The organism is Corynebacterium sp. CTNIH16 (genome assembly GCF_032821655.1).
Lineage (GTDB): Bacteria > Actinomycetota > Actinomycetes > Mycobacteriales > Mycobacteriaceae > Corynebacterium > Corynebacterium marquesiae.
This window is the reverse complement of record NZ_JAVBIG010000009.1, coordinates 56158-104536: the sequence shown is the minus strand read 5'-3', so window position 1 is coordinate 104536 and position 48379 is coordinate 56158. Positions and strand designations below refer to the sequence as shown.

The window sequence follows — 48379 nt, the reverse complement described above, 5'->3', positions numbered from 1 at the left end:
ACACCGAGGATTTCCCGTCGGGGGCTAGATATATGCTTCCGGAGCATATACTTTCCGGAAACCTACAGGTCAATCCGTGAAAATCCGCGATTCCGGACACACTTTTTGACCCTTAACCCTCTTTTCCGTAACAAAGGCAGGAGCGCCCTCGGCGGCCCACTTATCCACGTCGTAGCACGGGGCGGCTAGGCCCGAGGTTGTCTCGCCGATGGATTTAATGGCTACCCACTGGCCGCCCTCGTAGCGCGCCCAGGCAGTCCAGTCCGTGCTGTCTTTGCCAAAGTGGGCCCACTGGCCATCGCAGTTACTGACTCGGATATTGGTCATGGTGGGAGCTGCGGGCTGTAGCGCTTCTGGGGAGCAATCGCCGCGGCCGGTATCGGCGGGTGCGGCGGCTGGGGCTTCACTCTCTTCGTTGGCGGATTCCGCGGTGTTCTCGGTAAGACCTGCGGCCGCAGAGGTAGGCTCGGCCTCCGCGGTCTCGGTGGTGGTGTCTGGGGCTTCCGAGGTCGCGGGATCGCTCGTGGTTTCTTCGGACGAGGTCTCCGTGGCCGAGGAGCTTGCGGCGGTGGCGTCGGAGAACTCTGGTTCTGCGGCCGTATCGGCGTCGTTGGAGCAGGCAACAAGGCTGAAACACAGTGGCGCGATGGCCGCAGCGGCGAGGTAGCGGGAGGGGGCCAGGGAATAATTGTGGGACATGCCATATATCGTAGAGGAACGGTCATTGCGGGAGTGCTCGGCGCGCCTGCAACAGGGGAGTGACCTGCAAGGATAGGTTCATTATCATGACCTCACGCCTTGCTTCCCCAGACGCTGCGTCCCCCTCCCGGTGGCGCAGCGTCCTCTTGATCCTCCTGCTCGCCCTGCCGCTCATTATTGGCGCTGCGGTGGCGGGCCTTGCACAGTGGGAACCCGCCCATGCCTGGTCTAGCGCCGCGCAGCCGTTTGGTGCACCGCGGGAAAATTCTGCCTCCCCAGAAGTGAAGGAAGCCGCCGAGGCGGCCAGCCGCGCGCAAGCCCAGGCGAGCATGTTGAAGTCGGGTGCCACGCAGCTTGATGACGGCACGGGGGAGCTGAATAAGGGGGCGGATGAGCTCGGAGGGGGCGTCGACAAGCTGGCGACGGGCTCCCAAGAACTGGTAGCCGGCCTCAATCAGCTGCAGTCTGGAACCAATACGCTCGGTGGCGGTGCAACGGAGCTGGCCAATGGTGTCGGCGGTGCCGTGGACCAAGTGGTGGGCCTTGGTGCTGTCCAGGGGCAGATTCTGCAGGCCATCGATGGCACGATGCGCGACCTGGAGGGAAATAAATCTAAGGAAGCGAAGGAAATCCGCTCGCAGCTAAGCGATCTCCGCGCGCAGGTGAATAATTTCCGCTTGGATAATTCGGTGACCGACCAGCTTAAAAAGCTCAAGGACGGCTCGCGCGATCTATCCAATCAGTTGGCGGTCAACGGCTATGCCTATCACGATGGCGTGAACCAGGCCGTATCCGGTGCGCAGGAGCTTAATGAGGGCATCGCGGAGCTCAACAAACGCGTCGGTGAGGCGCAGGAGGGCGTGGACAAGCTTGACGAAGGTGCCAGCAGGCTTTCCACCATGGCAGCCCAAAACCAGACCAATGTGGGTGAAATTCAGCGTGCCCTGCCGCCGGCGCATACCGCGACCGACGGACCTGCACATCTGCTCAGCCCCATCGTGGCGATGTTAGTCTCCGCTTTGGTTCTGCTCGCAGGTGCCGCGGCCGGTGTGGCCTGGCAGGTGGGGCTCCGCCCATGGCTGACGGTCCTCGGCGGCACGCTGGCCGCGGTTGCCATCGGGGAAATCCTCCTTTTTGTGCTTGCCACCGGATTTACCCCTGTGGCGGCGGTTTGGGCCGGCGCGGCGCTCCTTCTGGGGGCGCTGTCTATAGCGGCCATCACCCGCGCTCTACTCGGGCTATGCGGTATTACCGCTGGGAGCATCCTCGCGGCGCTCTTTGTCATCGGCCAGACCGCGCTGGTGGGATGGCTGTGGAAATCTGCGGCAATTGCCGGTGTTTCTAAGGAATGGCAAGTTGTTTCTAATCTTTTGCCATTGAATTGGACTACCGCGGCCGTCACGGTGGCAGGTAACGAAGGCGAACAAGCCGTCTTGTGGGCCGGAATTGCGGTATTGCTGGCTGTCACTCTCGTTGGGTTAAGTGCAAAATGGTGGGCCTTGTCCACAGCAAAAACTAAAACTCTGCTTAATTAGGTCTGAAAAAGCAGACCTAACAATAAAAAACATTGGTGGAAACTGGGAATTTTGGCGTCCGTTACCGTTTGTATTGAGCGAGTGCTACAGTTGGTCTTGCTCACAAAGCCTACTTAGGGGGTAGGCGAACGGTTTCTCCAATCCGTTGTGAGTGATAGGGAATAGGGACGACGCGGCGCTGTAGGGGCACCGCGTCGTTTCCCATATGTGGGGTGCCTATCTGCAATGTTTGCGGAAAATCCGTGTAATTCCTTGAATGCTTTTGCTGGGGTGGAGGCTATTTCAAGCAGCGCGAACTGTTTTGTGGTGACGATTATCTATAGGTAATTCAATTTAAAGCGGTGTGGACTTTGGGGGGAGTAGTAGCGTTGTCGATAGTGGCGGTTTAATCTGAGTCACACTCGCCTGTTTTTATAGCGTAGGACAAGGTGAGTTGTCGACTTTTGAAGGAGCACTATGCAGACCCCGCTCGGGCTCACGGCCATGGGTCTCATCATCATTTTCGTGACGGTGGGAATTTTGATCCGCGGCCGAGTAAATCCCATCATCCCCATGACGCTGGTACCCGTGGTTGGTGCCTTTATATGTGGATTTGGTCTAGGTGAAATATCTGACTTTTTCAGCGAAGGCTTAAATTCTGTCATCAACGTCGTGGTGATGTTTATCTTCGCCATTATCTTCTTCGGCATTTTGCAAGACGTTGGCCTATTTACCCCAGTCATTCGCACGCTCATCAGGGCCACTCGGGGAAGGATTATGGCTGTAACGCTGGGCACTGCGGCGATTGGCGTAGTGGCGCACCTTGATGGATCGGGTTCTACTACCTTCCTTATCACCATCCCGGCCCTGTTGCCGCTTTACCGTGCGCTGAACATGTCGCGCTACGTGCTCATTACCATTGTGGCGATGGCCGCCTCGGTCATGAACATGGTTCCTTGGGGCGGCCCGCTGGGCCGCGCCGGTGCTGTGGTCGATCAGGAGCCCAATGCAATCTGGGTGCAACTCCTGCCTATTCAAGGCGTGGCGATTGTGCTGGTATTCCTTTTGGCTGCGTTTTTGGGGTGGCGGGAACAGCGCCGTGTTGCGGGGCTGCGCGAAAGCGGCGAATTTGCAGGCGGTACTGCAGTGGACGTTAACGCATTGGCCGATGAATTCGCTGCTACGCAGGTGCGTGAACAACATAAATTGGGCTACCACCTCCGCAAAGGGCGCTGGGTAACCGTGGTCAATATCGTCGTTGCCCTTGCAGTTCTGGTGGCCTTGCTCTCAGGCGTAGTCCCGCCCGCCCCAGCCTTTCTCATTGCCACGACCATCACTCTGGCTATTAACTTCAGCGGTCCCATGGAGCAGGGCGAGGCCCTGCGACGGCATGCGCCCAACGCCTTGGCCATGGCAGGCGTTATCCTTGCAGCCGCGATGTTCTTGGGTGTCCTCAATGAAACCAAAATGCTTGAGGAAATCGCACTGACACTAGTAAACGTTTTACCAGAGGGCGTCGCACCGCACCTTCATGTGATTGTGGGCTTCTTCGGTGTGCCGCTTGATTTGTTGACCTCGACGGATGCTTATTACTTCTCAGTACTTCCTATTGTTCAAGGAACTGTTGAAAGCTTTGGGGTCAGCGGCATGGGTGCGGCCTGCGCGCTCATTATCGGCAACGTGGTGGGCACCTTTGTCTCGCCTTTCTCTCCTGCATTGTGGCTGGCGCTAGGCCTTGCGGAAGGGCAGATGGGTAAATACCTCAAGCTGGCTTTTCCCATTGCGTGGATTTTCTCCGCTATCTTGGTTGCAGTGGCACTTTTTGCAGGAATGCTGGCATAACAACGAGAAAGGCCCGCAGCAAAGCTGCGGGCTGTTGGTCGGGATAACAGGATTTGAACCTGCGACCTCTTCGTCCCGAACGAAGCGCGCTACCAACCTGCGCCATATCCCGGCGTTCCGCCTTGAAAAGCGGTACCTGGATACTTTAACGCAAGCTGAGCATAATCAACAAAACGGCAGGTGGCTGGGTTTAGTCCACCTCGGTGATTTTCAGCAGCGTGGCGGAAGGGCGGCAGAAGATACGCACTGGGGCGAATTTGGAGGTGCCCAGGCCATTGGAGACATGCATCTTCATCGGGCCGAAGTCGTGGAGGCCCTGCACGCGCTCGCGGTCGATGCCGCAATTGGTCACCAGCGCACGGGAGCCGGGCAGGCAGATCTGGCCGCCGTGAGTGTGGCCGGATAGGGAAAGTTGGTAGCCATCGGCTGCGAACTTTTCCAGCACGCGGGGCTCGGGGGCGTGGAGGAGTGCCAGGGACAAGTCGGCGTCCTCGTTGGGCGGGCCGGCGATTTCGGAGTAGTCATCTAGATCGTGGTGTGGATCGTCCACGCCGGCGGCGGCAAGGCGGACATTGCCTACCTTGAATTCATGCCGTGCCTGGTTGGCATCGCGCCAACCGTGCTCCATAAATGCGGCGCGCATACCTCGCCACGGCAAATCCACGTAGGAAGGTTCGCGCTTTTTGCCCAGCAGGTACTTGAAGGGATTGACCGGCTGCGGTGCCCAGTAGTCATTGGTGCCGAAGACGAAGAGGCCGGGGCGGGCCAGCAACGGGCCGAGAGCGCGCAGTGTATCGGGAACGGCCTGTTGATCGGAGAGATTATCGCCGGTGTTGACCACGAGGTCCGGCTCCAGGGCATCGAGGGCAGAAACCCAGGCAATCTTGGTCTCCTGGCCGGGGATCATATGCAGATCTGACAGATGCAGCAGCCGAAATTCCGGCTTGCCGCGCAGCGTGCCCTTGGGCAGGAGGGGGAGCGTATATTCCTTGAGCTCGAATTTGGTCAGTTCGCTATAGCCCCATGCCGCGGCGCCCAGGCCGGCAGCGGTGAGGCCGCCAAGAATACGTAAAAGTTTCACGGCTACCACACTACCTGGCGTACATTGATAGGCATGAGCGAGCTAAAGCAAACCATCCGTGCAGATCTGAAAACCGCAATGAAGGCGAAAGAGAAGCAGCGCACCAGCGCCATCCGCGCCTTGCTGGCTGCCATCCAGGCCGAGGAGACCAATGGCTCCCGGCATGAGCTGGAGGACGCCGATATCCTCAAGGTGATTGCGCGCGAGATTAAAAAGCGCCGCGAGTCCGCCGAGGTCTATGAGGACAACGGCCGTCCGGAGCTGGCGGAAGCCGAGCTTGCCGAGGTCCCCTTTTTCGAGGCCTACCAACCCCGCCAGCTGGACGAGTCCGAGCTTAAGGCCCTAGTGAAGGAATCTATCGCGGAGGTTGAGGCCGAAAACGGCGAAGCACCCACCATGAAGCAGATGGGTGCAGTAATGAAGGTGGCCAATGCCAAGGCCGCCGGCCAGGCGGATGGCAAGCGCCTGTCCGCCGAGGTCAAGTCCCAGCTGAGCTAAAGCGGGCCAGACCGCAACGGGCGAGGCTTAGCGGCCGAGCAGACTGCGGACGTCGTTGGCAAAGTTATCGATGTCCTCTTGGCGGATGCCAAAGTCTTCCGGCGAGAACCCGCCGCCGGTACCGGTACCGCCACCGCCGTTGCCCGTTCCGCCGCCTGTGCCGCCAGTCGAGCGGCCAGGGCTCGTAGCACCGTCGGCATTATCGCCGCCGGTGCTATTTTGCGCGCCGGTGGAGTCAGCGTTGGCCACGCCGGAGGAGGGGGATTGGGAGGCCCCGGCGCCGTCGGAAAGCTGCAGCGTAATCTCCGCACCCTTCTTCTTGCCGTCCTTGCCGGTAATCGCGCGAACCACGCGGCCATAAGGAACATTGCCGCCGATGACCCGGGAGGTCTTGACCACGTAGCCCTTGGACTCCAAGGTCTGGCGGGCCTCGGCCTCGGACTTGCCGCGCAGGCTATCAAGGGTCTTATCGGCCGTGGTGCCGTTGTCGTACTTCTTGTTGTAATTCGGCAGTCCGGCCTTGGTGGCTATCGGCAGCTGCGTAGCCATGCTGAAGAAGGTCTGCGCCGGCTCCAAGCCGCCGTAGAGGTTGCCCCAACCCGCGCACTGGCGCACCGGCCCGGTACACAGCGGGACGGTGGAGGTGCCATCGTTATAGATATACGGCGCGGCGGAAATGCCCTTGTTGAATCCTAAGAATGCGGAGGACTGGTTGGACTCGGTGGTACCGGTCTTGGCCGCGATCGGGCTGGAGTAACCTGCCGCCTGGGCGGCATTCTTGGCCGTGCCTTGCTTGGCGTCCTCGGACAAGGCATTGCTCATCGCGCGGGCTACGTCCTTATCAACGGCCTGCTCACACGGGGTTTCCTTGAGGTAGACCTCGTTGCCTTCCTTATCCGTGACCTGGGAGATGGGGTTGGGCTCGCACCACCTGCCATCTGCGGCCAGCGTGGCGCCGACATTGGAAAGCTCTAGCGGGTTGACCTGGTCCGGGCCCAAGGTGAAGGAGCCGGAGTTGGCGTCCTTGGTGTGCTGGGCAATCGAGGTGTCCTTATCAAAGCTGCCCTTGTCGTCGTAGGAGCGCAGTCCCAAACGCACCGCCATATCGACGATGGGTGCCACGCCTACTTGCTCCGTGAGCTTGATAAACGGCGTATTGGGGGAGTGTGCCAGCGCTTCCTGCAGCGTCATCGTGGCCTTATAGGCACCAGCGTTTTCCACGCAGTAGCGGTCCGCCGGGCAGCCGGCGGCGCCACCATGGCCTAGGCCCTCCGCCTCGTAGCGGGTCGGCACATCCACGGTGTTTTTGATGCCATAGCCCGCTTCGAGCGCGGCCGCGGCGGTAAAGACCTTAAAGACGGAACCTGCACCGTTGCCCACCAAGGAGTAGGGCTGTGGCAGGATGGTCTCATTTTTATCTAGGTCCAGGCCGTAATCGCGCGAGGAGACCATGGCCAGCACCTTGCGGTCCGACCTGTCGGGCTTGATGACGTTCATGACTTCAGCCACGCCCTGGGCATCCGGATTGGTGTGGCTTTGTACGGACTCGAGGGCCTTGTCCTGCACCGTTGGGTCCAGCGTGGTTTTGATGGTGTAGCCACCGCGCGCCAGCTGCTCCTCGCTAATGCCCTTCTTATCCAGGTATTTCAGCACATAATCACAGAAGAAACCACGGTCACCGGCGCCGATGCAGCCATTGGCTAGCGTTTTGGGCTTCTTTCCGACGCCCAGCTTCTCCCCCTTATACTTATCCGCTTCCTGCTGCTTGATATGGCCGTTATCCGCCATGGATTGCAGAACCAGGTTGCGCCGGTCGGTTACTTCCTCAGCGTTGGTATAGGGATTGAGGCGCTCAGAGGATTGGACCATACCGGCCAACATCGCTGCCTGCGGCACCGTGAGTTCAGAAGCGTGCGTGCCGAAGTAAGTGCGGGCCGCCGCTTCGACGCCATAGGCATGGTTACCAAAAGACACCAGGTTGAGATAGTTGGTGAGGATGTCATCCTTATCCAATTCCGCATCCATCTTGGTGGCCATGCGCATTTCGCGCAGCTTGCGGGCCACGGATTGCTCGGTGGCCGCGGCGCGTTCTTCATCGGTGGTGGCAGAGACCAGCAATAGGTAGTTCTTGACGTACTGCTGATCGATGGTGGAGGCGCCCTGGGAGACGCCGCCCGAGGTTAAGTTGGTCCACAGCGCGCGGAAATTGCCCTGGAAGTCCACGCCCTCGTGATCATAAAAGCGCTCGTCCTCAATGGAGACGATGGCGTTTTTCATGGCTTTAGAAATCTTCTTGCTCTCCACCGGGTGGCGGCGCTGGCTGAAGATGTAGGCCATGTCCTTGCCCTTGGCGTCTTTGATCGTGGTGACGCCTGGGATATTGCCGGCAGTCAGATCTTGCAGGTCAGATTGCATGGTTTCGTTAGTGCGGGCAATCGCCACGCCGGAAATGCCCGCGAAGGGGGCAAGAGCCAGGGCGATGAGCGCGCCTACCAAGACCGTAGACAGGGCTATCTTGGCCAAAGATTTGATGACAGTCACGCCCCATACACTACGTGGTCGCCCTTGGTGGGTGGAAGATCACTCGCACCCCCTAAAGTGTGACGTGTTAGACAATCTCCTACCTGGGTGAATAGGCTTAGATGCGTTACATAGTATTCCGTCTGGGAAGGAGCACACTCACCCATGACCGTTCGTGTGAAGACTGCTGGAATGTCTAATACAGCCCGAAATCCCGAGCGTGGTGAGTGGGTCACCCAGGCCAAATGCCGCAAGGGCGACCCGGATGCTCTATTCGTTCGCGGTGCTGAACAGCGCAAGGCGGCCGTCATTTGCCGCCACTGCCCGGTGCTGACCGAATGCCGCGCCGACGCCCTGGATAATCGCGTCGAGTTCGGTGTTTGGGGCGGGCTGACCGAGCGCCAGCGTCGTGCCCTGCTGCGCAAGAACCCCCACATCACGGATTGGGCTCACTACTTGGCCCAAGGCGGCGAGCTCGTCGGGATTTAAGAATTTAGACGGCGTGGGGCGTATTTAATAGTTAGAATGGGCCCCATGACTAAATGGGAATATGCAACCGCACCTGTCCTCACCCACGCCACCAAGCAGATCCTCGATTCTTGGGGTGAAGATGGCTGGGAACTGGTCACCGTCACCCCGGGTCCTAACCCGGAAAACGTCGTGGCCTACTTCAAGCGCGAGGTGGCAGAGTAAATGGGCTTTCATGCTCGCTTGCGGGAGCTGGGGTATGAGCTTCCGGGCGTCGCCAAGCCGCTAGCGTCCTATGTGCCGGCCGTGCGCGTGGGTGATCAGGTCTGGACCTCTGGTCAGCTTCCCCTCGTGGAAGGCGCCTTGCCGCTGACTGGCAAGGTTGGCGCCGAAGTCACCACGGAACAAGCCCAGGAACAGGCACGCATCGCGGCGCTGAATGCGCTCGCCGCTATCGATGCCGAAGTTGGCTTGGACAATGTCTCCCGCGTGGTAAAAATCGTGGGGTTTGTGGCCTCCGATCCGGTCTATGCAGACCAGCCGGTAGTTATCAATGGTGCCTCCGATTTCATCGGTGAGGTCTTCGGGGATGCTGGAAAGCATGCTCGCTCCGCCGTGGGCGTAGCTGCGTTGCCTAAAAACGCCCCGGTAGAGATCGAACTAATCGTAGAAATTGCTGCTTGATCGGATAGGCTAGTAACTATGGAGCACCCCGCATATAGTCAATTGCGTCCCGTCAGCCAATCCGTTGGCGTAGTCCTTTGTGATAACCCCAGCTACACCGCCCTGGAGGGTACGAATACGTGGATTATTCGCGCCGTTGAAGACTCTCGGGCGATCGTCGTGGATCCGGGTCCTGAGGATGAAGGCCATCTCAACGTTGTGCACCGCAACGCAGGTGAGGTGGCTTTGATTTTGGTTACCCACCGCCATGATGACCACGCTTCGGGCGCACAACGCTTGCGGCAGATGACCGGCGCCCCCATCCGCGCCTTCGATCCGAGCTATTGCAATGGTGCTGAGGCTCTCCAGGATGGTGAGCACATCTCCCTCGATGGCATTACCCCAAGTCTCGAGGTCGTGCACTCCCCAGGTCATACCGCGGATTCCACCTGCTTCTTTGTGTGGAGCGGGGAGGTGGGAAATTCCCGCCTCGAGGGCATTGTCTCTGGTGACACCATCGCCGGCCGCCACACCGTTCTCCTTTCGGAGACGGACGGTAACTTAGCCGATTACCTGCACACCCTCGACACCTTGGAAGAGCGCGGTAAGGATATTGCGCTGTTTCCAGGACACGGTCCGGACTTGGATGACACCTCTCAGGTGGCCCGCAAGTACATTGACCGCCGCCACTACCGTCTTGACCAGATTAAAGAGATCCGCTCCCGCCTAGGCGATGATGTGGATTTGAATACCCTGGTCAACGAGATGTATGACGATGTGGACCCGGTGCTGCGCCACGCTGCGGAGCAGTCCACGCGCACCGCGCTGAAGTACTTGGACGGCGAGGCTAAATAAGCCTATCTTCATTCGCCCCTCTTCCTCTTTGGTGGGAAGAGGGGCTTAATTGTGCTGTGGGCCTGAGGCAGGAGGCGCGCAGGGTCAACGTACGGCCGCGGTACGGCCCCCAAGCGATGCAGTGTGGAGCCTACCGTGGCCACAAGTGCGGTGCGGAACTGGTTAAAGGGGGCAAAACCAACGAGACCCCGCCGAAGCGGGGTAGCGGGCTGGCGCGGTCTTAGCGAGCGCGGCGGGCGAGGTGCTCGGTGTCGACGATGAGCACGGACTTGCCCTCGAGGCGGATCCAACCGCGGTGCGCGAAGGTGGCCAGCGCCTTGTTGACGGTCTCACGGGAAGCGCCCACCAGCTGGGCAATCTCTTCCTGGGTGAGGTCATGGTTCACGCGCAGGGCGCTGCCTTCCTGAACACCGAAGCGGTTAGCCAGCTGCAGCAAGGTCTTTGCCACGCGGCCCGGAACGTCTGTAAAGATGAGGTCAGCCAGGTTGGCGTTGGTGCGGCGCAGGCGGCGAGCCAGCACGCGCAGCAGCTGCTGGGCGATTTCGGGGTGGTCACCAACCCACTTCTTGAGCAGCTCGGAGTTCATGGTGGCGGCCTGAACCTCGGTCACGCAGACTGCGGAGGAGGTGCGCGGGCCCGGATCGAAGATGGACAGCTCGCCAAACATATCGGATGGGCCCATGACCGTCAGCAGGTTTTCGCGGCCATCCGGGGCGTGGCGGGCGAGCTTAATCTTGCCCGAGGTGATGATGTACAAGCGATCACCAGGCTCGCCTTCGTCGAAGATGGTGGTTCCGCGCGGGTAGCGCACGGTCTCCATCTGCTCGATTAGGTGCTGCACTGCAACGGGATCAACGCCTTGGAAGATTCCGGCGCGGGAGAGGATGTCCTGTACGCCTTCCACGTTTTACTCCTTGGATGTCGACTACGAAAGTCCATAGATGAGCCTGCGCCACATCTGGGTGCGGTCTTTCATGCACTCGACAATGCGGAACAAGCGGGGTCACTGTGTAACGCGTTTCATCTTACAGTGTAATTGGTCACTTTTGGTACTTCAGTGAAATTTTGTCACACTATAGAAACTCTACTCGTGCTAGTGCACGGTTCAGGCCAGCAGTTTTGCGGCCTAGTCAGCAAAAACGACTGCCTCGAGCTTTTCCATCAGGAGGGCGAAAAGGGCGATGGCAAGTGGTACCAGAATGACGAGTGAAATCATGTTTTCCTAGTCTACTAAGCTAAACCCCATGAATTCAGCACTGTCAGCGGCCAGCGCGCCGGAGCTGCGCGCACCGGAGGTAAATCGGCGTTTGGCGCAGGAGTATCCGGATGCACGGTGTGCCTTGGATTATGAATCCCCGCTGCAGCTGCTCATTGCCACCGTTCTTTCCGCGCAATGCACGGATGAGCGGGTGAATTCGGTGACTCCTGAACTCTTTGCCCGCTACCCAGAGGCGGCGGATTATGCGGCCGCGCAGCGCTCGGATTTGGAGAGCATACTGCGGCCGTTGGGCTTTCAGCGCGCTAAGGCGGGGCACCTTTTGGGCATTGGGGAGAAGCTGGTGGCAGATTTTCAAGGCGAGGTCCCGCGCACGGTCAAGGAACTGACCAGCCTGCCCGGTGTTGGTCGCAAGACCGCGCTGGTGGTGCTCGGAAACGCCTTCGGGATCCCCGGACTGACCGTGGATACGCACTTCGGGCGCCTCATGCAGCGGCTTGGGCTGACGGGGGAGTCGACGCCGGTCAAGATTGAGCGGGACATCGCTAAGCTCGTGCCGGAAGAAGAGTGGACGATGTTTTCACACCGTGTCATCTTCCACGGGCGCCAGGTATGTCATGCGCGCACGCCGGAGTGCGATGCATGCGTTCTGTGGGATATGTGTCCAGCTGCTCGTGGGCGCTAGGCTAACGGTATGAAGAACTACGTCCTTGGCACGGTGATTGCCGCGATCCTCATTGCCGTTATCGCGGTCGTGGGGGTCTCGCAGTTGCGGGGTGGGGACGGATCCGAGGAGGCGTCGCCAAGCGAGGCTTCCCAGCAAGAAGTCCCGCAGCGCCCGGACTGCCCGGCCGGCACCGTGGCAGGAGTAAGGCTGGAGTGCCTAGGCGGTGCGGCCGCCGGAAAGCCCGCCGATGAAGGCGTCAGCGTGGTCAATGTGTGGGCGTGGTGGTGCGAGCCGTGCCGCGCGGAACTTCCCTACCTGCAGGATGTGGCAGACGCGCATCCGGACTGGCAGGTCGTGGGTGTGCACGCGGATAAGAACGCAGGAAATGGCGCGGCCTTTTTGAATGACTTGGGCGTGGAACTGCCCAGCTTCCAGGATTCGGATAATAGGTTTGCCGGTGAGCTGGGCCTGCCGGGCGTGGTGCCGGTGACGGTGGTTCTCAAGAACGGTGAGGTGCGCAAGCAATTTGCGCAGCCGTTTAGCTCCGCAGCGGAGATTGAAAAGGCCGTGGAGGAGGCGATTGCGGCATGAGTCAACTCCTTCCCGAGCGCACGCCAGAATGGCTCCAGCCGGCGCTAGGCGTAGACCCCAGCCAGGTGCAAGAGCTCATTGGCAACCGCCAGGCTTCGTCCCTTAACGGCACCAATGCGCAGGTGCCGGTCAAGCGGGAGGCGGCCGTGCTTATGCTGCTGAGCGGTGAGAGTGCGGAGGAGGCCAGCATTTTGCTCACGCATCGCTCGCCGTCCATGCGCTCGCACTCGGGCCAGATAGCCTTTCCCGGCGGCCGCCGGGATCCCGCCGATATCTCCCTGGTGGATACCGCGCTGCGGGAAGCCTGGGAGGAAACGGACCTGCAGCGCAATTCCGTGACCCCGCTGGAGCAGTGGGAGCAGCTGCACATCCGCGCCACCGGCAATCCGGTGAGCCCCATTTTGGCGCATTGGGCCCAGCCGGGGGAGGTCTATCCCGCCAGCCCCGATGAAACCGATGACGTGTTTCTCGTGCCTATCCGGGAGTTGGTCGATCCGCGCAACCGCTTCATGGTGGGCTTTAGAAAGTGGCAAGGACCAGCATTTCACGCCAATGGCTACGTCATTTGGGGCTTTACCGCCGGCGTGCTCTCGGCACTATTGCAGCACGCCGGGTGGAGCGTTCCATGGGATAACAATTCAGTCATGGACCTGCGTGACTCCCTCACAAACTCCCGCAATAATGAGAAGATGTCCTAACCGCTGGTACCGCGGTATGTATACGTCTTAAACCCCAGATAGAAAGAACCCATAGCCATGACTCCTGCGCTCATCGTTGACGGCCTGATTGTGGTCGCCGTCCTCATAGCGCTCCTGAGTGGGTGGCGCAATGGCGCCCTCGCGGCGGTATTGGCCTCCATTGGTGTGGGCGCGGGGGTAGTGCTAGGCATTGCCGTGGCTCCGGCCGCTTTGCGCTTGGTGGATCAGCCATCGTTGCGCTTGCTGCTATTGGTGGGAGTCTTGGTGCTTTTTGTGGGCATCGGCCAGCTCATCGGATCCTCGTTGGGCGGCAGCGTGCGCGATCGCATGAAGGCGCGCAAGACGCAGCGCCTCGATTCCGCCGTGGGCGCGGTTTTTCAAGCCTTTGCCGCCTTGGTGGTTATATGGCTCATTTCTATCCCCGTGGCCACCAACCTAGGCGGTGCAGCTGGTGAGGGCCTGCGCGATTCTCGCATCTTGGGCAACCTGAATTCGGCCGCGCCAGCGCAGGTAGCGGCGCTGCCCAATGGCGTGGCGGCGATGCTCAATGAATCCGGCCTGCCGCCGCTAGTCTCGCCGTGGCAAAACTCGATGAGCACCGAGGAAGTAGAAGAGCCGGATCCGGACGTACAGGATCCAGAGCTGGTGCGGCGCATGCGGCCGTCCATCATTCACGTGCTTGGCGACGCCGAAGAGTGCTCCCGCCGCCTCATGGGCTCCGGCTTCGTGGCGGCCGAGGACTACGTGATCACCAATGCCCACGTAGTAGCCGGCACACAGACCGTGCGCCTTGATACAAAGCTGGGGCTTAAGGACGCGACCGTGGTCTACTACAACCCGGATGTGGATGTGGCGGTGCTGCACTCGCGCGACCTAGGTATCGATCCGCTGCCGTGGGCCCAGACCCCAGCTCAAACGGGCGATGATGCCATGGTCATGGGCTTCCCGCACTCCGGGCCTTTCGACGCCGAGATGGCCCGCGTGCGCGATCGCATCACCATTTCCGGCCCGGATATCTATTCGCATGGGAATGTAGAGCGCGATTCCTACACCGTGCGCGGCAAGATTCAACAAGGAAATTCCGGCGGGCCGCTAGTCAACACGGCCGGCGAGGTTCTCGGCGTGGTCTTCGGTGCCTCGGTGGATGATTCCGAGACGGGCTATGCCTTAACCGCTGATGAGGTCAATGCCCAGATCGGGGACATCACGCAGCTTACCCACCCGGTAGATACCGGCGAGTGCGTGGCGCACTAGCTGTGTTCTTGTAGCCACGCCGCCAGCGTGGCAACGAAATCCGCTGGTACTTCCAGGTGCGGAAGGTTCTTCGCGCCGGGGACGGTCGTGGCGGTAAATCCGCGGCGGGCGCGCAGGGCGGCGCGGCGGACCACGGGGTTCCACAGTCGCTGCTGGGCGTGGATGAAAAGTACGGGACGCTCTACTACCAGTTCTACCCAGTTCAAGGGGACCACGGCGGTGCGCATGCGGTGGTTCCACAAGATTCCGCGGCGGACGCTGCCGATGCGGGAGGCGCGCAGGCGGAGATCGAGGATGCGGTCTAGGGGGGCGTCGGCAAGCGAAGGCCCCGTATCCAGATCCAGCTCCTTGCGGTAGGCGCGCGGGCTAAGCAGTAGGTTGTGGGCGCGGGTGACGCGCGGCAGGCGGCATAGCAGTGAGCGCAGGTTAATCCACCCAAAATCCCACGGCCGGGCGGCAATCGCGCGGCGCAGATCCACCGGGTGGGCGGCGGAAATGGAAGCCAAGCCGCGCACCCGCTCGGGGCGCTCCGCGGCCAAGCACCAGGCCACCGCGCCGCCGGTATCCGCGCCTACTACAAAGGCGTCGTCGTGACCCAAGGCTTGGATAAGACCGCTGATATCGCCCACCAAGGTACGGATATCCTGTCCCGGATCAATGGGTGGCTTATCGGACATACCAAAGCCCCGCATGTCCACGGCCGCGACATGGAATCCGCGCTGCGCAAGCGGCGCAATGACTTCTTGATAGTCGAACCACCCACCAAAGGCGCCGTGGATAAGCACCACGAGTGGCTGCGTGCTATCGCCCGCCGTGGCGATGTGCAGGCGGATGCCGCGGGTGTGGACGAACTCATGCGCATAAGGTCCATCCAGCTCCACCGTTGAGGGAGGCAGGGGTGCGAAGGCCATGGTGCCGCCTTTCTATAGTTGGGGCAGAAACGGTAGAGAAAAGGGGAGGAAGTACACAAAATCCGCCCCAGGCTAGCTAGGGCGGATAGAGGGGTGCACGTACGCGTGGCGCCTGCCGGTTTAGGTGTAGAGGCCGTGGGTGTTCTTACGGTCCAGGGACTTCTGTGCCTTGCCCGGAACCAGGTTCTTGAGCTCCTTGGTGGAGTCAATGGTCTTCTGCGGGGCCTTGACCTGCTTGACATTCTTCAGGCCAACGAAGGCCAGGATGCCAGCGAGGACGATCATGATCAGGAAGACGATCAGGAACGCTGCCCAGCGGTCCAGCCAGACGGCGAGAAGCTCGGCCAGGAAGAAGAAAAAGAAGAAGGAGCTATACAGTGCGATGGTGCCTGCGCCGCCGAAGAGGCCTGCACCGATGCCGCCCTTCTTAGCGGACTCTGCCAGCTCGGTTTTGGCTAGCTCCACCTCGGAGCGCACGAGCTGGGACATCTGCTCGGTAGCGTTGGAGACCAGCTGGCCTACCGAGGTCTCGGACGAGGACGTATCCACGTCACTCAAAGGGATCGAGTTCACCTTCGGTGCAAATTGATCAGTACCGTCGGTAAAAAGTCCGTCGTTGCTCACGATTAATTCTCCTCGCGTTTATCTAAACCTTGTAATGTCCCCAATAATAATGGAATCACTATTATCCCATGGTGCCACGCATACTTAGGGACTTCCACGGCTATCCTAATGGATATGTCAGAAAATGACGCGTTATCCCCGCTGTTTCGCCTGCCGGGGGTGAAAGAAAGTGCAGAAAAGGCCGCCGCTGCCATCGCCCGCGCACACCGCCGACCTGCAGGATTGCGCAAGTTTGAGGTTATCTCTGCGGAGTCCCTCATGCGCGGCGCCCGAGCCAGCGTGGCGCTGGACGGCCACGCCATCCCCCCACATCCGGGACCGGAAGATATGAAAGAAGGGCCGCTGGCCAGCGCTGTCAGCGTCTATTCCGTGGCCGCCCCGGAACTCTTAGATGCAACGGTGCGCTCCTTTGCCCGAGCACCGCTGCAGGTACTGGCGCGCATCGACGTCGCGGCCGGCGGTACCGGCATTCCGGCCGGCGAGAGTGCGCGCTTGCAAAGGCTGGGCCGGCTCATCGCGCAGGGTGGCGGTCCCGCCTTCGATCTCTTGCTGCCGAGTGTGGTCCATGCCGAGATTGCCGCCGGCGAGTTCTTTGGCCCGCGCAGTGGCCTCGTCGCCCGCGTTGCCTCCCGCCTCGCCGCGGTGCATACGGGCTTTGACCCGCGCGGTTTCGCCGTGCCCGAGGTCTACTATACCCGCCGCCGTGCCGACTATGCCGCCGCGGTGGGCAATTATCGCACCGCGCTTGCCGACGCCCTCTTAACCCACCTCGCCGCCTGGACCGCCGGTGGCAAAGAAGCCGACGCGATTGCCCGCGCGGCCTAAGAGGCGCGCCGTGAGCCCCGCTTGGACGGGCCAGGGCGGCCCGGATGCTGTGTTAGCCACAGTCCGGCGCCAATAACTGCTGCTGTACCTGCTAGCACGGAGGCGCCGATTCCAATTTCCTTGGCAGTCGGAGCAGCAAGGAGCGGCACCGGGTCCTTAAAGGAGCGGATATTCCACTCGTGGGCGAGGGCATGGCGCTTTAGTTGCTTGTCTGGGTTGACGGCGACGGGGTGGCCTACCTTTTCCAGCATCGGGATATCCGTAGCGGAATCCGAGTAGGCGTAGCTGGCATTAAGGTCGAGGTTTTCTGCCGCTGCGGTCTGCTCTAGGGCCGCCGCTTTATTGGGGCCCTTGCAATAGAAGAGCACCTCCCCGGTAAAACGGCCGTTTTCCTCTGCCAATTCGGTGGCGATGACGTGCTCGACGCCGAGTTCCTCTGCGATGATGTCCACCAGCACGGCCGCGGAGGCAGAGACGATGACCACGTGGTGGCCAGCAGCGCGGTGGGCGCAGATGAGTTCGCGGGCCTCGGCATAAATGGAGGGCGTGACCACGTGGTGCATGGTCTCGCGGGCGATGGCGCGCACCTCGTCCACGGACCAGCCCGTAACCATTGCGGTGAGCTGGTCGCGGGTGGAATCCATGCCTTCGCTGGTCAGGCCGGAGAACATATAGCTGGCCTTAGCAAGTGATAGCTGCAGTGCTTCGGCCGGCGAGATGAGCCCGTTGTGGAGGAATTCGCGGCCAAACGCATAGGCCGAGGAGGTGGCGATGATGGTCTTATCCAGATCGAAAAACGCCGCGGTGCGTGCGGGGTCGCCGCCGGCGCGGGTGGTGGCGGTGCGGCGGGGATGACGGGGCTCGCGGGAAGTAGTCATGATGTGCTGCCGAGTGTAGCTGCCCTAAGCGCATGATGATGTAGAAGTGGCTGACGTTAACGGTGATTTATATGCCACTGATGTGGGATTAGGAACCCGCGTGGGGGTGGTACTGAGTGAACATGCATTCGGTGCAGGTCAGCGTCATGACCGTGGAAATCTCCTGTTAGCTGTTGTGATTGGGTGGCGAACATGTCATAATAATCCGTGCAAGGCCCCGATATACCGTGCGGCCTGCCCCGGCTCACCCCCCGAGGCCGGGTTACTGACGGCCCGCGCGCACACCCCCCCCGATGCGCGGGCCGTCACCTATATCTACCGCCGTGCGGAGCGGGTTATCCACAGATTTTTGGTTGAAACGGCAACCAAACTAGGTCCACATGGTGACTTCTGGCGAGTTATCAACAGCACTGCCGCCAAAGCCTCGCTGCGGTTGCGCGAATGCTTCAGGCTATGAGGCATGAACGCACTACACCCTGATTCCGCCGTCATCGTCGTCGCCATTGGTGACGAAGCGCTGCGCGCCGAGGCCGTTCACGCCGCGGCTGCGACCAGCCACGATGTGCTGACCGTAACCGATCCCCGCGATATCCCACGCAGCCTGCCCGGCGCCTATGCGGTGCTGGTTGATTCCTTGATGGCCCGCGTGGTGGCAGCAGCGCGGCGCACCCACACCGCGCCTGCGCCGGTGCTTTTCTTGGCCGCGGACCCCGGACCGATTGATTACGAGGCGGCGCTCGCCTGCCACGCAGAGAGCGCCTTTATCATCCCCGCCCAGGTTAAGGAGCTGCTGGCGAGCATTGCCGCGGCGGGCGCGCCGCAGGAAGCGCGGCTGGGCAGTGCGACCATCGCTGTGCTTGGCGCGAGCGGTGGGGTGGGCGCTTCTACCTTTGCGGCCGCGTTGGCCCGCACCCAGAGCGCAGTCGACGGTCGCGCCCTGCTTGTTGACGCCCACCCATGCTCCGGCGGCCTCGACCTCTTGCTCGGCGTAGAAGCGGAACCGGGGGCGCGCTGGCCGGAGCTTACCGTGGGCGATGGCAGCATCGATGCCGCTGATCTCTACCGCGCGCTGCCATCCACGCCTGATGGGGTAGCGGTGCTCTCCGCCGCGCGCAGCACCGTCGCGGATCCCTTTCGCCTAGAAAAGGATCTGCTCGCGCGGGTGGTAGGTGCGGCCCATGCGGGCGAGGGAGTATGCGTGGTGGATTGCACCCCGGAGACCATCCCAGATGCCTGTACCCACGTGGTTATCGTGGTGGCCGCGGAGGTGCGCTCGGCCGCGTCGGCCGCGCAGCTTCTGGTGCGTCTCGATGCCGCGCGGCGCAGGTGCGTGGTGGTGCTGCGGCAACGCCAGTGGGCGTCGTTAAGCGCGGCGGAAGTAGAACGCATCGTCCACAGCACGGTGCTGGCAGAATTGCCAACGCTCCGGGGTCTCACCCGCACGGTAGAAATCGGCGGCTTACCGCAGCGCCTCCCCGCACCCTTGCGTAAGGCCGCCCGCGCGGTCCTCGAGGAGGTCGGTGCATGAGCGAGCATAAAGCAGCACAAGAAACGCTGGAAAAGATGCAGCGCATCATTGCCGCTGAGCCTAACTTGGTACAGGATGCTGCAGCCCTGGCCCGGCGCATTCGCGCAGAAGCCGGCGTGATTAGTGACGTTGCAGTGCTTGATTTGCTGCGCCGCCTGCGCCAAGACGCCACCGGGATGGGGCCTCTCGATGCGGTGCTGGGGCGCGAGGGCGTCACAGACGTCGTAGTCAACGGGCCAGACGCGGTATTCATGGACCGCGGCGAAGGCCTCGAGCGCACCGATATCACCTTCCGCGATGATGCCGAGGTCCGCCAGCTGGCCAGCCGGCTTGCGGCAGCTTCAGGCACGCGCCTCGATGATGCGCAGCCCTTTGCCGATGGCCGCGTCACTCGCCCCGATGGTGTCGTGTTGCGCGTCCACGCACTGCTGAGCCCACCCGCAGTGGCCGGGACTTGCCTGAGCCTGCGCGTATTGCGCCAAGCGCAGACAACCCTGCCCCAGCTTGTAGACAATGGCACGCTGCCAGAAGACATCGCGGCACTGCTGCGCGCCGTGGTAGACAAGCGGCTTTCCTTCCTAGTCATCGGCGGCACTGGTTCCGGCAAAACCACCCTGCTCTCCGCGCTTTTGGGAACCGTCTCCGAGCGTGAACGCATCCTCGTTATCGAGGACACCGCCGAGCTCTCCCCACATCACCCGCACTGCGTCAGTGTGGTCTCGCGCCGGGCCAACGCGGAGGGGAGCGGCGAGGTCACGATGTCACAACTGCTGCGCCAAGCGCTGCGCATGCGGCCGGACCGCATCGTGGTGGGCGAAATCCGCGGCCGCGAGGTGGTGGATCTCCTCGCCGCGCTCAACACCGGCCACGATGGCGGCGCCGGCACGCTGCACGCCAATTCTCTCTTTGAAGTACCAGCCCGCATGGAGGCTCTCGCCGCCCTCGGCGGCTTGGACCGCGCGGCGCTGCACTCGCAGTTGGCGGCGGCTGTGCACATGGTGCTGACCATGGAGCGCACCCCGCAGGGCCGCCGCCTCGCCCATATCGGCCTGCTCGAGGGAAACCCAGTGACCCCGCGCATCATCTGGAGCGCCGAAGATGGCCCGGCAGAAGGCTTCGCGGAATTCTCCGCGCAGCTGCTGGGAGAGCATGCCGGGGAGGTCAGCCATGCTTAGCTACCTCATCCTTGCTGCTGCGCTGCTAATACCCGCGCCCTCGAGTGCCGGTCGCTTGGCCTCCGCCCCGCGCCGGGCACAGACCAGCTCCGTGGTGATCCTAGGCGCAGTCTTTTGCGGCAGCCTGGTCTTCTACTCGGTGGGACGCATTAGCATTGCCATCGCTGCCGCCATTATCGCGTGGTGCGTGTCCTGGTACGTCAAAGACTTAGTGGCTGCGCGGGCAGAGCGGCGCGGCCGCGAGGGGCTGGCCGCTTACCTGGGCGTGGTCACCGCGGACCTGCGTGCGGGGGCGACCCTGGCTGGCGCGCTCGCCCGCGGCGTGGAGTCCCTTCCAGCCACTACCCCGTGCGAGGTATCCGCAGCACTAGAATCCACGGCCACCCTCGCCGCGCGCGGTGCGCCGCCGCACATGGCGCTGATAGATGCGCAAGGCGGCAAGGCCCTGCCAGAGCTTCACCGCTTAGGCCACCTATTAGAGCTTTCCACCTACCACGGCATTGCGGTGGCCAGCTTGCTCGACCAAGCGCAAAGCCGCCTCGACGCTTCCCGACGCCACCAGCAATCCACCTCCGCTAGTCTGCAAGGCCCCCAAGCAACCGCCACGGTGCTCGCGTGTCTGCCCATAGCCGGCATCGCCATGGGAGGGGCCATGGGCGCCAACTCGCTCGGCTTCCTTTTAGGCGGCGGATTAGGCGGCATTCTCCTTGTGGTGGGCGTGGCGCTGGCCTGCGGCGGGTTCGCCTGGTCGCGCGTCATTATCCGGAAGGCGGCCGCATGATCCCGCTCATCTTTATCGCCCTCGCCACCCTCGTTGGCCTGCCGCCGCACACCGCCCGCTTGGCACCTGCCAGCGCAACCAAGACCACCGCCAAGACCCCGCGCGATGGCCCGACCGAGCGCGGGGGACTGATAAGCAAGCTCAAGCCCGCCGCACCGCTGGATCCACTGGTAGTAGCTGGCGACGTCGAACTTTTCGCAGCGTGCCTGGCCGCAGGGCTCTCCGTGCACGGCGCCACCACCGCGGTGGCCCGCACCGCGGATGCCCAGACTAAGGAGCTGTGGGGAGCCGTCGCCGCGCTACTCGGGGTGGGGGTTCCCGCGCAGTCCGCGTGGGGCCACATGAAGGGCCATGCGGGGCTGGAGGACTTAGCGCAGCTTGTCATCATGTCGGGCCAATCCGGCGCCACAATCGCGGCCGGATGCCACCGAATCTGTACTTCTTTGCGCGCGGAAGCATCCGCCCACGCCACAGCACAGGCGGAGCGCGCAGGAGTATTTATCGCCCTCCCGCTGGCGGTGTGCTTCCTGCCAGCATTCATCGTTCTAGGCCTTGCGCCCGTAGTAATCAGCCTGGGCGCGCAACTTCTCTAAACATCATCAGAAAGGACAAGTAACATGCACGCACTTCAGAAGTATTCCCAGCTCATCCGCAATGACGAGGGGATGAGCACCATTGAATACTCAATTGTCAAACTTTTATACCCTAGAAGATGCGAGACTGCTCAGGCTGTGCGAACATACAGGTGCCACAATCCCCCCTGTGGAAGTGGTGTCGGTTGGAGATTGGCGGGGAGCTCCCGGTGCTCACTGCCCCCACCGAGGCCCACATAGCTTACGGTCGGAATCGTTGGGTTAACTATAATTAAGAGGAATCCCTATAGGGGGATTCCCTAGAAGCATATACATGCCTTGTATCCAATAATTCTTATGGAAGGCACCCAAGGGTGAGTGGATTGCTTGAAACCTTAGGGCACCTAACCACTCTGGTAGCTGATTCAACGGTTGATAGCATCGGGCTATGCAAACAGCACTTACCGCAGTAATAGCCTTATTGTCATTATCCCTTGTTTCTTGCTTCCTTGATAAAGAAACCTTCGAGCACAACTTTCAAGGAAAAGGGCTAAGGGGAGTAATGACGGCATACATGGCCTTAGCTGTGCTGCTATTGGTCTTGGCCCTAATCGCGCTTCCTAACACTGCACAGACCGAGAGTTTCAGCGACGCTGGGGCAGGGACTCAGGTCGTTTACGGTTGCTCTGTCATTAATGCAGTTGGTGGCTTCCTTCTTCAGGCCATTTCTCGGTATCAAATAATGAAAAAGCCGGAATAAGAAAACCTGTGCAAAGAGGATTAGATAGACTGGAGAACTGGGTAACTAGACGCTCCACACCAAAATCGTAACCAGGGCTCCCTACGGCTACCTTCCAGGCCCTCTAAAACGCATTCTAAGGGTCTCAAAATGCTTCCCCGGGCAATTAGTCCAGGAAAATATCAAAACACCTTAGAAGGCAATACAGCGAATCGACAAAACTAAACACGCAGGTCATAACGGGTGGAAAATCCGCCTAAATCAGCCCGAGGAGCCCGCATCCCCAACAGGCCTATTAGGCCCGTAGGGCATGGAAACAGCTTATTCTTCTCGAGGAGCTATCCACTGCACCCCAGCCGGGGCAGAACCAAGGTCTGTACGGAACACCGCTCGGAACCAATCTGCTAAGGAGACCTCGGCAATCTCACCAGCTTCGCAAATAAACCCGTGGTCTGTGTTGCCAGCAACGAGGTAGCAATAGGTCTTAGTCTCCTCAGCCCACTCACTGAATGGCACTTCCACCGGGTACGTATGAGCCCGAATCTGAGTAGCAACATCGGCAGGAGACACACCCCGCTGTGAACCCTTGCGGATAGTCATCGGTTCCCCCACCTCGTTTGAGCTGCCTTCTTAGCCTGCCGTCGCCTTTGCTCTGCCCTTGCTGCGGTCTCCTCATCGGATTCTGGAAGACCTAGGGACTTGAGTAGTTTATCCAGAAGGCTCGTTTGAGCTCGAGCCTCTGCAACCAATGGATTGATAACCGCTTGGCCCATCGAACCTTTGGCTGTGAGAGACTGAGTAGCCGCCTCAGCCTCCAACGCTGCTATGGTGTCCGCAGTACGAGCAGCACGCTCAAGAATAGCCAGCTTTCCAGGCTCCTCCGAGAAGTCGAACGTGGCTGTGATACTCTCAACCAGCCTAGCCCCGGCAGGGCCAAAATCAGCATCCAAATTAATCACTTCCTAAAAAATCCATAAATAAAACAGCATGCAAAAGCGTAGGCGCAATACCGTCCGGTCTTCCTTTTGGGGGCGAGGGTATACCCGGTGGGGTTCCCCATGATGGGGTACCGCCAACTAACAGGACATATTGCCTGCTCAGAGGGCATTTTAGGGAGCCTTAACACTCAGGCTCCCCAACGGCCCTTAGGGGCTTAGAGCTTTAAGTTACGGCGTAGGGTTAGCCAAGCCTCGTTACTCATATTCTGGCGCTCTGCCTCTAATTTTTCTGCCTCAGAACGCGCCTGTGCAGGCGTAGCCACGCGTAGCTCTGCACCCTCACGCAGGGCGCGTAGGAGTGGTGGTAGGAGGGCATCATACCCCTTCTCCCCAGTGTGCTCCTCCTCAAGGAACAGACAGGTAAGCCCAGCCACAGACTCAGGGGCACAGACCAGGAACCACTTACCCCAGTTACCCAGGCTCTGCCCAGGAAGGTCTAGCAAGTCGTGCAACCAGCCTGCCGTCCAGCTGATAACCCCAGCTGCTTCTCGGGCGGTATGATATGCCTCCCTCTGCGATTCCGAGAAGGCTAGGACATCCTCAGCGGTGAACTTAGAGGAAGGCAACTGCTCTACAGCCTCTGCATAAGCTTCAGCAGCAGGGTTAAAGATTGCCTCAACCTGCTTCACATAATTATCAAGGTTGTTATTTACTTCAGCCTTTAACTGACGTTCAATAGTGGATTGTGCCAGGTTGATAGCTTGGCGACGATGGTCGCCGTTATACAGGGCGAACCGGGTGTGTTCATCAATCGCTGCTTCAAGAGTCTCGGCACTAAGGAAACCATCATTGCTCGGGGCGGGTGCATGCACCGCTTCCTCGAGCTTAGCTTGGGCTTCTAGCAGGTCTTTGACCTTTTTCGGGTGCTTCAGATTCCAATTCGAGACATTAAGCATAATCATAAACTCCTTCTAATTCTTAATAAACAGCCTTCAAAACAGCGTCCAAAAGCGGGTCTGGGCGCTTTGCTTTACCGGGATAGCCCCGGCCTTGTGACGGGTCTACAGCTTTCTTGACAGGCTCTGATTTCGTGGCTCCGTTGGAACCATCTGGAGCATCATTGTTAACCCCAGCCAAAGCTTCTCGTAACACGGTGGCGGGTGTTTGACGACGCTCGAGCGCGCCATTGGCCTTCTCAATGACTTTCTCCCCGTTCAATGGGATATAACTCATAACTATTCATTCCTTCCGTAAAACATCGATTGCCGATCCTCGGGCGTGGTTGGGTAAAATAAAAGCCCGCCATACTCTGAGGCGGGGCGGGCTAAATCACCAGGACAAAACGGAAGCCTCGAGGGCGGCGGGTCTTCCAACCTAGGGGTGTATGGATTATTCGAAATCCGCTTCTTCACTCTTCTTCTCCTCTTCGTGCAGGGCTAATAACGCTAAAAGACGGAATGGCAACACCCGACGGTTAAATTTTCGCTTATTCTCCAGCTGAGTACAGGGAGCTAAATTCCAAGCCACATGCCCCGGGGTATCAGGTGCGCTTAGCGGAATGATGTGGTCTAGCCCGTAATTGTCTGGACTTAAGGGCTGGCCAGAGTACGCAGAAACCCAAGGGTCCAAGCCCACAGAGCCCCAGTACTCGTAAACATCCTTCGCCCTGAACTCCTCAACGGGCGCTCCTAGCTTCTCAGCCCTACGGCGACCATCGACGATACGTCCAGGGAGCGGATTAAGCTCCCTGTATAGCTTGCATTGTGCTGCAATCTGCTCGGTATGCTCAGCCTTATATTTCCGCATACGAGCTAACTCGCGCTCGTGATTAGCGTAATGGTACGAATGCTGACAGTCCCTGCATTGACTACGATAACCAGCGCCTTTGCGGTTGTAATCAGCTAGCGGCTTAACAGTTTTGCAGTAATAGCAGTACTTTAAGCCCTCTGAATCCAGCTCTTCCCTAAGCGCTTTAGATAACTTCTTGTGCTTTGGATTAGATAAGTACTCTCTAATCCGAGCTTCTAGGCCGTTCACTCTTTTCGAATCCTTCCCTTATCAGCGCGGCAACACGTACCGCGTCCATCTTCACAACAGCTTCTTTCGGCTCCCCTAGAGCCGCTGCTATATCCGCAATCCAGGTTCGAGCTTGCTTCTGCTTGCGTCGATAATTTTGGTTATGACGGGCCTGCTCTTCCCGGGTCTTCCCATTCGCATAACGTTTCATTTAATAAAACCTTTCTTAAACCAGAAGTAACGTTACTTTTAAAGACAAAAAGAAAAAGGCCCCGGAATTACCCGGGGCCCTAGTCCTTCAGAAGGAACGACCTAGAGTTAAAGCACGGCCAAGGACTCAACCTAGAGAAACAGAAGCACCGTCTATGAGTGCCGACGGCAGAGTGCGAGAGTAGAAAAATAGACACCCTGTTCTAAAAACACTCTCACTATATACATAGGTGAGAAAATGACAGTTTATGTCACTATGAGCCCCCTATGTTATCAAATTGTTACAATAACAGGGGTTAGGCTACCTCAGTTAGCCGTTGGTAATTAGAGAACAACAACTCGAGCCGCTGCCTCTCATTCGATAATTTCCGAGAAGCACCAAACGCCTTATCTACCTCCCGGTCCAAAGCATCGTGTGCCTTAACGAGCTCAGGTGCCATGCTCAGAGGTGCGTAGTGTTCAGCCAAAGACCGCTCAGGGTGAAGCTCACGAGCTTCCAGTACCTTCTTACCAGCCTTAATAATGCTCTCTCGCTGCTTATCGGATAGCTCTGGAACCGGGAACGTGTTCCACACAATAGTATTTGAAAAGTTGTAATCGCTTTTCAGACGGCCTCCAACCGTCTTTTGCCAAGTAATAAACATGGAGGAAGAAATAAGCCCAAATAAGAGCCCATCAGGGTCTACGGCTGTATAAACCTTGTCGCCCGCAATTATCTCTGGAGAAAGATGCTGAGCCGTGTAGTATCTACGAGCCTCTGAGACTACCCTCGGTATGCCTACATAAGAAGTACTTGGCTGGTGAAGCTCTCCAAACAGGTACGGGGTAGCTGCTCTCTTTTGCGTAGCTGCTCTCTTGCTCTTGAGCCGGTGAGTTCTCACAGCTTCAACCCTAGAGCGAAGAATCTCGCTCTTCTCAACGTCCCCCGGCTCCAGGTTCTCCATCCATAGGCACCAGCGCTCCAGGCCTCTTACGAGTTCCTTCCCCATCCGGAACGGGCGAAGATACTTAGCCGCTACGGGGTCCGAAGAAACCTCCTCGTACTCCTCAACCTCAACAATCAGGTTCCCACCATCATTGGGCATGCTCCCAAAACGAGCTGGAGCCACATCAGAAAGCGGCTTAGAGTGCTTCTCTATCAAAACGTTTGGACCATCAACGAGGTACGCATTAATAGATCTCGTAACCGGAACCAATTCAGGTTCAGCATTAACTCTTGGGTAATCCCATAACCGAGGCGTTGGAGAATCCTGCCTATCAAATCCAATAATCACACAGTGAACGGCTGCCTTACCAGGGGCCTCCGAATCCCAAGAAAACGTGCGATGAGCAAACCGAATACGCCACCCCGCATCGAAAATAGGGCCAAATAAACGCGGTACTTGGTCACCTTGGGTAATTGAATTGGTGGTGACGAAACCAAACCTCCCCCGGCGCTTCTGGAACATCTTCAGTGCCTGAGCGTGCCAGCCCGTAACGTAATCCAGCTGATTAACACCCTTAGCCCCATTCCAAACGCGATTAAGTTCCTGCTTCTGCTCTTTGTCCATCATTCGAGCACCAATAAACGGCGGGTTACCAAAGACGAAAGTTTCGCCCTTAGGTTCTGGCACAATCAGGGACCAATCAACAGCAAGCGCATTAGCGTGGTGGATATGGGCGGTTATCCGGATAGGCAACCTCTCGGGTGCTGCTCCGATACGCTGTGCAAGCTCTTTGTTGCATTGATGGTCCACAAGGAACATCGCAGTTTCTGCAATACGAGCAGGCCACCAGTTCAACTCGATACCATAGAACTGGCCGATACTTAATTTCTGCTCGAATGACACGTCAAGCGCCATATCATCCAGCGTGCCCTCTTTACGGCGAATAGCAACGATAAGGTCTGTCTCTATCTTCCTGAGCTCCCGATAGGCGACGATAAGGAAGTTACCGGAGCCACAAGCGGGGTCCAGAAACGCATACTCAGCTAACGAATCTCTGAACTCTCGTAGCGCCTTAACCGTGGTGGACCTAGAGGTAATCAGCCGCTCTGCCTTCTCTCGAAGCTCTGTCAGAAAAAGTGGTTGCAGCGTCTTCAGAATGTTGGTTTCCGAAGTGTAGTGCTCGCCGTCTGAGCGGCGGGCTTCTTTGGACTTCACCAACTGGAACAATGAGCCAAAAATAGCCGGGCTAATCTCACTCCAGTTAAACCGACAAGCGTGCAGAAGCGCGGTACGCATAGCTGGGGTGAAATACTGAGTCCGCATCGGCTCAGCAAAAATAGCACCGTTCACATAAGGAAACGCGGCCATAGAATCCGGTACATGGCGGCGACGATTGTCAGGCGTATTCAGCACTTCGAACAGCGCATTAAGCTGGGGCCCGAGGTTGTCAGCGGTGGTGTTCTCCTCTACAAAACGAGTAAACAGGTCTGCTTCCCACAACCCCGCATCGTCTCCGAAGAGCAGGAACAACAACCGGGTTAGGTACATCGAAGTCTCGTGTACCCGAAGCTCCTCATCGTGAAAATTCGTAGGAGCCTCATCACCAACAGCCTCGTCAACGTCGTCACCCGCCATAGCGGTAAACAACTCAGCCATAAGCCGGGAAGCTTGAATACTCGCACGAGCTTCTTCCGCCCGAGTTACAGTGTCATACCCCGCAAGAAACTTGAGAGAATCCAGGTAGTCCACTACTTCGGATAGCCCGAAGCTCACATCAAAGCTCGTATCACCGAGGCGAATTAATCTGAACTCTTCGAAATTCGAGCACAGAATATATCTCGGATATTCAAAATCCCGGATACTACCGCCATTGAGGTAATCCAGAACCTGTTGATAAGCAACCTCGAGGTCTACGCCCGGCTTTTTTGCTTCACCAATGACCACACCGGGATAAAACAAGTCGATACGGCCAGTGTTGCCGGTATCGCTACGGCGTGCATTCCTTTCAAACAGGTTCATGCGTTGGGCGGTGATACCAAAGCAAGAGAATAGGTCAATCCAGAAACGCTGTGCTGCTTTTTGCTCCTGACCAGTCAGGCCCTCAGCCTTCCACTCCTCGAGCTCTCTCAGCCAATGACTCCGGAAAGAATCTAGATTGCGGTGGATTTCATCACGAGAAAGCTGGGAACTAGGCATACGGTTCAGAGTATCGTATACACCTCTGGCAAGAGGCTCACACAGGGCGGATTAGCACCCCTTCAACAGTGCATACCCCTAACGCGTCGTTTAAGGCCTCTAACCCCACAGAGCAGAGCTCGAGGAGTGTTACAAGCGGCCCATAGAGGCCCCTAGCGTCCATTCTGAGAGCCTCCCAGACGTTCCAAGGGTAAATACACCAGAGAAGAGATTAAAACGCTTAGAATGGATTCTGGGGACTTAACCAGAGACTAACTCCCTTTGATACGCCCTGTGGGTTAGAGCGTTACAGCACCGCAGGCACGAGGAGTGCTCCTATCAGCTCGGAGGATTATCTAAACCTCCCCAATGGAGTATAAATAATTATTAATGCAAGGTAGTCTACCTTGCTCTTAGGAGAGTAATTAACACCGGCCACTTTGGCCGGGTAATAGCGGCGATTTTGCCTCCAGGATAAACAGACTCAAACATAATTTTCCCGGCAAAGTGAGGAAACATGACTCATCTAAACCCTGTGTAGGGGTGTAATTATTAGGTGAGTCACAATTCCCCACTTCCGATACCCGGAAACCATAAGACGCAAACAGCGTCACTTAGGGAGCAGCACCCCTTTTAAACCAGCCCTAGATGTTCCAAGAGCTCTTGCTCAGCAGGATTACCCATACTGGAAACAGCAGTGGCCTCAGCAAACCGCTGCCTGTGGTACCGGCTCCGGCGTTGGTAATCTTCAGCAATCTTCTCACGAATACGCTGGTACACCTCAGAGACCTCACCTTGATTGCATAGGTCTTGAGCAACACTAGCCGCATCTTCACAGATACTAAGCCCTTCTGGAGCATCAACCACTAGCCCGAGCTCAATCAACCGAGAAACCGAATTCTTAACAGTGGTGCCACCAGCACCAGACAAAGAAACTAGTTCTCTTCTCGAAGAAACACCAGAGTCGATTAGGTCAAACACCTGAGCACAACGGCCACCGAGTTCCTTGTGCCTCCACACAGGGGACAATGCAGGCAACATACTCTTACTACGGTAGGGGTACTTGTACCTAGCTTTAAACCCTAGATAATCAAGATAATTACTATTAGATAACCCTGTAGGGGTTATCTCCCTTAATACTATTAAACCTAACGATTCCGACCACCCTGCAAGACTAATCTTCGAATAGTCACCTTTGCTAGGGAAACCGATATATCCAAGCTTCACTAGACGCTTATACGCTTCGGAAACCTTGGAAGGATAGAAACCAGTATCACAAGCGACAGAATCCAGAGAGTAATCAATAACAACCTGATTATCTGTTACGGCTTTAAGGGCTAGTGCCAGCATCACACGGCGGTCAGTAGCAGCGGTACGCCCCTTCCAGGGGCCATACCGGACACTGTTTAGAACGTCTACCAGATAATCATTCCGATGACGCGAATACAGCACTTCCCGAGGAGCTTTACTAGTATCACTGCCTGAGTAAGCGGCCACCGTGGACTTAACCTTTGCCTCCAGCTCCTCCTCAGATTCATCTCCCGGCCACGCGAGAATAAGCCGGTGCAAGAATTCATCGGCCCCGAGGATTCCGAGCAGAGGAAACGCCACCTTGAGATAAGCAGCATTTCGTTCACCCGGAGCAGCATTAGAAATAACCTCTAAAAGTCGCTCAGCGTTGCCACTAGTACCAGCGTAAGGTTGGTGCTCCTCGATAATCTGAGCCGGTGCGTTAGGCCTAAGCAGCGTTAGCGCTAGGGAATCTGGGATAACAGCGGGCTCAAGACCATTGTCTGTGTATTCACGGCCCTGAACAACAGACCCCGGCAACGTGTAATACGTTGGCACCTCTACACCCCGCCCGAGCAGAGTTCCCGGCGCTACCGACTTCATAGGAAGCGGATAATCCTCCGGCCACGTATAGACCAAGTGGAAAGCCCCAGTAGTCTTAGAAGAAACCCGCATTGTAGGAGTGTCAGCAACTCCAGGAAACGCTGCACAGAACGCCTCGAAATTAGCGGACTTCTCCGGACTATCCGGGCGAATATCAATATCTATAACAATTCGCTCACCAGTAGCGTTTCTAGCGGCCCTGTTACCTTCACCCGTAGGGGAAGTTCGTGGTTTACCTTTAACAAACTCTTTTGAACCCGGCTTAAGCTCAAAACACTCAGCGTCACCGTAAACGCTTTCGAGTCGGCCCTTATCAGGACTATTCATAAAACAATTCTCTTTCTAAATTCTAAAATCTATCAACACTAAGCAGGCTATTTCCCTGCTCTGTAAGAGCCTGAAGCTCCCTCGCATCGAGATAAAGCTTCATGCTCGTACCGGGCTTAGTCAGAACAAACAGGTCTCCCTGAGGGGTAGTCTTATGCTCTAACCGAGGTAGTCTTTCCATCGAATCCATTAACAAACATCCTTTCTAATCTAAATAAGTAAATAAGGGCCCGTTTAAGGGGTTTAGCGGGCCCATAGAGCGCCCAACAGCGCTCCAGAGGGGTAAACATACCGAAACTATATTCCAACGCCTTAAAACGGCTCACAGCGCTTAATATCAGGGTGTGGGCTTGGCACCAGTTCCCCATCAACCTCGAGCACTAGACCGTCCTGAACCAACTGCTCCAGCATCTCCTCAACACTCCAGCCCAGCTCAGCCGCTGCATCCTTAATACTGACTAGTTCATTCGCTTCTTCATTCCAGGCCTCAACAGCTTCACTAGCCGATTCGTAAAGACGCTTTTGTATCTCGAGCTGTACCTCTGGGGTACGAGGCAATGCAGCAAGTTGTTCATCGGTTAGGCAGTGCAGTTTCTCCATCGTTACTTCTCCTCTGCTCCTGCCTTAACCACAAGCCTTTGGCCCTCAGGCACCTTCTCCAGCACCTGCACAGCCCGAGAAGCGCCTTCTCCAGGCTCCAACTCCGAGACAACACCGGGGATATTCTCGTAAGAAATCTGCACATCCGGAGCCTCACCACGTTTACGATTTTCCCGGTGTTCGAATGTGACCTTTACCCCGCATTCCCTGAGGTAAGCGTTTCTCTCAACAACCGAGGAGGCCTCCCACCACTCACGGATTGTTTGGCCGGTAGGCTCCCACACCCAACCAGCGGGCCTAACGCCCTCAGCCTCCAACTGGTCTAGTCGCTCTTGCATCGTCTCGATATTCGCTGTAATCGCATCAAACGCGGTAGTGCCAGCACGGTAGCGAGGCAACTCGTTTGCAAGCTCACGAATACCAGCCTCGAGCTCTGCAAGCTCCTCAGAGTGGTCTAGGCCTTCATCCCAGACCTTTACGGCCCTCACACTGTCACCGAGCAGCCCCAGGAATGAGCTGGTAACCGTATCTTCGATGAACTCTTCATCTACCTGAAGCGTCTTAGTAGAGCACTTGCCATGCTTACCTAACTGAGCAGTGGAACAACGGTAACTAGGTCTACGTCCATTATTCGGACTCATTTTATAAGCAGGGTTGCCGCAAACACCGCAAAACAGGACATTGAGCAACAGGGAATGCGAGCGGGCCGAAACATCAACTTCTCGAGAAGCAAGCTCCTTGCACACCCGCTCCCAGGTATCTCGGTCTAGGATTGCCTCAGCCCGCTTTACTGGGGCACCATCTTTCACCACAACCTTGGCTTCGGGCTCGTAAATCTTCTGGCCGCTTTTATTGCGCTTTGGCTTACCATTCTTATCCAGAACAGGCTCACGAATCATCGCATACCCCAGCATGGCCTTCGAGGTAATCATGCTTTTGAGGCGGTTACCGCGCCACTGACTCTTACGAGGCTCACGACCTTGACGAACATCGTTTAAGGCCCTAGGCGTTAGCTCACCCGCTGTATTAAACTGCCTCGCAATCTCATTCATGCTCACGCCTTGGAGCACAAGCCCCGCTGCCTTATGTACCTGCTTAACTTGAACAGGGTCCGGTTCAACCTTCCATCCACCGGAACTATCTTGCACTGGCCTATAACCCCAGGAGGGTACAGCGCCACGGTATTTACCGCTGATAATCCTGTGGTGTTGGTCTGCTCCGGTACGCTCCCTAATCGCAGCAAGTTCTACCTCTGCAAAGGAGCCTACGAGCATCGCCATAATCCGGCCCATATCGGTAGTGGTGTCAATATGGCTTTCGGTAGCCGACTTTAGGTAAACGTCTCTCTGTTCACACCAGCCCATCAAGGTCGAAAGCTGAGTCATACTACGAACAAGGCGGTCTAATCTCCAGAAGACAATTACGTCGAACTCGTGGGAGCGGCCAGGGTCATTATCTTTGCCAGAGCCTAACCAGGAGCCAAGCTCCGGGCGCTCGAATGGCGTAGTAGCACCAGCGCTTACGTTAAGGTCACTAGCAACACCTACTACTTCCCAGCCCATCCGCTGGCATAGCTCCCTGCACTCTTGTTCCTGCCTCTCAGGAGAAGAAGAGGCCTCCATTAGGCGGGAAATACGCACTACGACCAGTGCTTTTAGCTTATTATCCATCATGGTATAAATCTTAGACTACAGAGTATGCCATGGGTTCTCTGGCGGCCGCCGCGCTTGCCGGGGTGCTCTACATGGTCATCAACGGCGGCGGGGTGGTCGATGCCATCGAGGGCATCATTACCGACGCCCTCTCGAATACCCCGAGCTAGCGCCGCTTTCTAACCACGGCCGGCGGGCCCAACCCGCCGGCAGAAAGGAGGAATGATGCACAGGGTATTTGATGACGATGGCTCCGTGACCATCGAGGCCGCTTTGGCTTTAAGCTCCCTGGTCTTGGTCGCGGCGGGAATCGTGGGTGCCATTGCCACGCTGGCATCCTATATCGCCGCGGTGGACATGGCGGGCGCGGCCGCGCGTTCGCACGCCATCGGCGTCGAATACCATCCCCCGCGCGAGGATGCCCAGGTCAGCGTGGAAGAAAGCGGTGGGTTGGTGAGGGCGTCGGTAAGCGTTGATGCCCCCATCGGCACCATGCGCTCCGAGGCGGTATTTCCAGCCGAGGTGGGCGGAAATGAGTAAGCCGAAGCGCTGCGGCGAGGAAGGCTATGCCACCATTGCCGCAGCCGGCATCATCGTCGCCATCGTGAGCCTGCTGTTTATCGTGGCGGCAGTGGGCTCGCGCGTGGCCGCGCGACACGAGGCCCAGGTGGCGGCCGACCTCGCGGCGGTTGCCGGTGCCTGGGCCCTCGCTACGGGTGAAGATGCTTGTGCCGCCGCGCGCGATACCGCCGCGCTCAATGACGCCGCCTTAGAAACCTGTACCGAATCCGGCCGCGACGTCATCGTCACCGCCACGGTCCGTGGCCGGTCCACTCAAGCGAAGGCGGGGCCGGTATGAGCTGGCAGGAGGCAATGGTGCGGCTTATTCCTACCGTTGTGGCGGCTGTGGCGGGCTTCATTGCTTGGCGGGAATATCGCCGAAAGGTACGGGAAGAAATCAAATCGGATCGTAGGCGGGAACAAGATAGATGGTGGGGAATTGTGCAGTGGTGTATCGATAAGACTGACTCGGCGGAAAGCGCCGAAAGAATTACTGGATGGTATTTTCTACCTACAATTCTGGGATTATTATCGGATGTAGAAGGAGATTCCACCTTTATCAACACACTGTGGGATTTTGCCCAAGAGTTTAAAGAGGGCGAGCTCGACAAATCTGCCCCGAAAGAAGAAAGAGGCGATGCTTCATGAGGCATCCGCAAGGCTCGCCTTTTTATGAGCCGAATCCGGAAGTGCGGCGTACTCGCGCCCGAGCAGCGGCAGAAATTCAGCGCATAATATTGGAGCGGTTTCCTCATCGGCGTGAGGAGCTGTTGCAGCGCAGCGCGGATTATGAATACGCGCGGGCGCAGCGAGTAAATGAAGAAAAAGGCAGAACCGCTTAAGTCGCGGCTAGCCCTGCGTCATGGTGACCAGCGCACCCAGTAGCTTGATGGCGCCATCTTTGCTCAGCGGGTTATTTCCGTTACCGCACTTGGGCGATTGCACGCACGACGGGCACCCGGATTCGCACGGACAAGAGCGCACCGCCTCGAAGGTGGCCGCGATCCATTCGGGGAAGCGGCGAAAGCCCTCCTCAGCAAAACCGGCGCCGCCGGGGTGGCCGTCGTAGACAAAGACGGTAGGCAATTGCGTATCGGGGTGCAATGCGGTGGACACGCCTCCAATGTCCCAGCGGTCGCAGGTGGCGATAAGCGGTAGCAGGCCGATCGCGGCGTGCTCAGCCGCGTGCAAGGTGCCGGGCGTATCGGCGGCGGTAACCCCCATCGCGGCAAGCGCCATTGGATCGATGGTATAGGCCACCGCCCGGGTGACTAGGCGCTGTTCGGGGAGATCGAGGGGGATATCGTCGCCAATGGTGCCGTCGGCAAGCCGCACCTGGTAGCCGGTGACGCGGTCGGTGACCTCCACCTCCACGTCCGCTACCCACAGTCCTGGGGAGTAATTGACCAAGTTATCGGCCTCGCGCAGGATGCGGATATCCGTGGTGGAGCGCGGAGTCGTGGAATAATCCGGGGCCTCGGGCCGGGCCAGCGCCAGGTAATCGCTGAGGATGAGCTCCTCGATGACAAAACTTTCGCCCTGGTGCAGGTACACCGCGCCGGGGTGGACTTGGCTGGTAGCGCGGGCGGCATCGATGGTGCCGAGCAGGCGGCCGTCGGAGGAATCTACGATCATGACTTCCTCGCCCGCCCCGCCGCGCAGCGAAACCGCGGTATGGGCCGTTTCGGGCGAGAGTTCCTCCGGTGAATGGGCGGGGATGGGCACGGCGAACCAGCCGCGCTCGCGGCGGCGCAGCAGGCCAGATTCGGCCAGCTGGTGAACCACGTCCTGCGCGCCCCAGGCGGCAATCGTGGCATCATTCAGCGGTTTTTCCACCGCGGCGCAATAGACGTGGCCGAAGAGGATATACGGATTGGCCGGGTTGAAAACGCTGGCCTCCACCGGTCGGCCCAGCAGGGCCTCGGGGTGGTGGACCAGGTAGGTATCCATCGGCTCATCGCGGGCGATGAGTACTACGAGCGAGCCTTGCCCGCGGCGGCCGGCGCGCCCGGCCTGCTGCCAAAAGCTCGCGACGGTCCCCGGGAAACCGGCCGTGACCACGGCATCGAGCCCACCGACATCGATACCCAGCTCGAGGGCGGAGGTGGTGGCGACGCCGAGCAAGGAGGCATCGTCAAGCGCGCGCTCCAACTTGCGGCGGTCCTCGGCCAAGTAACCGGCGCGGTAGGCGGCGATGCGCTGGGCAAAATCGGGCCGGCCGAGGCTACCGGAGAGCACCTCGGCCGCGCGCATGGCCACCACCTCGGCCGAGCGGCGCGAACGCACAAAGGTCATGGTGCGCGCGCCCTCGGCGATGAAGGAGGCCATCATCTCGGCCGCCTCGGTGGTGGCGGCGCGGCGCACCGGCGCCCCGTGCTCGCCCTCGGCCCCCTCGATAAAACCCGGTTCCCATAGCGCCACGGTGCGCGCGCCGGTGGGGGCGGTGTCCTCCGTAATCGCGCGGGCGGGCCGGCCGGTAAGGCGCTGCGCATGCCGGCCCGGGTCCTTCATAGTGGCCGAGGCATAAATTACTGTCGGCCGCGAGCCATAGTGCGCGCACAAGCGCAGCAGGCGCCGCAGCACCAGCGCCACGTTCGCGCCAAATACGCCCCGGTAGGAATGGCATTCATCGATGACGATGAACTCCAGGTGCCGCAGCAGCCGCGCCCACCGGGCATGCGCCGCTAGCAGCGACATATGCACCATATCCGGGTTGGAGAAAATGAACCGCGAATGATCGCGCACGCCCGCGCGGGATTCTTGCGGCGTATCGCCGTCATAGGGCGAGGGCACCACGCCCTTGAGCGCCGGAATGCCCCGGCACAGCTCGAGCACTGCCTGCAGCTGGTCCGATCCCAGCGCCTTGGTGGGGGTGAGATACAGCGCGCAGGCGCTCGGCTCCTGCGCCAGTCGGCTCAAAATGGGCAGCTGGTAGCCCAGGGACTTTCCCGAGGACGTACCGGTAGAAATCACCGCATCCTCGCCGGCCCAGGCTGCCTGCGCCAGCTCCGCTTGGTGGCTATACAGCTTGCCGACGCCCCCTTCGACCAGCTTCTCCTTCAACTCCGGCAGCACCCATTCGGGCCACTCGGCATACTGCGCACGCTGCGGCGGCAGAGTGGTGTGAAATGTGAGAGTGGACTCATCGAGGCGGCGCTGGATGAACTCGAGCAGCTCTTCTCCCAGGGGATTATCCGTTTCCGGGTGAGCCAATTTCTACCCCCTCGTGGGTTAGGCCTATCGCTTTGGCGTGGAACGTGTCACACTGATATGAGGCCAATGATGTCTTGGTGCGGTGTTTACACTTTAAGGTACTGCTAAAGGACGCATTTACCGAAACCTCCCTTGGTGCGGAATCGCCGCACCGCTAATCAAGAAAAGGACTGCACACCATGGCACAAGGAACCGTTAAGTGGTTTAACTCTGAAAAGGGCTACGGCTTCATCGAGCGCGAGGACGGCGAAGGCGATATCTTCGTCCACTACTCCGAGATTCAGGGCAGTGGCTTCCGTACTCTGGAAGAAAACCAGCAGGTCACCTTCGAGGTAGGCTCCGGACCGAAGGGCGAGCAGGCCCAGTCCGTGTCCGTAATCTAGGCGGTCGGCTCCCTCGCTACGGCGTTTCTGCGTAGCCGCGGCGGGTATCCCACCATTCGGTGAACTTATTCTGCAGCTTTTGCAGCCCCACGCCGATAATGACCGCGGCGATGATGCTGACCACCACAGCCAGCACGGGCGAATTGGAAAAGGCCATGCCGCCGAGGTAGCCAATGGCCAACGCCTCGCTGGCCCAGAGCGCAACACCAATGGTGTCGAAGAAGACAAAGACGATCCACGGGAAGCGCATCGATCCCAGCAGGATGGTCATAAACAAGCGCGCTGAAGGGATGAAGCGGGCAATAATAATGGCCGCACCGCCGCCGCGGCGCATATTGCGCTTGACCCAGTTCAACCCCTCGTAGGCCTTAGAACCTTTAGGCACGCGCTGGAGTAGGGGCATAAACCGTGTGCCTAGCAGGAAGCAGAGATTATCGCCCATCATGGCGGCAATCAGCGCCACGAAAAACATGGTGGGCAGGTGCGGAAAGCCCTGGGAGCCGGACCAGGCGCCGGCCATATTGAGCGGGATTTCAGAAGGCAGGACGGGGAAGAAGCAGTCACCAAAGATCAGCACGCCGACCAGCGGGTAGATCCACTCTGTGGACATGACGGTTTCGATCCACATAGTGATGGTGTCAACCATGAATCCTCCGCGGGCGTCGTCTTGGGTGTGCTATTGTGCCCCACAATGCTTTCGCAGCTACGGGGCGTTCTAAGTAGGCCAGTATAGACCCGTTCTGTGGGGGTACATAGTGCCCCTGAAAACGGCCTTTTGGCAGTACCGCGTATATGGTGCGAGACAGGAAATGCAGATCAACTGTGTACGCTAGGGGCGATTGCTGAAAGCGTGCATACCTTATTGTTCGCATCATCGAAAGGGATGAAGTCGAAGTGGCAGAAGCAGCCGGGCCGGGAAAGACCTTGGTGATCGTCGAGTCGGCGACGAAGGCGAAGAAGATTCAGCCTTACCTCGGAGATAACTACATCGTGGAGGCCTCTGTGGGCCATATCCGCGATCTTCCCCGCGGCGCTGCGGACGTGCCGGCTAAGTATAAGAAGGAATCCTGGGCGCGCCTCGGCGTGAACCCGGAAGATGACTTCGCCCCGCTGTATGTGGTGAGCCCCGATAAAAAGAAGAAGGTCGCGGACCTCAAGTCCAAGTTGAAGCAGTGCGATCAGCTCTACCTCGCAACAGACCCCGACCGTGAGGGCGAGGCCATCGCCTGGCACCTGCTGGAGGTTTTAAAACCCAAGGTGCCGGTGCGCCGCATGGTCTTTAACGAGATCACCAAGTCCGCGATCCTGGAGGCCGCGGACAATACCCGCGATCTGGATTACAACCTTATCGACGCCCAAGAAACCCGCCGCATCCTCGACCGCCTCTACGGCTATGAGGTCTCCCCGGTGCTGTGGAAGAAGGTTATGCCGCGGCTTTCTGCCGGCCGCGTGCAGTCGGTGGCCACCCGCGTCATCGTCGAGCGTGAGCGCGAGCGCATGGCGTTCATCCCCGCGGACTACTGGGATCTGGCCGCCACGCTAGATACCGGCGCTGCGGACGGGGACAACCCAGCCACTTTCGACGCCCGCCTTACCGCCGTCGATAGCAAACGCGTGGCCTTGGGCCGCGACTTTGATGACCGCGGAAACGTCAAGAGCAAAGACGTCATCGTCATCACCGAGCCACAGGCCAAGGCGCTAGAAACCGCGCTGCGCGGTGCGGATATGCAGGTCGCTGGGGTCGAACACAAGCCCTATACGCGCAAGCCCTATGCGCCGTTTATGACGTCGACGCTGCAGCAGGAGGCCGGTCGCCGCCTGCACTTTACTTCTGAGCGCACCATGCGCATTGCGCAGCGCCTGTACGAAAACGGCCACATTACTTATATGCGTACGGACTCCACCTCGCTCTCTAAGCAGGGCCTGTCGGCTGCGCGCAATTCCGCTACCAGCATCTATGGTGCAGAATACGTCTCTGATTCCCCGCGCGTATATGACCGCAAGGTGAAAAATTCCCAGGAGGCCCACGAGGCCATCCGCCCGGCCGGCGAGTCCTTCGCCACCCCGGGCCAGCTCTCTGGCCAGTTGGATGCGGAGGAGTTTAAGCTCTATGACCTGATTTGGAAGCGCACCGTCGCCTCCCAGATGGCCGATGCCAAGGGAACCTCCATGAAGGTCACCGTAGCCGGCACCGCCGCCACCGATAAGGGCAGCCACGACGTGGAATTTTCCGCCACCGGTCGCACCATTACCTTCCCCGGCTTCTTGAAGGCCTACGGCGCTGACGACGCCAAGGGTGATAAGAAGGGCGAGACCCGCCTGCCGCACTTGGAGGAGGGCCGCGCCCTGACCGCCAAGGAGGTTACCGCCGAGGGCCACTCCACCAACCCGCCGGCGCGCTATACCGAAGCCAGCCTGGTCAAGAAGATGGAGGACCTGGGCATCGGCCGCCCGTCTACTTACGCGTCCATCATCAAGACCATCCAGGACCGCGGTTATGTGGTCTCGCGCGGCAATGCGCTGGTGCCTTCGTGGGTTGCCTTCGCCGTCGTGGGCCTGTTGGAGGAGAACTTCACCGAGTTGGTGGACTATGATTTCACCTCTTCCATGGAAGACGAGCTAGACCAGATTGCCACCGGTATCGAGGATGGCACCGCCTGGCTAAACGGCTTTTACTTCGGCAACGCCGAGGCCAACGAGCAGAAGGCGGCCTCCATTGCCCGTCACGGCGGCTTGAAGTCGCTTATCGACGTCAACCTGGAAGCCATCGACGCGCGCAAGGTTAACTCGCTACTGCTTTATACCGACGCCGAAGGTCGCGATGTCTTCGTCCGCGTGGGCCGCTACGGCCCGTACATCGAGCGCGCCGTTGGCACTAACGACGACGGCAGCATCGAGTATCAGCGCGCTAACCTGTCCGAAACCGTCACCCCGGATGGCCTCAACGAGGAGCTGGCGGAAAAGCTTTTCGCCACCCCGCAAGGCGGCCGCGAGCTGGGCGAGAACCCGGAAAACGGCCGCATGATCGTGGCCAAGGAGGGTCGCTTCGGCCCGTATGTCACCGAAGTCGTCCGCGAGGATGAGCGGGAGAAGGCCGAGGGGGAGGCCGAGGAGGTCGTCGCCAAGGAGCGCGCCGAGGAAGACAAGCAACGCGCCGAAGAAGGCAAGCGCGCCAAGAATTGGGAAACCAAGACGGCCGCGAAACAGAAGGAAAAGCGCGTCAAGGAGTACATCGAGAACAAGCTCAAGCCGGGTACGGCTTCGCTGTTTAGCTCCATGGAACCCTCCACCGTGACTTTGGAGGAGGCCCTCAAGCTGCTTTCCCTGCCGCGCGAGGTGGGCGAGGACGACGGCGTGATGATCACTGCGCAAAATGGCCGCTACGGCCCGTACCTGAAGAAGGGTACGGATTCGCGCTCCTTGGCCAAGGAAGAGCAGATTTTCACCATCACCTTGGATGAGGCCCGCCGCATCTATGCCGAGCCGAAGCGTCGCGGCCGCGCCGCCGCTCAGCCGCCGATCAAGCAGCTGGGCGATAATGACGTCTCCGGCAAGCCGATGACCGTGAAGGACGGCCGCTTCGGTCCGTACGTCACCGACGGCACCACCAATGCCTCCCTGCGCCGCGGCGATGACCCAGAGCAGCTTACCGACGCCCGCGCGAACGAGCTCCTTTCCGAGCGCCGCGCCAAGGAAGCTTCCGGCGAGACCAAGAAGAAGTCCACCAAGAAGTCCTCTAAGAAGACGACGAAGAAGAAGGCAACCAAGAAGGCCACCAAAAAGTCCACGAAGAAGGCTGGCAAGAAGGCAACTAAGAAGCCTTCGCCCGGCACGAAGAACGTGGTAAAGGCCGGCTCGCGCAAGAAGTAACCGCGTAAGGTGGCGGGCATGAATGATTTTCTTGCCCGCACTCAAGAAGGCGCTGCGGCCCTGCGGCGCGCCGTCACCATCAAAACGCGGCCGCAGCTTTTGGCCTCGGTACGCGAAGAGCCCGCCGTTGGCGCCGGAGTTATAGCCGGAGCTATTGGCCAGGTGGAAAAGGCCCGCACCCTGACCCGTCCTTCGGTGCTCGGCGTGGCGGCCGTAACGGCGAGCCATGCCGCCTATGCGTGGAGCCTATATCGCCGCGGCGCGCGCAACGACGCCTTGGGCTGGGGTTTGCGCGCGGCCGTATGGGGTGCGGGCGTTGCCGCGACTCGCAAGGAGCCGACTGCCGCAGCCGTGGCGGTGGGCGGCGCGGCGGTACTCACGACCTCGGCAGTGGCGGGGGATCTAGCGCTGCGCACTGACGCCGGCAAGGGCATCAGCCACGGCGCCAACCTGCTCGTTGCGGCCGAGGGGCTGACGGCCCTGCGCGCGGCGCTCGCGCAGCAATATCGCGGTAAGCGGAAGCAGGGGGCGCGCCTAGTGGGCGCGGCCGAGGCGGGTGCCCTAGCGGTCGGCCATCTGCTGCTTCTCGATGGCCTGCGCCGCACCCGGTAACTGCGGCTGCATCGTCGGGCCGTAGGACAGGCGGCGGTGCACGGCCTCAAAAGGTCCGCGGCGGTCGAAGGCCTCCAGAACGCAGGCGAAGATTAGCGTGACCAGCCACACCGCGAAGGCCAGCTCGGCTTGGCCAAAGGCGCCCAGTTCGTGGCCGAAGTTCAGCGTAAACGGGTGCACGAGGCAGAAAAAGAGAATGGACTGCCCTACGTAGCCGCTCATAGAGCGCTTGCCCAGCGCCGCAAAGGGCCACAGCACTGCGGGCAGTGGCGCGCCGGCCGAGAGCCGCTCCTGTACCGGCTGCAACACCAGCGCGAGCCCGGCCAGGATGCCAGGCCCGGTAAAGACGCCGATGAAGGAGTTGGCATTATTGGCCGCATTGGCCCAGCGCTGCTCGATGACCCCGAGCGTGCTCAAAGACCACAAGCTGCCGATAACCACGGTGATGGCCGCTGCAATGGCGACCCAGCGCAGGAGGGTGGGGCGGTGAGAGGGGACGTCGGCAAGCACGCCCTGGCGCGCCCACACAAAGCCCACCAGCATCACGGGCAGGTACATCAGCAAAATGATCGGCGTGGCCAAGGCCTGGCTGCCTAAAGTAATAAGCTGGCTGAGCAGCAGATCGGGGTAGGACTCGATGGTGCCAATGCCCTCCGTGGCTACCACGCCGAGGGGATCCAAGGCGCCGGAAATAAAGGCTACAACCCCGCCCAGTGCGCACAGCGCAAAAAGAATATAGGCAATGAGCAGGAGGGTAGAATCCCGCTTGCGCAGTAGGAATGCAATTACGATCCCGGCCACACCGTAGAAAAACATAATGTCGCCCCAAAACAGCAGCACCATGTGCACTGCGCCCATGAGCGCCAAGAAGGTATAGCGCTTGGCGATGACCCAGCGCGCCGCCCGCACCGGAAACCCGCGCCGCCACAGGCTGAGGGCAATGAGCCCCACGCCAAAGCCGAGCAGGGTAGAAAACATGGGAAGGCCGCGGTTGTGGACAAAGAAGGCGCTGAAGACGACGGCCGCCTTATCCCACGCGCTGCCATCAATGATGCCGCCGAAATAGCTGCCCGGCCGGTCGGTGGTGATGATCCATGCCGTGGTCATATTGGCCATGGCGATGCCTAGGAGGGCCATGCCGCGCGCCACATCGGGCACGATCATGCGGGGCCGGGAAGCTGAGCTCACTTAAAAACCTCGTTATACCTCGGAACGTTCTGCCAGGGTAGCGCGGATAGGGCGAGCCAGCTGGGTCATGCGGTGACGCCCACGCAGCTCAATGGATTTCATCATAGTCCAGCGGGCCTGCTCGGCCTCATTGGCGGTCTTGAGTGTGGCGGCATTGGTGAGCACCTGGCCCGGGGTGTCCTTAGCGAGCTCGGTCAGGCGCGCAGCCTCGTTCACGGCGTCACCAATGACGGTATATTCGAAGCGATCCGCGCCGCCGATGTGCCCGGCGACGACGTGCCCCGCCGCCACGCCGATGCCCGCTTGCAGCTCCAGCCCGCGCAACTCGCCGCGCAGCTCGCGAGCGGCCTGCAGCGCCACGGAGGTGGAATCATAAACATTGAGCGGTGCGCCAAAGACAGCCAGCGCGGCATCGCCCTGGAACTTATTAATGATGCCTTTATTGCGGTGCACCACCTCGACGACGTGCTCGAAGAACTTATTGAGCTCCTCCACTACCTCCTCGGGGGAGTGATTGACGGCGAAGGTAGTAGAACCGATGACGTCAATAAAAAGCACCGCTACCTTGCGGTCCTCGCCGCCCAACTCGGGGCGCTCCTCTAGGGCGCGCTGCGCCACCTCGGCGCCGACGTAGCGGCTGAAAATATCGCGCACGCGATTGCGCTCGCGCAGGCCGCGCATCATCTCGTTGAAACCGGCCTGCAGTACGCCCAGCTCGGACCCGTCATAGATATCGACCTCGGCATTGTTCTCGCCGCGGCGCACCCGGTTAATGGCGTCCTGCAGCTCCACGATCGGGTCCACTACGCTCATCACCGCGAAGCTAGTACCGATAAACCCGGTGGCCAGAGCGGTAAGGGCCAGGGCCGTGATGGCGGGAACCAGGTCTCCTGCGGTGCCGGAGAAGAGCCCGGTGCGCTGGGCGATGAGCACGAGCAAGATGCCCGCCAGCGGCACGCCGGAGGTCATCAGCCAGGTTGAAATGAGGCGGTACTTGATGGGCGGCTCCAGGGTGGCATCCTCAAAGCGGCGCGCCACGGCTTGGGCGGCCACCGGGCGCACCAGGCGCTCTGCCTGCAGGTAGGTCAAGATGACCACCACGAGGCCGGCCAGGGTGGCGGACACGCCTACAACGAGCCCGAGGCTGGCAGATTCTCGGCCGGAAATCACCACGGCCAGGATGATGCCGATGAGCCACACCGCGGCCGCCACCACGGATTGGTAGACGGGGATGCGCAGCACTAAGTTGCGTACCATATTCGGATCGTGCTCGTCCGGGTGGCGCTGCCAGTCCAGCACCGGGCGGAAAAGCAGCAGGGTGACGGCGATGCCGATGACCACGGCAAAGATGAGGTACACCGCGGCAACGCCCATCAGGCTGGGCAGTTCGGAGGCAAAGTCCTTGATCTCCGGCATCGGCAGGAAATAAAGGACAAAGGTCATGATCGCTATGGCGCCGATGAGGTTCGCGCCGAGGACTAAGGCGGCGTAGACCGGCCATTGGGTGCCCATGAGCCATCGTGCGCCGCGCAGTAGTCTGTTCATGCCTTCATACTTTAGTAAGACCAGTAGGCTAGGGCGAGTGAATACCGGAAGCGTTGCGCAAAGATTGGCAGATACCCCAGGTGTGGCCCGCACCATCTTGGGCGCCGCTCGGGCGGCCCGGGGGATGCCGGGGGCAGACCCGCGGGCGATGAGCCATTCCTGGCTATTTACCGGCCCGCCGGGCTCCGGCCGTTCCTTGGCCGCGATCGATTTTGCGGCCGCGCTCATGTGCACGGATCCGGAGGAACCAGGCTGCGGCCGCTGCGAGGCTTGCCGCGCGGTGCTGGAGACAAAACAACACACCGATCTGGTCCTCGTGGATCCGCAGGAGGTCATCATTCCCGTGGATACGGTGCGCGAGGTCATCGGCCGTGCCGCGAGCCTGCCCACGGTGGCCCCTTGGCGCGTGGTGATCTTCAACAACGCCGACCGCCTCAACAATAACGGCGCGAATGCCCTGCTCAAGACGGTAGAGGAGCCGCCGGCGCGCACTGTGATCATCATGTGCGCGCCTTCCGACGCCCCCGAGGACTTCTCCCAGACCCTTCGCTCGCGTTGCCGCCACCTCTACATTCCTTCCCCGTCGGTGGAGAGCATTACCGCCCAGCTGGTCAGCGAGGGCGCCTCGGATCACGACGCCTACTTGGCCGCCCTCACCTCCCTCCGTCACGTCGGCAGAGCGCGGCGCCTGGTCAACGATCCGGCGGTGCAAAAACGCCGCGCGGTGGCCATCAACCTGGCAGAGGAGGTCTTCCACGGCTCCCAGGGCTTCCAGGCGGTGACCTCGCTGCTGAAATTGGTGGACTCGGAGGCGAAGGAGTCGCATAAGGACCAGGAAGAGGGCGAGCTGGCGAAGCTGGAGCAGACCCTTGGCGTAGGTGCGAAGGGCAAAGGTGCGGCTAAGGCGCAGCGCGACGCCCGCTCCGCCATCAAGGAACTGCAGGACCAGCACAAAAAGCGGGCGAAGCGCCGGGTTATCGACAATCTGGACCTCGTGCTTGTTGATCTCTCCTGCGTCTACCGCGATGCGCTCATGCAGAAAGTGGGCGCGCAGGTGGATCTCACCCACCCGGACTTCGCTGGACTTTCTGGTGAGCTCGCGCAGCGCGTGAGCGAGGAAGGCTTGCTGGACTGCCAGGCGGCCATCACGTTGTGCCGCGAGCAGCTGACCCAAAACGTCGGCACGCAGATTGCCTTTGACGGGCTAGTGGGCCGGCTGCGCCGCGCGTGTCTGTAAATGGGTGAATAGTTGGGGCCGATTTCTATTCCGCGGCGCCCCTAGGTTAAACTTTCTCTTGCTGCACTGGCGTATGCTAAGCAGCGCGCCGCCTTAGCTCAGTCGGTAGAGCATTTCACTCGTAATGAAAAGGTCGCGAGTTCGATTCTCGCAGGCGGCTCCACAGTGGCCGCAGGTGTATAGCCTGCGGCCTTTCGTGTATTCGGGGGAGGTGCGCGCTAAGCCTCGCCGTGGTTATTGAGCAGGCGCGGGACCACCTTGCCGGTAGCGTTGCGCGGGAGTTTGGCCAGGAAGTGCACGTCGCGCGGCACGGAGTGATCGGCGAGCTTGGTGCGGACCCAGTCGCGGATGGCGTCGGCGGTGAGGGCCTTTCCGGCGGCGTCGGCAGTAGGCACCGCCCACACGGCGATGCGTTGGAAGGTTTCGTTATCCTCTACGCCGCCAGCATGAACCTCGTGGATGCCGGGCATGGCCTCGAGGACCTCGGTGACAGACTGCGGGTGGACGTTTTCGCCGCCGACGATGATCATGTCATCGGCGCGGCCGACCACGTGCAGGAAGTCGTGCTCGTCGATGTAGCCCAAATCGCCGATGGAAATGAGCCCGTCCACCTTATTGAGCCGCAGGTTCGGGTTGGTATAGCCGGTCATCGCGGTGGAGTTGGTCAGGTAGATCTCTCCCACCTCGCCGCGCGGAACCGGGTGGCCCTCCTTATCGAGGATGCGCAGCTTCGTGCCCGAGGCCACGCGCCCGGCGATGGTGGGGTTGGCGGCCACCTGATCCATGGTGGCGGTCGTCGCGAGCGCGAGCTCGGTGGATCCGTACACGTTGCACAGGATGGCGCCGAAGCGTTCATTGGTTTCCTTGACCACCTCCGGGGTCAGCGCATTGCCGGCCGAGGCGATGAATTTCAGGCTCGAGGTATCGAACTCACCGGCCGGGTCCCGCTCTACCAAGCGCTTAAAGAAGATGGGGGAGGAGATCATGCCATCGAGGCGGTAGCGCTGGACATCATCAAGCACCTGCTCCGCGTCGAATACGCGGTGGGTGACGATGGTATTGCGCAGGCCGAGCGCGATATTGATGCAGGCCCAGCCCCACGTGTGAAAAATGGAGGCGGTGAGCTGCAGGCGCTGGTCGGCGCGCCACGGAATCGTATCCACGATGGAGGCCAGCACCACCGGCAGGGTCGGCTCCGGCCGCACAATGCCCTTCGGAATGCCGGTGGTGCCGGAGGACATGAGCACAATCGGGCCGTGCTTGGGGAAGCGCGGCAGCTCCACGGCCGGTGGATTCTTCACAATCTTGTCTAACTTCGGCAGCTCGCTTGCTCCGGTATCGTGCGCGATGATGACCGGGATATCGGTGTCCACGCGGTCGATGAATTCATCATCCACGACAAGCACATTGATGCCGTTTTCCTCAATGCAGCCGGCCAGCTGCTCCGGGGAGGAGCCCACGTTGAGCAGGTAAATAGAAGCGCCCACGTAGCCCTTGGCGCCGAGAGGAATGATGATGCCGCGGCCGTTGCGCGCCATGACGCCGAGGCGGATTTCGGGCAGGTCCAGCGAGCGGAGGTAGCGGGCAAAGCCCTGGGTGTGCGTGCGCAGCTGGCGGTAGGTGAGGGTGCCGTCGTCGTCGATAAGCGCCAAACGCTCCGGGCAGGCAAGGTAGCCCTGTTCGATCTCGCGTGCGGTGGTAAAGCGGTAGCGGGCCAGGTTCGGCAGCAGGTTGAGCTGGGCCTTCGCGCCGCCTTGGTGGCTGATGAGTCCGGCGTTAAGAAGCGCCGGCACGAACCGGCCGAGGGCTGCAGCGTGGAATGTGAAATCAGAAAAATTCACGATCGGGAAAGCTCCAAATTAGCGAAGATAACGAAAAGATAACCATGGACGATATCGTGAGAGAGGCGGGCGGTGTTGCCGCCAACTCGAAATATGTTACAGAAGTGACTACAGTTACCTGAAGTTACTGGTGTTTCTAGAAAAGGATCTCATGAAATCTCTGCAGCTCAAAGTCCTCTCCGTGGTGGCGTCCGCGCTGGCCGTCGTAGGCGTGGCTGTCGCGCCGCAAGCCACCGCCGCGGAGCGCAACCTAGTAGCCTTCGGCGATTCCGTCCTTGCGGATCCAGATGCCGGCTCCTACTTCGCCCACCGCTACGATCCCTCTAAAGGTGTGGGCGTAGATTGCCCTACCTCCAATAACTACGCCAAGCGCGCCGGCGCCAAGCTGCGCCTTCCGGTGCGGGATTTCTCTTGCTCCGGTGCCGTGTCCATGTCTCGCGGTCCGCAGGTTTCCCAGCAGGTGGATGCGGCCATCCGCAGCGGTGCGCTGACTCCGGCTACCAACCGCGTGGTTATTACTACCGGTTTCAATGACACCTATAACCACCGCGAGCTCAACCTGCCGCAGATTCGTAAGCAGTTCGCGGACCGCA

General features: G+C 59.6%; 45 protein-coding genes, 2 tRNA genes and 1 pseudogene (1 of these 48 cut by a window edge). 27 read left to right on the top strand and 21 right to left on the bottom strand.

Annotation, left to right across the window (positions count from 1 at the left end; genetic code table 11):
- Nucleotides 1-69: 69 nt before the first annotated feature.
- Complete coding sequence (locus RAE04_RS09010) at nucleotides 70-699, bottom strand: hypothetical protein (protein WP_317027150.1); 630 nt, start codon at nucleotides 697-699, stop codon at nucleotides 70-72.
- Nucleotides 700-785: 86 nt separating this feature from the next.
- Between RAE04_RS09010 and RAE04_RS09005 the strand changes: the two genes are divergently transcribed.
- Together RAE04_RS09005 and RAE04_RS09000 are read left to right on the top strand one after the other, a co-directional pair.
- Nucleotides 786-2234, top strand: coding sequence for a hypothetical protein (locus RAE04_RS09005; protein ID WP_317027149.1), 1449 nt, complete (start codon nucleotides 786-788; stop codon nucleotides 2232-2234).
- Between the two features lie 456 nt (nucleotides 2235-2690).
- Nucleotides 2691-4055, top strand: a complete 1365-nt coding sequence (locus RAE04_RS09000; RefSeq protein WP_317027148.1) for a citrate:proton symporter — start codon at nucleotides 2691-2693, stop codon at nucleotides 4053-4055.
- Nucleotides 4056-4090: 35 nt separating this feature from the next.
- Here the strand turns inward: RAE04_RS09000 and RAE04_RS08995 are convergent.
- Nucleotides 4091-4167, bottom strand: a tRNA-Pro gene (locus tag RAE04_RS08995).
- A gap of 78 nt (nucleotides 4168-4245) precedes the next feature.
- Nucleotides 4246-5136, bottom strand: coding sequence for a metallophosphoesterase (locus tag RAE04_RS08990; RefSeq protein WP_317027147.1), 891 nt, complete (start codon nucleotides 5134-5136; stop codon nucleotides 4246-4248).
- A gap of 33 nt (nucleotides 5137-5169) precedes the next feature.
- Between RAE04_RS08990 and RAE04_RS08985 the strand changes: the two genes are divergently transcribed.
- Nucleotides 5170-5634 (top strand): GatB/YqeY domain-containing protein, encoded by a 465-nt coding sequence (locus RAE04_RS08985; protein ID WP_317027146.1) that lies wholly within the window; start codon nucleotides 5170-5172, stop codon nucleotides 5632-5634.
- 27 nt (nucleotides 5635-5661) lie between these two features.
- Here the strand turns inward: RAE04_RS08985 and RAE04_RS08980 are convergent, their stop codons facing one another.
- The gene (locus RAE04_RS08980) at nucleotides 5662-8175 is read right to left on the bottom strand and encodes a transglycosylase domain-containing protein (protein WP_317027145.1); all 2514 of its coding nucleotides are present in this window, start codon (nucleotides 8173-8175) and stop codon (nucleotides 5662-5664) included.
- Nucleotides 8176-8319: 144 nt separating this feature from the next.
- On the opposite strand from RAE04_RS08980, the gene RAE04_RS08975 reads away from it, so the two are divergent.
- Genes RAE04_RS08975 through RAE04_RS08960 form a run of 4 tightly spaced genes read left to right on the top strand, consistent with a single transcriptional unit; the run spans nucleotide 8320 to nucleotide 10140 of the window.
- Nucleotides 8320-8643: a WhiB family transcriptional regulator gene (locus tag RAE04_RS08975; protein ID WP_005323132.1), complete on the top strand. Its 324-nt coding sequence runs from the start codon at nucleotides 8320-8322 to the stop codon at nucleotides 8641-8643.
- Nucleotides 8644-8688: 45 nt separating this feature from the next.
- Nucleotides 8689-8847 carry a DUF4177 domain-containing protein gene (locus RAE04_RS08970; protein WP_005323131.1) on the top strand — a complete coding sequence of 53 codons (159 nt, stop codon included), beginning with the start codon at nucleotides 8689-8691 and terminating at the stop codon, nucleotides 8845-8847.
- Nucleotides 8848-9306 (top strand): RidA family protein, encoded by a 459-nt coding sequence (locus RAE04_RS08965; protein ID WP_317027144.1) that lies wholly within the window; start codon nucleotides 8848-8850, stop codon nucleotides 9304-9306.
- A gap of 18 nt (nucleotides 9307-9324) precedes the next feature.
- Nucleotides 9325-10140, top strand: a complete 816-nt coding sequence (locus RAE04_RS08960) for an MBL fold metallo-hydrolase (RefSeq protein WP_299137045.1) — start codon at nucleotides 9325-9327, stop codon at nucleotides 10138-10140.
- A 220-nt stretch (nucleotides 10141-10360) separates the two neighbouring features.
- Here RAE04_RS08960 and glxR read toward each other — a convergent pair whose 3' ends face one another.
- Nucleotides 10361-11044, bottom strand: coding sequence for a CRP-like cAMP-activated global transcriptional regulator GlxR (gene glxR / locus RAE04_RS08955; RefSeq protein ID WP_005323128.1), 684 nt, complete (start codon nucleotides 11042-11044; stop codon nucleotides 10361-10363).
- Nucleotides 11045-11384: 340 nt separating this feature from the next.
- On the opposite strand from glxR, the gene nth reads away from it, so the two are divergent.
- From nth to RAE04_RS08935, 4 genes are read left to right on the top strand one after another with little or no spacing between them, the layout of a single operon-like run.
- Nucleotides 11385-12041, top strand: a complete 657-nt coding sequence (gene nth, locus RAE04_RS08950; RefSeq protein WP_317027143.1) for an endonuclease III — start codon at nucleotides 11385-11387, stop codon at nucleotides 12039-12041.
- A 9-nt stretch (nucleotides 12042-12050) separates the two neighbouring features.
- Nucleotides 12051-12614 carry a TlpA disulfide reductase family protein gene (locus RAE04_RS08945; protein ID WP_317027142.1) on the top strand — a complete coding sequence of 188 codons (564 nt, stop codon included), beginning with the start codon at nucleotides 12051-12053 and terminating at the stop codon, nucleotides 12612-12614.
- A complete protein-coding gene (locus RAE04_RS08940) occupies nucleotides 12611-13312 on the top strand; it encodes a CoA pyrophosphatase (RefSeq protein WP_317027141.1) in 702 nt (233 codons plus the stop codon). The genes RAE04_RS08945 and RAE04_RS08940 overlap by 4 nt, the downstream gene beginning before the upstream one ends.
- A gap of 57 nt (nucleotides 13313-13369) precedes the next feature.
- Nucleotides 13370-14566 carry a MarP family serine protease gene (locus RAE04_RS08935; RefSeq protein ID WP_317027140.1) on the top strand — a complete coding sequence of 399 codons (1197 nt, stop codon included), beginning with the start codon at nucleotides 13370-13372 and terminating at the stop codon, nucleotides 14564-14566.
- On the opposite strand, the gene RAE04_RS08930 is transcribed toward RAE04_RS08935, so the two are convergent.
- Both RAE04_RS08930 and RAE04_RS08925 read right to left on the bottom strand, forming a co-directional pair.
- Entirely contained in the window at nucleotides 14563-15477 is a 915-nt protein-coding gene (locus RAE04_RS08930) for an alpha/beta hydrolase (RefSeq protein WP_317027139.1), read from the bottom strand. The genes RAE04_RS08935 and RAE04_RS08930 overlap by 4 nt on opposite strands.
- 120 nt (nucleotides 15478-15597) lie before the next feature.
- Nucleotides 15598-16101, bottom strand: coding sequence for a phage holin family protein (locus RAE04_RS08925; RefSeq protein ID WP_005323120.1), 504 nt, complete (start codon nucleotides 16099-16101; stop codon nucleotides 15598-15600).
- A gap of 108 nt (nucleotides 16102-16209) precedes the next feature.
- On the opposite strand from RAE04_RS08925, the gene RAE04_RS08920 reads away from it, so the two are divergent.
- Nucleotides 16210-16926, top strand: coding sequence for an oxidoreductase (locus RAE04_RS08920; RefSeq protein WP_317027138.1), 717 nt, complete (start codon nucleotides 16210-16212; stop codon nucleotides 16924-16926).
- Here RAE04_RS08920 and RAE04_RS08915 read toward each other — a convergent pair.
- A complete protein-coding gene (locus RAE04_RS08915) occupies nucleotides 16923-17804 on the bottom strand; it encodes an HAD family hydrolase (RefSeq protein WP_317027137.1) in 882 nt (293 codons plus the stop codon). The genes RAE04_RS08920 and RAE04_RS08915 overlap by 4 nt on opposite strands.
- 460 nt (nucleotides 17805-18264) lie before the next feature.
- Here RAE04_RS08915 and ssd point away from each other — a divergent pair, with 460 nt between their 5' ends.
- The 5 genes from ssd (at nucleotide 18265) to RAE04_RS08890 (ending at nucleotide 22620) form a co-directional block, all read left to right on the top strand.
- Nucleotides 18265-19332, top strand: a complete 1068-nt coding sequence (gene ssd, locus RAE04_RS08910; protein WP_317027136.1) for a septum site-determining protein Ssd — start codon at nucleotides 18265-18267, stop codon at nucleotides 19330-19332.
- Nucleotides 19329-20507: a TadA family conjugal transfer-associated ATPase gene (locus tag RAE04_RS08905; RefSeq protein WP_317027135.1), complete on the top strand. Its 1179-nt coding sequence runs from the start codon at nucleotides 19329-19331 to the stop codon at nucleotides 20505-20507. Before ssd ends, RAE04_RS08905 begins: the two co-directional genes overlap by 4 nt.
- Nucleotides 20500-21288 (top strand): type II secretion protein F, encoded by a 789-nt coding sequence (locus tag RAE04_RS08900; protein ID WP_317027134.1) that lies wholly within the window; start codon nucleotides 20500-20502, stop codon nucleotides 21286-21288. Before RAE04_RS08905 ends, RAE04_RS08900 begins: the two co-directional genes overlap by 8 nt.
- Entirely contained in the window at nucleotides 21285-21881 is a 597-nt protein-coding gene (locus RAE04_RS08895; RefSeq protein ID WP_317027133.1) for a type II secretion system F family protein, read from the top strand. Before RAE04_RS08900 ends, RAE04_RS08895 begins: the two co-directional genes overlap by 4 nt.
- Nucleotides 21882-22308: 427 nt before the next feature.
- A complete protein-coding gene (locus tag RAE04_RS08890; RefSeq protein WP_317027132.1) occupies nucleotides 22309-22620 on the top strand; it encodes a hypothetical protein in 312 nt (103 codons plus the stop codon).
- A 1132-nt stretch (nucleotides 22621-23752) separates the two neighbouring features.
- Here RAE04_RS08890 and RAE04_RS08885 read toward each other — a convergent pair.
- The 8 genes from RAE04_RS08885 to RAE04_RS08850 form a co-directional block, all read right to left on the bottom strand.
- Complete coding sequence (locus RAE04_RS08885) at nucleotides 23753-24499, bottom strand: hypothetical protein (RefSeq protein ID WP_317027131.1); 747 nt, start codon at nucleotides 24497-24499, stop codon at nucleotides 23753-23755.
- Between the two features lie 16 nt (nucleotides 24500-24515).
- Entirely contained in the window at nucleotides 24516-24770 is a 255-nt protein-coding gene (locus tag RAE04_RS08880) for a hypothetical protein (RefSeq protein WP_317027130.1), read from the bottom strand.
- Between the two features lie 156 nt (nucleotides 24771-24926).
- Nucleotides 24927-25574 (bottom strand): hypothetical protein, encoded by a 648-nt coding sequence (locus RAE04_RS08875; protein ID WP_317027129.1) that lies wholly within the window; start codon nucleotides 25572-25574, stop codon nucleotides 24927-24929.
- Nucleotides 25549-25764: a hypothetical protein gene (locus tag RAE04_RS08870; RefSeq protein WP_317027128.1), complete on the bottom strand. Its 216-nt coding sequence runs from the start codon at nucleotides 25762-25764 to the stop codon at nucleotides 25549-25551. The genes RAE04_RS08875 and RAE04_RS08870 overlap by 26 nt, the downstream gene beginning before the upstream one ends.
- A 295-nt stretch (nucleotides 25765-26059) precedes the next feature.
- Nucleotides 26060-28885, bottom strand: coding sequence for a DNA methyltransferase (locus RAE04_RS08865; RefSeq protein ID WP_317027127.1), 2826 nt, complete (start codon nucleotides 28883-28885; stop codon nucleotides 26060-26062).
- Nucleotides 28886-29497: 612 nt separating this feature from the next.
- Nucleotides 29498-31084 (bottom strand): hypothetical protein, encoded by a 1587-nt coding sequence (locus tag RAE04_RS08860; protein ID WP_317027126.1) that lies wholly within the window; start codon nucleotides 31082-31084, stop codon nucleotides 29498-29500.
- A 312-nt stretch (nucleotides 31085-31396) separates the two neighbouring features.
- Entirely contained in the window at nucleotides 31397-31684 is a 288-nt protein-coding gene (locus RAE04_RS08855; RefSeq protein ID WP_317027125.1) for a hypothetical protein, read from the bottom strand.
- 2 nt (nucleotides 31685-31686) lie between these two features.
- On the bottom strand, nucleotides 31687-33357 hold the full coding sequence (locus tag RAE04_RS08850; RefSeq protein WP_317027124.1) for a recombinase family protein: 1671 nt from the start codon (nucleotides 33355-33357) through the stop codon (nucleotides 31687-31689).
- A gap of 14 nt (nucleotides 33358-33371) precedes the next feature.
- Here RAE04_RS08850 and RAE04_RS08845 point away from each other — a divergent pair.
- The 4 genes and pseudogenes from RAE04_RS08845 to RAE04_RS08830 form a co-directional block, all read left to right on the top strand.
- A pseudogene (locus RAE04_RS08845) lies at nucleotides 33372-33506 on the top strand (DUF4244 domain-containing protein); the annotation flags it as partial.
- Between the two features lie 55 nt (nucleotides 33507-33561).
- Nucleotides 33562-33876 (top strand): hypothetical protein, encoded by a 315-nt coding sequence (locus tag RAE04_RS08840; RefSeq protein WP_080970367.1) that lies wholly within the window; start codon nucleotides 33562-33564, stop codon nucleotides 33874-33876.
- Entirely contained in the window at nucleotides 33869-34195 is a 327-nt protein-coding gene (locus RAE04_RS08835; RefSeq protein ID WP_288211813.1) for an Rv3654c family TadE-like protein, read from the top strand. Before RAE04_RS08840 ends, RAE04_RS08835 begins: the two co-directional genes overlap by 8 nt.
- Nucleotides 34192-34545 (top strand): hypothetical protein, encoded by a 354-nt coding sequence (locus RAE04_RS08830; RefSeq protein ID WP_239274093.1) that lies wholly within the window; start codon nucleotides 34192-34194, stop codon nucleotides 34543-34545. Before RAE04_RS08835 ends, RAE04_RS08830 begins: the two co-directional genes overlap by 4 nt.
- Nucleotides 34546-34746: 201 nt before the next feature.
- On the opposite strand, the gene RAE04_RS08825 is transcribed toward RAE04_RS08830, so the two are convergent.
- A complete protein-coding gene (locus RAE04_RS08825) occupies nucleotides 34747-37110 on the bottom strand; it encodes a Zn-binding domain-containing protein (protein ID WP_317027123.1) in 2364 nt (787 codons plus the stop codon).
- 179 nt (nucleotides 37111-37289) lie between these two features.
- Here RAE04_RS08825 and RAE04_RS08820 point away from each other — a divergent pair, with 179 nt between their 5' ends.
- Nucleotides 37290-37493, top strand: coding sequence for a cold-shock protein (locus RAE04_RS08820; RefSeq protein WP_049377802.1), 204 nt, complete (start codon nucleotides 37290-37292; stop codon nucleotides 37491-37493).
- A 16-nt stretch (nucleotides 37494-37509) separates the two neighbouring features.
- Here the strand turns inward: RAE04_RS08820 and RAE04_RS08815 are convergent, their stop codons facing one another.
- Entirely contained in the window at nucleotides 37510-38139 is a 630-nt protein-coding gene (locus tag RAE04_RS08815; RefSeq protein WP_284836680.1) for a DedA family protein, read from the bottom strand.
- A 248-nt stretch (nucleotides 38140-38387) separates the two neighbouring features.
- Between RAE04_RS08815 and topA the strand changes: the two genes are divergently transcribed.
- On the top strand, nucleotides 38388-41363 hold the full coding sequence (gene topA / locus RAE04_RS08810) for a type I DNA topoisomerase (RefSeq protein ID WP_317027122.1): 2976 nt from the start codon (nucleotides 38388-38390) through the stop codon (nucleotides 41361-41363).
- 18 nt (nucleotides 41364-41381) lie between these two features.
- Nucleotides 41382-41975 (top strand): hypothetical protein, encoded by a 594-nt coding sequence (locus tag RAE04_RS08805; RefSeq protein WP_317027121.1) that lies wholly within the window; start codon nucleotides 41382-41384, stop codon nucleotides 41973-41975.
- Here the strand turns inward: RAE04_RS08805 and RAE04_RS08800 are convergent.
- Together RAE04_RS08800 and RAE04_RS08795 are read right to left on the bottom strand one after the other, a co-directional pair.
- Nucleotides 41925-43163, bottom strand: a complete 1239-nt coding sequence (locus RAE04_RS08800) for a DUF418 domain-containing protein (RefSeq protein ID WP_317027120.1) — start codon at nucleotides 43161-43163, stop codon at nucleotides 41925-41927. The genes RAE04_RS08805 and RAE04_RS08800 overlap by 51 nt on opposite strands.
- Before the next feature lie 12 nt (nucleotides 43164-43175).
- Nucleotides 43176-44708, bottom strand: a complete 1533-nt coding sequence (locus tag RAE04_RS08795; RefSeq protein WP_317027119.1) for an adenylate/guanylate cyclase domain-containing protein — start codon at nucleotides 44706-44708, stop codon at nucleotides 43176-43178.
- Here RAE04_RS08795 and RAE04_RS08790 point away from each other — a divergent pair.
- Nucleotides 44707-45945, top strand: coding sequence for a DNA polymerase III subunit delta' (locus tag RAE04_RS08790; protein ID WP_317027118.1), 1239 nt, complete (start codon nucleotides 44707-44709; stop codon nucleotides 45943-45945). The two genes, RAE04_RS08795 and RAE04_RS08790, sit on opposite strands and share 2 nt — an antisense overlap.
- Nucleotides 45946-46032: 87 nt before the next feature.
- Nucleotides 46033-46108: transfer RNA gene (locus RAE04_RS08785), tRNA-Thr, on the top strand.
- 55 nt (nucleotides 46109-46163) lie between these two features.
- Here the strand turns inward: RAE04_RS08785 and RAE04_RS08780 are convergent.
- Entirely contained in the window at nucleotides 46164-47786 is a 1623-nt protein-coding gene (locus RAE04_RS08780; protein WP_317027117.1) for an AMP-binding protein, read from the bottom strand.
- Between the two features lie 151 nt (nucleotides 47787-47937).
- On the opposite strand from RAE04_RS08780, the gene RAE04_RS08775 reads away from it, so the two are divergent.
- Nucleotides 47938-48379: the 5' portion of a GDSL-type esterase/lipase family protein gene (locus RAE04_RS08775; RefSeq protein ID WP_049377809.1), read on the top strand. It continues 374 nt past the right edge of the window; the window shows 442 of its 816 coding nt (coding positions 1-442); the start codon lies at nucleotides 47938-47940; its stop codon lies off the right edge, out of view.

Excerpts from the sequence above, each read along its gene's own strand:
- RAE04_RS09010 (WP_317027150.1), bottom strand. The coding sequence starts at position 699 with ATGTCCCACAATTATTCCCTGGCCCCCTCCCGCTACCTCGCCGCTGCG.
- RAE04_RS09005 (WP_317027149.1), top strand. The coding sequence starts at position 786 with ATGACCTCACGCCTTGCTTCCCCAGACGCTGCGTCCCCCTCCCGGTGG.
- RAE04_RS09000 (WP_317027148.1), top strand. The coding sequence starts at position 2,691 with ATGCAGACCCCGCTCGGGCTCACGGCCATGGGTCTCATCATCATTTTC.
- RAE04_RS08985 (WP_317027146.1), top strand. The coding sequence starts at position 5,170 with ATGAGCGAGCTAAAGCAAACCATCCGTGCAGATCTGAAAACCGCAATG.
- RAE04_RS08975 (WP_005323132.1), top strand. The coding sequence starts at position 8,320 with ATGACCGTTCGTGTGAAGACTGCTGGAATGTCTAATACAGCCCGAAAT.
- RAE04_RS08970 (WP_005323131.1), top strand. The coding sequence starts at position 8,689 with ATGACTAAATGGGAATATGCAACCGCACCTGTCCTCACCCACGCCACC.
- RAE04_RS08965 (WP_317027144.1), top strand. The coding sequence starts at position 8,848 with ATGGGCTTTCATGCTCGCTTGCGGGAGCTGGGGTATGAGCTTCCGGGC.
- RAE04_RS08960 (WP_299137045.1), top strand. The coding sequence starts at position 9,325 with ATGGAGCACCCCGCATATAGTCAATTGCGTCCCGTCAGCCAATCCGTT.
- nth (WP_317027143.1), top strand. The coding sequence starts at position 11,385 with ATGAATTCAGCACTGTCAGCGGCCAGCGCGCCGGAGCTGCGCGCACCG.
- RAE04_RS08945 (WP_317027142.1), top strand. The coding sequence starts at position 12,051 with ATGAAGAACTACGTCCTTGGCACGGTGATTGCCGCGATCCTCATTGCC.
- RAE04_RS08940 (WP_317027141.1), top strand. The coding sequence starts at position 12,611 with ATGAGTCAACTCCTTCCCGAGCGCACGCCAGAATGGCTCCAGCCGGCG.
- RAE04_RS08935 (WP_317027140.1), top strand. The coding sequence starts at position 13,370 with ATGACTCCTGCGCTCATCGTTGACGGCCTGATTGTGGTCGCCGTCCTC.
- RAE04_RS08930 (WP_317027139.1), bottom strand. The coding sequence starts at position 15,477 with ATGGCCTTCGCACCCCTGCCTCCCTCAACGGTGGAGCTGGATGGACCT.
- RAE04_RS08920 (WP_317027138.1), top strand. The coding sequence starts at position 16,210 with ATGGATATGTCAGAAAATGACGCGTTATCCCCGCTGTTTCGCCTGCCG.
- RAE04_RS08915 (WP_317027137.1), bottom strand. The coding sequence starts at position 17,804 with ATGACTACTTCCCGCGAGCCCCGTCATCCCCGCCGCACCGCCACCACC.
- ssd (WP_317027136.1), top strand. The coding sequence starts at position 18,265 with ATGAACGCACTACACCCTGATTCCGCCGTCATCGTCGTCGCCATTGGT.
- RAE04_RS08905 (WP_317027135.1), top strand. The coding sequence starts at position 19,329 with ATGAGCGAGCATAAAGCAGCACAAGAAACGCTGGAAAAGATGCAGCGC.
- RAE04_RS08900 (WP_317027134.1), top strand. The coding sequence starts at position 20,500 with ATGCTTAGCTACCTCATCCTTGCTGCTGCGCTGCTAATACCCGCGCCC.
- RAE04_RS08895 (WP_317027133.1), top strand. The coding sequence starts at position 21,285 with ATGATCCCGCTCATCTTTATCGCCCTCGCCACCCTCGTTGGCCTGCCG.
- RAE04_RS08890 (WP_317027132.1), top strand. The coding sequence starts at position 22,309 with ATGCAAACAGCACTTACCGCAGTAATAGCCTTATTGTCATTATCCCTT.
- RAE04_RS08885 (WP_317027131.1), bottom strand. The coding sequence starts at position 24,499 with ATGATTATGCTTAATGTCTCGAATTGGAATCTGAAGCACCCGAAAAAG.
- RAE04_RS08880 (WP_317027130.1), bottom strand. The coding sequence starts at position 24,770 with ATGAGTTATATCCCATTGAACGGGGAGAAAGTCATTGAGAAGGCCAAT.
- RAE04_RS08870 (WP_317027128.1), bottom strand. The coding sequence starts at position 25,764 with ATGAAACGTTATGCGAATGGGAAGACCCGGGAAGAGCAGGCCCGTCAT.
- RAE04_RS08865 (WP_317027127.1), bottom strand. The coding sequence starts at position 28,885 with ATGCCTAGTTCCCAGCTTTCTCGTGATGAAATCCACCGCAATCTAGAT.
- RAE04_RS08860 (WP_317027126.1), bottom strand. The coding sequence starts at position 31,084 with ATGAATAGTCCTGATAAGGGCCGACTCGAAAGCGTTTACGGTGACGCT.
- RAE04_RS08855 (WP_317027125.1), bottom strand. The coding sequence starts at position 31,684 with ATGGAGAAACTGCACTGCCTAACCGATGAACAACTTGCTGCATTGCCT.
- RAE04_RS08850 (WP_317027124.1), bottom strand. The coding sequence starts at position 33,357 with ATGATGGATAATAAGCTAAAAGCACTGGTCGTAGTGCGTATTTCCCGC.
- RAE04_RS08840 (WP_080970367.1), top strand. The coding sequence starts at position 33,562 with ATGCACAGGGTATTTGATGACGATGGCTCCGTGACCATCGAGGCCGCT.
- RAE04_RS08835 (WP_288211813.1), top strand. The coding sequence starts at position 33,869 with ATGAGTAAGCCGAAGCGCTGCGGCGAGGAAGGCTATGCCACCATTGCC.
- RAE04_RS08830 (WP_239274093.1), top strand. The coding sequence starts at position 34,192 with ATGAGCTGGCAGGAGGCAATGGTGCGGCTTATTCCTACCGTTGTGGCG.
- RAE04_RS08820 (WP_049377802.1), top strand. The coding sequence starts at position 37,290 with ATGGCACAAGGAACCGTTAAGTGGTTTAACTCTGAAAAGGGCTACGGC.
- RAE04_RS08815 (WP_284836680.1), bottom strand. The coding sequence starts at position 38,139 with ATGGTTGACACCATCACTATGTGGATCGAAACCGTCATGTCCACAGAG.
- RAE04_RS08805 (WP_317027121.1), top strand. The coding sequence starts at position 41,382 with ATGAATGATTTTCTTGCCCGCACTCAAGAAGGCGCTGCGGCCCTGCGG.
- RAE04_RS08790 (WP_317027118.1), top strand. The coding sequence starts at position 44,707 with ATGCCTTCATACTTTAGTAAGACCAGTAGGCTAGGGCGAGTGAATACC.
- RAE04_RS08795 (WP_317027119.1), bottom strand. The coding sequence starts at position 44,708 with ATGAACAGACTACTGCGCGGCGCACGATGGCTCATGGGCACCCAATGG.